The sequence below is a fragment of the Micromonospora sp. NPDC048835 genome (genome assembly GCF_040649995.1).
Classification (GTDB): domain Bacteria; phylum Actinomycetota; class Actinomycetes; order Mycobacteriales; family Micromonosporaceae; genus Micromonospora.
Map to the genome: position 1 here is coordinate 18,913 of NZ_JBEZGM010000007.1, position 56,775 is coordinate 75,687.

At 71.4% G+C, this 56,775-nt stretch carries 46 protein-coding genes and 2 pseudogenes; 19 read left to right on the top strand and 29 right to left on the bottom strand.

Going from position 1 to position 56,775, the window contains the following annotated elements; all coding sequences use genetic code 11:
* Positions 1 to 119: 119 nt before the first annotated feature.
* From AB0C15_RS10680 to AB0C15_RS10690, 3 genes are all read right to left on the bottom strand, one after another.
* Positions 120 to 1,031, bottom strand: a complete 912-nt coding sequence (locus AB0C15_RS10680) for an acetyltransferase (protein WP_357350890.1) — start codon at positions 1,029 to 1,031, stop codon at positions 120 to 122.
* Between the two features lie 158 nt (positions 1,032 to 1,189).
* Positions 1,190 to 2,389, bottom strand: a complete 1,200-nt coding sequence (locus AB0C15_RS10685) for a low temperature requirement protein A (protein ID WP_357350892.1) — start codon at positions 2,387 to 2,389, stop codon at positions 1,190 to 1,192.
* 106 nt (positions 2,390 to 2,495) lie between these two features.
* The gene (locus tag AB0C15_RS10690) at positions 2,496 to 4,037 is read right to left on the bottom strand and encodes an NAD(P)/FAD-dependent oxidoreductase (RefSeq protein WP_357350894.1); all 1,542 of its coding nucleotides are present in this window, start codon (positions 4,035 to 4,037) and stop codon (positions 2,496 to 2,498) included.
* A gap of 211 nt (positions 4,038 to 4,248) precedes the next feature.
* On the opposite strand from AB0C15_RS10690, the gene AB0C15_RS10695 reads away from it, so the two are divergent.
* Positions 4,249 to 5,211: an AraC family transcriptional regulator gene (locus tag AB0C15_RS10695; RefSeq protein ID WP_357350896.1), complete on the top strand. Its 963-nt coding sequence runs from the start codon at positions 4,249 to 4,251 to the stop codon at positions 5,209 to 5,211.
* Between the two features lie 116 nt (positions 5,212 to 5,327).
* Complete coding sequence (locus AB0C15_RS10700) at positions 5,328 to 6,431, top strand: glycosyl hydrolase (RefSeq protein ID WP_357350898.1); 1,104 nt, start codon at positions 5,328 to 5,330, stop codon at positions 6,429 to 6,431.
* A gap of 1 nt (position 6,432) precedes the next feature.
* On the opposite strand, the gene AB0C15_RS10705 is transcribed toward AB0C15_RS10700, so the two are convergent.
* A complete protein-coding gene (locus tag AB0C15_RS10705) occupies positions 6,433 to 7,326 on the bottom strand; it encodes an NAD(P)-dependent oxidoreductase (protein WP_357350900.1) in 894 nt (297 codons plus the stop codon).
* Between the two features lie 124 nt (positions 7,327 to 7,450).
* Here AB0C15_RS10705 and AB0C15_RS10710 point away from each other — a divergent pair, with 124 nt between their 5' ends.
* On the top strand, positions 7,451 to 7,870 hold the full coding sequence (locus AB0C15_RS10710; protein ID WP_357350902.1) for a PPOX class F420-dependent oxidoreductase: 420 nt from the start codon (positions 7,451 to 7,453) through the stop codon (positions 7,868 to 7,870).
* A gap of 61 nt (positions 7,871 to 7,931) precedes the next feature.
* Here the strand turns inward: AB0C15_RS10710 and AB0C15_RS10715 are convergent, their stop codons facing one another.
* Positions 7,932 to 8,816, bottom strand: a complete 885-nt coding sequence (locus AB0C15_RS10715) for a bile acid:sodium symporter family protein (protein WP_357350904.1) — start codon at positions 8,814 to 8,816, stop codon at positions 7,932 to 7,934.
* Positions 8,817 to 8,961: 145 nt separating this feature from the next.
* Here AB0C15_RS10715 and AB0C15_RS10720 point away from each other — a divergent pair, with 145 nt between their 5' ends.
* Positions 8,962 to 10,287: a glycoside hydrolase family 18 protein gene (locus tag AB0C15_RS10720; RefSeq protein WP_357350906.1), complete on the top strand. Its 1,326-nt coding sequence runs from the start codon at positions 8,962 to 8,964 to the stop codon at positions 10,285 to 10,287.
* Positions 10,288 to 10,343: 56 nt separating this feature from the next.
* Here the strand turns inward: AB0C15_RS10720 and AB0C15_RS10725 are convergent, their stop codons facing one another.
* Positions 10,344 to 10,700 (bottom strand): hypothetical protein, encoded by a 357-nt coding sequence (locus AB0C15_RS10725; RefSeq protein ID WP_357351148.1) that lies wholly within the window; start codon positions 10,698 to 10,700, stop codon positions 10,344 to 10,346.
* A gap of 201 nt (positions 10,701 to 10,901) precedes the next feature.
* Here AB0C15_RS10725 and AB0C15_RS10730 point away from each other — a divergent pair, with 201 nt between their 5' ends.
* Entirely contained in the window at positions 10,902 to 13,679 is a 2,778-nt protein-coding gene (locus AB0C15_RS10730) for a M14 family zinc carboxypeptidase (protein ID WP_357350908.1), read from the top strand.
* Positions 13,680 to 13,742: 63 nt separating this feature from the next.
* On the opposite strand, the pseudogene AB0C15_RS10735 reads toward AB0C15_RS10730, so the two are convergent.
* From AB0C15_RS10735 to AB0C15_RS10750, 4 genes and pseudogenes are all read right to left on the bottom strand, one after another.
* Positions 13,743 to 13,901, bottom strand: a pseudogene (locus tag AB0C15_RS10735) (DUF397 domain-containing protein); the annotation flags it as partial.
* Between the two features lie 25 nt (positions 13,902 to 13,926).
* Positions 13,927 to 14,727 carry an SAM-dependent methyltransferase gene (locus AB0C15_RS10740; RefSeq protein WP_357350910.1) on the bottom strand — a complete coding sequence of 267 codons (801 nt, stop codon included), beginning with the start codon at positions 14,725 to 14,727 and terminating at the stop codon, positions 13,927 to 13,929.
* A gap of 227 nt (positions 14,728 to 14,954) precedes the next feature.
* Positions 14,955 to 17,015: a cellulose binding domain-containing protein gene (locus AB0C15_RS10745; RefSeq protein WP_357350912.1), complete on the bottom strand. Its 2,061-nt coding sequence runs from the start codon at positions 17,013 to 17,015 to the stop codon at positions 14,955 to 14,957.
* A gap of 212 nt (positions 17,016 to 17,227) precedes the next feature.
* Entirely contained in the window at positions 17,228 to 17,383 is a 156-nt protein-coding gene (locus AB0C15_RS10750; RefSeq protein WP_357350913.1) for a hypothetical protein, read from the bottom strand.
* Positions 17,384 to 17,635: 252 nt separating this feature from the next.
* On the opposite strand from AB0C15_RS10750, the gene AB0C15_RS10755 reads away from it, so the two are divergent.
* The gene (locus AB0C15_RS10755) at positions 17,636 to 18,970 is read left to right on the top strand and encodes a PHB depolymerase family esterase (RefSeq protein ID WP_357350915.1); all 1,335 of its coding nucleotides are present in this window, start codon (positions 17,636 to 17,638) and stop codon (positions 18,968 to 18,970) included.
* Between the two features lie 488 nt (positions 18,971 to 19,458).
* Here AB0C15_RS10755 and AB0C15_RS10760 read toward each other — a convergent pair whose 3' ends face one another.
* The 4 genes from AB0C15_RS10760 to AB0C15_RS10775 are packed head-to-tail and all read right to left on the bottom strand — an operon-like array spanning position 19,459 to position 23,666.
* Positions 19,459 to 20,493, bottom strand: coding sequence for a LacI family DNA-binding transcriptional regulator (locus AB0C15_RS10760; protein WP_357350917.1), 1,035 nt, complete (start codon positions 20,491 to 20,493; stop codon positions 19,459 to 19,461).
* The gene (locus AB0C15_RS10765; RefSeq protein WP_357350919.1) at positions 20,490 to 21,329 is read right to left on the bottom strand and encodes a carbohydrate ABC transporter permease; all 840 of its coding nucleotides are present in this window, start codon (positions 21,327 to 21,329) and stop codon (positions 20,490 to 20,492) included. The genes AB0C15_RS10760 and AB0C15_RS10765 overlap by 4 nt, the downstream gene beginning before the upstream one ends.
* Positions 21,326 to 22,324 carry a sugar ABC transporter permease gene (locus tag AB0C15_RS10770; protein WP_357350920.1) on the bottom strand — a complete coding sequence of 333 codons (999 nt, stop codon included), beginning with the start codon at positions 22,322 to 22,324 and terminating at the stop codon, positions 21,326 to 21,328. Before AB0C15_RS10770 ends, AB0C15_RS10765 begins: the two co-directional genes overlap by 4 nt.
* A gap of 49 nt (positions 22,325 to 22,373) precedes the next feature.
* Positions 22,374 to 23,666: an extracellular solute-binding protein gene (locus AB0C15_RS10775; RefSeq protein WP_357350922.1), complete on the bottom strand. Its 1,293-nt coding sequence runs from the start codon at positions 23,664 to 23,666 to the stop codon at positions 22,374 to 22,376.
* A gap of 249 nt (positions 23,667 to 23,915) precedes the next feature.
* Between AB0C15_RS10775 and AB0C15_RS10780 the strand changes: the two genes are divergently transcribed.
* Positions 23,916 to 25,541: a glycoside hydrolase family 43 protein gene (locus tag AB0C15_RS10780; RefSeq protein WP_357350924.1), complete on the top strand. Its 1,626-nt coding sequence runs from the start codon at positions 23,916 to 23,918 to the stop codon at positions 25,539 to 25,541.
* 44 nt (positions 25,542 to 25,585) lie between these two features.
* Here AB0C15_RS10780 and AB0C15_RS10785 read toward each other — a convergent pair whose 3' ends face one another.
* The 3 genes from AB0C15_RS10785 to AB0C15_RS10795 form a co-directional block, all read right to left on the bottom strand.
* Positions 25,586 to 26,263, bottom strand: coding sequence for a hypothetical protein (locus AB0C15_RS10785; protein WP_357350926.1), 678 nt, complete (start codon positions 26,261 to 26,263; stop codon positions 25,586 to 25,588).
* A gap of 183 nt (positions 26,264 to 26,446) precedes the next feature.
* Positions 26,447 to 27,151, bottom strand: a complete 705-nt coding sequence (locus AB0C15_RS10790; RefSeq protein WP_357350928.1) for a hypothetical protein — start codon at positions 27,149 to 27,151, stop codon at positions 26,447 to 26,449.
* Positions 27,148 to 27,747, bottom strand: coding sequence for a sigma-70 family RNA polymerase sigma factor (locus tag AB0C15_RS10795; RefSeq protein WP_357350930.1), 600 nt, complete (start codon positions 27,745 to 27,747; stop codon positions 27,148 to 27,150). The genes AB0C15_RS10790 and AB0C15_RS10795 overlap by 4 nt, the downstream gene beginning before the upstream one ends.
* A gap of 183 nt (positions 27,748 to 27,930) precedes the next feature.
* On the opposite strand from AB0C15_RS10795, the gene AB0C15_RS10800 reads away from it, so the two are divergent.
* Positions 27,931 to 29,223, top strand: a complete 1,293-nt coding sequence (locus AB0C15_RS10800; protein WP_357350931.1) for a chitosanase — start codon at positions 27,931 to 27,933, stop codon at positions 29,221 to 29,223.
* A 204-nt stretch (positions 29,224 to 29,427) separates the two neighbouring features.
* Here AB0C15_RS10800 and AB0C15_RS10805 read toward each other — a convergent pair whose 3' ends face one another.
* A complete protein-coding gene (locus AB0C15_RS10805) occupies positions 29,428 to 30,099 on the bottom strand; it encodes a hypothetical protein (protein ID WP_357350933.1) in 672 nt (223 codons plus the stop codon).
* Between the two features lie 117 nt (positions 30,100 to 30,216).
* On the opposite strand from AB0C15_RS10805, the pseudogene AB0C15_RS10810 reads away from it, so the two are divergent.
* Both AB0C15_RS10810 and AB0C15_RS10815 read left to right on the top strand, forming a co-directional pair.
* Positions 30,217 to 31,466 (top strand): annotated as a pseudogene (locus tag AB0C15_RS10810) (DUF222 domain-containing protein).
* Between the two features lie 287 nt (positions 31,467 to 31,753).
* Positions 31,754 to 33,676 (top strand): ABC transporter ATP-binding protein, encoded by a 1,923-nt coding sequence (locus tag AB0C15_RS10815; RefSeq protein WP_357351149.1) that lies wholly within the window; start codon positions 31,754 to 31,756, stop codon positions 33,674 to 33,676.
* A gap of 138 nt (positions 33,677 to 33,814) precedes the next feature.
* Here AB0C15_RS10815 and AB0C15_RS10820 read toward each other — a convergent pair whose 3' ends face one another.
* Together AB0C15_RS10820 and AB0C15_RS10825 are read right to left on the bottom strand one after the other, a co-directional pair.
* Complete coding sequence (locus AB0C15_RS10820; RefSeq protein WP_357350935.1) at positions 33,815 to 34,351, bottom strand: PepSY domain-containing protein; 537 nt, start codon at positions 34,349 to 34,351, stop codon at positions 33,815 to 33,817.
* Positions 34,352 to 34,491: 140 nt separating this feature from the next.
* The gene (locus AB0C15_RS10825) at positions 34,492 to 34,941 is read right to left on the bottom strand and encodes a GNAT family N-acetyltransferase (RefSeq protein WP_357350937.1); all 450 of its coding nucleotides are present in this window, start codon (positions 34,939 to 34,941) and stop codon (positions 34,492 to 34,494) included.
* Between AB0C15_RS10825 and AB0C15_RS10830 the strand changes: the two genes are divergently transcribed.
* On the top strand, positions 34,940 to 35,074 hold the full coding sequence (locus AB0C15_RS10830; RefSeq protein ID WP_357350939.1) for a hypothetical protein: 135 nt from the start codon (positions 34,940 to 34,942) through the stop codon (positions 35,072 to 35,074). The two genes, AB0C15_RS10825 and AB0C15_RS10830, sit on opposite strands and share 2 nt — an antisense overlap.
* Here AB0C15_RS10830 and AB0C15_RS10835 read toward each other — a convergent pair.
* From AB0C15_RS10835 to AB0C15_RS10845, 3 genes are read right to left on the bottom strand one after another with little or no spacing between them, the layout of a single operon-like run.
* Entirely contained in the window at positions 35,071 to 35,625 is a 555-nt protein-coding gene (locus AB0C15_RS10835) for a DUF5872 domain-containing protein (RefSeq protein WP_357350941.1), read from the bottom strand. The two genes, AB0C15_RS10830 and AB0C15_RS10835, sit on opposite strands and share 4 nt — an antisense overlap.
* Positions 35,626 to 35,653: 28 nt before the next feature.
* A complete protein-coding gene (locus AB0C15_RS10840; protein ID WP_357350943.1) occupies positions 35,654 to 36,943 on the bottom strand; it encodes a HAMP domain-containing sensor histidine kinase in 1,290 nt (429 codons plus the stop codon).
* The gene (locus tag AB0C15_RS10845; RefSeq protein ID WP_357350945.1) at positions 36,940 to 37,635 is read right to left on the bottom strand and encodes a response regulator transcription factor; all 696 of its coding nucleotides are present in this window, start codon (positions 37,633 to 37,635) and stop codon (positions 36,940 to 36,942) included. Before AB0C15_RS10845 ends, AB0C15_RS10840 begins: the two co-directional genes overlap by 4 nt.
* A 102-nt stretch (positions 37,636 to 37,737) precedes the next feature.
* Between AB0C15_RS10845 and AB0C15_RS10850 the strand changes: the two genes are divergently transcribed.
* Entirely contained in the window at positions 37,738 to 38,229 is a 492-nt protein-coding gene (locus AB0C15_RS10850) for a septum formation initiator (RefSeq protein WP_357350947.1), read from the top strand.
* A 10-nt stretch (positions 38,230 to 38,239) separates the two neighbouring features.
* Positions 38,240 to 38,740, top strand: a complete 501-nt coding sequence (locus AB0C15_RS10855) for a hypothetical protein (RefSeq protein WP_357350949.1) — start codon at positions 38,240 to 38,242, stop codon at positions 38,738 to 38,740.
* A 626-nt stretch (positions 38,741 to 39,366) separates the two neighbouring features.
* Here AB0C15_RS10855 and AB0C15_RS10860 read toward each other — a convergent pair.
* The 3 genes from AB0C15_RS10860 to AB0C15_RS10870 form a co-directional block, all read right to left on the bottom strand.
* A complete protein-coding gene (locus AB0C15_RS10860; protein WP_357350951.1) occupies positions 39,367 to 40,446 on the bottom strand; it encodes a hypothetical protein in 1,080 nt (359 codons plus the stop codon).
* Positions 40,443 to 40,790 (bottom strand): PadR family transcriptional regulator, encoded by a 348-nt coding sequence (locus AB0C15_RS10865; protein WP_357350952.1) that lies wholly within the window; start codon positions 40,788 to 40,790, stop codon positions 40,443 to 40,445. The genes AB0C15_RS10860 and AB0C15_RS10865 overlap by 4 nt, the downstream gene beginning before the upstream one ends.
* Before the next feature lie 94 nt (positions 40,791 to 40,884).
* The gene (locus AB0C15_RS10870; RefSeq protein WP_357350954.1) at positions 40,885 to 44,820 is read right to left on the bottom strand and encodes a ThuA domain-containing protein; all 3,936 of its coding nucleotides are present in this window, start codon (positions 44,818 to 44,820) and stop codon (positions 40,885 to 40,887) included.
* 361 nt (positions 44,821 to 45,181) lie between these two features.
* Between AB0C15_RS10870 and AB0C15_RS10875 the strand changes: the two genes are divergently transcribed.
* Positions 45,182 to 45,472 (top strand): DUF1540 domain-containing protein, encoded by a 291-nt coding sequence (locus AB0C15_RS10875; protein WP_357350956.1) that lies wholly within the window; start codon positions 45,182 to 45,184, stop codon positions 45,470 to 45,472.
* Between the two features lie 54 nt (positions 45,473 to 45,526).
* Here the strand turns inward: AB0C15_RS10875 and AB0C15_RS10880 are convergent, their stop codons facing one another.
* The 3 genes from AB0C15_RS10880 to AB0C15_RS10890 all read right to left on the bottom strand — a co-directional run bounded on the left by AB0C15_RS10880 (position 45,527) and on the right by AB0C15_RS10890 (position 49,840).
* The gene (locus AB0C15_RS10880) at positions 45,527 to 46,987 is read right to left on the bottom strand and encodes a hypothetical protein (RefSeq protein WP_357350958.1); all 1,461 of its coding nucleotides are present in this window, start codon (positions 46,985 to 46,987) and stop codon (positions 45,527 to 45,529) included.
* Complete coding sequence (locus AB0C15_RS10885) at positions 46,984 to 48,840, bottom strand: dynamin family protein (protein WP_357351150.1); 1,857 nt, start codon at positions 48,838 to 48,840, stop codon at positions 46,984 to 46,986. The genes AB0C15_RS10880 and AB0C15_RS10885 overlap by 4 nt, the downstream gene beginning before the upstream one ends.
* 115 nt (positions 48,841 to 48,955) lie before the next feature.
* Positions 48,956 to 49,840, bottom strand: coding sequence for an IniB N-terminal domain-containing protein (locus tag AB0C15_RS10890; RefSeq protein WP_357350960.1), 885 nt, complete (start codon positions 49,838 to 49,840; stop codon positions 48,956 to 48,958).
* Positions 49,841 to 50,138: 298 nt separating this feature from the next.
* Here AB0C15_RS10890 and AB0C15_RS10895 point away from each other — a divergent pair, with 298 nt between their 5' ends.
* From AB0C15_RS10895 to AB0C15_RS10915, 5 genes are read left to right on the top strand one after another with little or no spacing between them, the layout of a single operon-like run.
* Positions 50,139 to 51,407, top strand: a complete 1,269-nt coding sequence (locus AB0C15_RS10895; RefSeq protein ID WP_357350962.1) for an Hsp70 family protein — start codon at positions 50,139 to 50,141, stop codon at positions 51,405 to 51,407.
* Entirely contained in the window at positions 51,404 to 53,968 is a 2,565-nt protein-coding gene (locus AB0C15_RS10900) for a helix-turn-helix transcriptional regulator (RefSeq protein WP_357350964.1), read from the top strand. Before AB0C15_RS10895 ends, AB0C15_RS10900 begins: the two co-directional genes overlap by 4 nt.
* Positions 53,965 to 55,917, top strand: coding sequence for a nitrate- and nitrite sensing domain-containing protein (locus AB0C15_RS10905; protein ID WP_357350965.1), 1,953 nt, complete (start codon positions 53,965 to 53,967; stop codon positions 55,915 to 55,917). Before AB0C15_RS10900 ends, AB0C15_RS10905 begins: the two co-directional genes overlap by 4 nt.
* Complete coding sequence (locus AB0C15_RS10910) at positions 55,914 to 56,363, top strand: roadblock/LC7 domain-containing protein (RefSeq protein WP_357350967.1); 450 nt, start codon at positions 55,914 to 55,916, stop codon at positions 56,361 to 56,363. The genes AB0C15_RS10905 and AB0C15_RS10910 overlap by 4 nt, the downstream gene beginning before the upstream one ends.
* Entirely contained in the window at positions 56,341 to 56,721 is a 381-nt protein-coding gene (locus tag AB0C15_RS10915; protein WP_357350969.1) for a DUF742 domain-containing protein, read from the top strand. The genes AB0C15_RS10910 and AB0C15_RS10915 overlap by 23 nt, the downstream gene beginning before the upstream one ends.
* Positions 56,722 to 56,775 lie beyond the last annotated feature (54 nt).

Genomic DNA, 56,775 nt, shown 5'->3' on the forward strand with positions numbered 1-56,775 from the left:
GGGGGTTGGCTTCGGGGGGCGGGGGCCCGTGGGTCTGTGGCTGGCCCCCCGGGGGGCGGCCCCCCCCGGGGGGGGGCGCCGGGGGGCCCGCCCCCCCCCGACTCGCCGCTAGGCCAGGGTCAGGAGCGGTCCGTCCGGCCCTGCTGGTTCGGTGGCGCGAAGACGACGCGGGACCGCAACTGCCGGAACCCGGTCCGTTCCAGCTCGGCCGCCACCGCCACCCGGTGCGCGTCCACGTCGGCGATCACCTCCCGGGCACCGCCGTCGGCGAGCATCCGGACGGCCTCCGCCAGGAGGTCGGGCCGGGCCGCCTCGTCGAGCAGACCGAAGTAGGCCAGCAGCGGGTAGCAGGCGTCGCCGAACGTCCCCGCCAGCCCGACCGGCTCACCGGCCGCCACCGCGACGCGCCACCTCTCGATCGTGTCGCCGAGCCAGGCCAGCGGGTCGGTGGCGAGGTCGACGCCGCCGACCACCCGGGCGATCTCGACGCCGGTCAGCACGTCCGGCTCGGTGATTCTGGAAACCAGGGCGTTGATCTCCGCCAGGTCGGCGGGCGGGCGGAGTTCGAACCGCCCGGAGGACGCCGGCAGCGGTGTGCCCGTCCAGGAGCACCGGAGCCGCTCCCCCTGTTCGACGAGCCCGGCGAGCCGGGCCGCCTCCATGGGGGCCCGTACCACGGCAAGCACCTCGGGCCGACGTCGCCAGTGCGCCGGCAGCGCGGCGTAGTACAGACCGGGACCGCCGAGCGCCTCGTGGGCGCAGCGCAGCAGCTCGGCGCCCACCTCCGGCTCGGCGTCCAGATCGAACCGGTCCAGCCAGGGCGCACCGACGGCACCGGGTGGAAGGAGCCAGGCAGCCCGGCCCACCAACCGGCCGGCGCGCAGCGCGACCCAGGTGTTCTCGGGACGGTAGCCGCCGCCGGCTACCCCGTCCGCGTACGCGACCTGACGCAGTTGGGGCAGCGGGTCGGGCATGGAGTCGAACAGGTTTTCCTCGCCCGCGACGAGCGGACGAATGACCAGATCAGTCATGGGTTGGTCCTCCGGGAAGCGAGCGCCCCGGGTCAGATCCGCGCGGACGCCGGAGCGCGGAGGGGGCGCAGAACATCGGACATTGTTCTGACCTCCTTCCCACTCGACGGCGTGCCCGACGACCCTACGCGGGACGGCTGGCAGCCCGCAAGGGACGGTCACAGCGTCGGGTTGGTTTCCGATCCACGCTTGTGGGCACGCTGGTCGTACACCGTGATGCCGGCCAGGATCACGGCCGCGACGGCCGCCACGGCGATCGGCGGGAGCAGCACCATCGGCGGGGCAGCCACGACCAGTGCCACCGCGCCGAAGTACAGCGCCCGACAGCGCGGCGCGACCCGGCTCTCCCGCTCCAGGGTGCTCCGCCCGAGCAGGAACAGCACCGGGCCGCCGAAGACGATGACCACCAGCGCCCAGTCGATCGGCGGATGCGGATCCTCGATGATCTGTCCGAAGCCCACGGCGGTGCAGATGATGCCACCGACGATCAACAGCAGGCTGTAACTGGCCCAGCGCGACAGTTGGATCCCCTCCCCGCTCGGGGTCGCGGCGTGACCCGACCTGACGTGGTAGAAGTAGATCCGCCAGAACGAGACGACCGCCACGAACGCGGCGACGAGGACGATGGTTCCCCCCGTGGTGAAGCCCGGGAAGCTGACCGCGGCGCCGGCTTCGAGCACCACCTCGGCGAGAGCGATCATGAAGAACTGGTTGTACCGCTCGGCGAGGTGCGCCTGCGAGACCCTGACTCCCAGGGAGGTGAGCTGCGGCCCACCCATCCGGGGCAGTGGGTAGGTGGTGGCGGCGCCGATCATCTCGATGGCGAGCGCGATGGTCCAGAAGACGCCCCGACCGAGACCGCCACTGATGCCGCCGCTGATCCAGAGCACACCGGACGCCACGTGCCAGGTCAGCACCCGCAACGAGAACGTGTGCACCACGTGGCCCCGCAGGGCGAACGCCAGGAAGAGCGGTCGGCCGACCTGGATGACCACGTAGGTGCAGGCGAAGATCACGCCACGCTGCCCGAACGCCTGCGGCAGGGTGACCGCCAGCACCAGGGTGCCGAACATCGTCACCAGCAGGAATGCCTGGATTTCGGGACGGCGGGGGTCGTAGGTGCTGGACAGCAGGGCGTTGAGTGACCAGATCATCCACAACGCCGTGAAGAACAGGACGGTCTGGCCCGCCTCGGACAGCAGGGTGTGCCGGACGATGGTCAGGTCGTCCGCGACCCGCCCGGCGAGGCGGGCCAGCGCGAAGACGTAGACGATGTCGAACAGCAGTTCCAGGACGGTCGCCGAGTTCGGGCTCCTGCTGTCTCCGAGACCACGGAAGAACTCGGCGCGCCTCAGCACGGACGTCGGGACAGCTCAGCCGGCCAGGGCCGCCGGCACGGGCACCCCGTGCGGGTGACCCTGATGGCCTGCCATCGTCCCCGAGCCTCCCTCGCCTGCCCGTCCACTATCTGCGTACTTTATCCATCTTTAGCGGACCTTCGTCGCCGATGGCGGATACCGGGTCGGCGGTGCGTCGGATCATCTGTGCCGTCACCCTGCGGTACGCGCCCGGCTCGACCGGGAACAGCCACTGCCAGGCCCGGGTCAGCGGGCCGACGTTGAGCCCCAACTCGTCGAGCACCTCGTCGATGTTGTGCATCGAGAACGGGATGATGTTCGTGCCACGAGCGTGCCGTCCGTTGGTGCGCGTCGCCATCCAGAACAGCCGGGCGCGCACCTCGTCGCGCATCCGGACCTCGGTCGGCAGGGTGATCCCACCGCGCAGGTACGCGGCCGTCCAGACCGCCGCCATCTCCGCGCTCAGCGGGCTGAAGAACGACGAGTTGTAGCCGGCGAAGGTCAGGTGCGGCACGCCGATCGGCAGGATCTGCCGGTAGAGCATGAAGTTGCCGGCCTCGTCCTGGAGCCGGGCCTGCACCGCCTCGTCGAGGAACGGCACCTGCTGGCGGAAGCCGGTGCCACAGATCACCAGGTCGGCGGGGACCACCGTGCCGTCGGCCAGGCGAGCGGCCGGCCGGCCGTCGTCGACGAGCAGCTCGGTGATCACCTGATCCCGGTGCACGGTGATGCGGCCGTCGGCGACGCGCTCGAAGAACCCCTCGGTGGCGAGGCTGACGGTGCTGCGGGCGATGTCCTCGAAGCTGCCGTTGGGCACGAGACCCAGCTCGCGCAACTTGAACTGGCGGGTAGCGACCGCGCCGACGCTGTCGACCATGCGCTGGCGCAGACCGTTGCCCGGGCCGTGCAGGAACCGCTCGAAACCCTTCAGGTGCAGGTAACGGAAGAGTGCCTCACCCATCCGGGTGAGCAGCAGGTACTTGTAGTTGAGGACGCCGCCGAGCTTGCGGGGCATCTTCCAGAGCAGGTCGCGCGCCACCACGTGGGTGTGGGCGGCGACCTCGCTCACCGGGACCGCCACGTCGCAGGACGACTTGCCGTACCCCACCACGAGGACGTTCCTGCCCCGGGCCGCCTCGATGTCGTGGAACTCCCCCGTCGCCAGGACGCGCCCTCCGGCAGCGGCGAAGCTCGCGTGCCCGGCGAAGGACGGGACGAGCGGGTCGGAGAAGATGCCGTTGGCGACGATCAGGTGGTCGTACCGCTGCACCGTCAGCGGGTCCTGGGCGCCCGCCGGCCGCGAGGTGACCAGCCACCCGGTCTCGTCGTTGACGAGTTCGGCCGAGGCGACCTCGGTGGACAGGCGCAGCGAGCCGGCCAGCCCGAACTTCTCCACGTAGCTCTCCAGGTACCGCTGGACCTGCTCACCCGACGGCCACTGCGGGTAGTCGGCAGGCATCGGCAGGTCGGAGAGGTGGTAGGTGCCCTTGTTGTTCTGAGTGTGCAGGCCGGGGTAGCGCCGGGTACGACTCCACACCCCGCCGACGTCTGGCGCCTTCTCGAAGACGGTGACGTCGAACCCACTCTGCCGCAGCACCTTCGCTGCGCTCAAGCCGGCGAATCCGGCGCCGACTACGGCAATCCTCATGGTCTCCTCCACCGGGTGAACCGCCGCCGAACACCACGCCAGCGGTGGTCGCACGCTAACGAGCGATCCAGGAAGGTCGCTATCCGCGCCGCGCAGCCCCTATCCGCCGTACGCTGTCGCGCCCGTTCTGCTGTCGGGTCGACGGCACTCCGGCCCGTGTCGACCCGGTCACGCCTTAGGGTCGGCGCATCGGGACGCCCGGAGGTGTCGGATGGACGCGGTGACCGTCCGCACGGACGACGTCGACCGGGCTCGCGCCGAGGTGGGCCGGGTCTTCTGTCCGCACCGGCTCACCCCGGAGGCGGGCGTACGCAACGTCCACCTGCGGATGGCGGCCCGCCGGGCGGGCGCAGTCGGCGTCATCGACCTCGACTACGGGCAGGCGGTGCGCATCCAACCGCCCGCGCTGGAGACCTTCTACCTCGTCCAGATTCCGGCCGCCGGGAGCACGCTGGTCCGGCACGCCGGTCAGACCGTGACCTCGACCCCCGACGTCGCCTCGGTGCTGTCCCCGTACGACTCCTCGGACATGCGCTGGTCCGAGGGATCACCACACCGGATCTTCTACGCCGACCGGCGCGCCGTCGACCGGGAACTCGCCCGCCTCCTGGGCCGCCCGGTGGACGAACCGATCCGCCTCGACGCCGGCATGCTGATGACCACTCCGACCGCGCAGGCATGGGCACGCGGAGTGACGTTCCTCGCCGACGAGCTGTCGCGGCCGGCGGACGCGTCCCTGTTCGACAATCCGCAGGTCGCCGCCCGTTTCGCGGAAGGGCTGATCGGCCAACTGTTGCTCGCCCACCGGCACAGCCACTCCGACCTGCTGACGGAGCCGGCCCACCACCCCAACCCGGGGCGGCTCGTCCGGCGGGCCTGTGCCCTCATCGCCGATCACCACAGCGAGGCGCTGACCGTCGGTGACATCGCGGAGGCGCTGCGGGTGAGCGTCCGCAGCCTGCAGGACTGCTTCCGCCGCGAGCTGCGGACCACCCCGACCGCGTACCTACGGGCCTGCCGACTCGACGCGGCCCACCGCACACTCCGCTCGGCCGAGCCGGGCACATCCGTGACCACTGTCGCGCTCCAGCACGGATTCCTCCACCTCGGTCGGTTCGCGACCGAGTATCGGAGCCGGTTCGGTGAGCCGCCGTCCGCGACCCTCCGGCGCTGACGACGAAACTGTTATCCGGGTACGGCTGGCGAGTCTCCTGAGGTGAGGAGTTGGCGGGTTCCCCCGCCACCGCGGCATGGAAGAGTGCTGCGACCACACACGAGGGAGTCGAGACGATGCGCGCAACCGACCAGGGTGCAGCGGACGCCGCAAGGGGAAACCGGGGCGTCCACGCGGAGCCCCCACGCGGGGTGCTCGGCCGCCTCCCGACTGGCGCGCGGCGGCTGCTGTGGCCGCTCCTGGTGGCCGCCGTGGTCGCCGTACTGGTCAGTGGTGTCATCGTCGTGATGCAGCCGACCGGGCCGACGCCCGCCCCGGCGGCGACTCAGGCGCTCGACGCGCCGCCGTCCACCGACACGGAGCCTGGCACACCCGCCGCGACCACGCCCGGTGCCACGGCGAGCCCGACGGCGGTGCCCCCCTCGGCGACGCCGGCGGCGAAGCCGACGACCCGGCGTCCGGTCGCTCCGGCGGCGCCGGCGGTGACCTCGAAGCGCAAGGGCGTCGGGGTGTGGACCTTCGACGGTGTCAGTCAGGCGCTGAACAACTCCGGGGCGAGCTGGTACTACACCTGGGACGTGAAGCACCAGGGCGTCACCAGCCCGCAGGGCACCGAGTTCGTCCCGATGATCTGGGGGGCGAAGAGCGTCACCGCGAGCAATCTGCAACAGGCCAAGCAGAACGGCCGTTACCTGCTCGGCTTCAACGAGCCGGACCTGAAGGGTCAGGCCGAGATGACCGTCGAGCAGGCGTTGGAGCTGTGGCCGCAGTTGCAGGCCACCGGTTTGCCGCTGGGCAGCCCGGCGGTGGCCTGGGGCGGCGACCGGCCGGGCGAGTGGCTGGACCGTTTCATGGCCGGGGCGAAGCAGCGGGGCTACCGCGTCGACTTCATCGCCCTGCACTGGTATGGCGGCGACTTCACCACCGCAAACGCGGTGAACCAGCTCAGGTCGTACCTGCAGGCCGTGCACGACCGGTACGACCTGCCGGTCTGGCTCACCGAGTTCGCCCTGATCGACTTCTCCAACGGCGTCCGCTTCCCCACCCAGGCACAGCAGGCCGCGTTCCTCACCGCGGCGACGAAGATGCTGGGTGGGCTGTCCTGGCTACAGCGGTACGCGTGGTTCGGCCTGCCCGCCACCGAGAAGGACCAGACCGGGCTGTTCCAGACCGGCAGCGAGGCGACCGCCGTCGGCCGCGCCTACCAGGCAGCTCGTTGACCTACAGCACGTCGACGTGGTCCCGCCATGAGTGCTGCGGCTCGTAGCCGAGCACCCGGCGGGCCTTGTCGATGCTGAGCAGCGTCTCGTGCTCGCCCAGCTCCTTTCGGATCTCCACACCCGGGTAGACCTCGGCCATCAGGCTGGCACTGGACCGGCTCATCACGGTGTCGGCGTTGGCGATGACGAACACGTCGGCGCCGGGCTGGTCGTGGGCGAGTGCCCGCTCGACCGCCTGCGCGCCGTCGCGGGCGTCGATGTAGCCCCAGAGGTTCCACCGGCGCAAGCTCGGGTCGGCGTCGAAGGAGGGGAACGGGGCGTAGTCCTCGACGTCCATCACGTTGGAGAAGCGCAGGCCCACCATGACCAGCTCCGGGTCCCAGCGGCAGAAGTGCCGGGCCATCTCCTCCTCAAGGGCCTTGTTCAGGGAGTACGTCGACTCGGGGCGCGGGGGGTACTCCTCGTCGACCGGCGCGTACGGCGGCGGGGTGTCGAACGGCAGCCCGAGCACCGTCTCGCTGGACGCCCAGACGACCCGTTTGATGCCGGCCGCCCGGGCGGCCGCGAACACGTTGTACGTGGCGGCGGAGTTGTTGGCGAACGTGGTCGCGTTCGGCATCAGCCCGGGGGCCGGGACCGCCGCCAGGTGCACGACCGCGTCGACGCCGCCCGCGTGCTCGTCGGCACCCCCGGTGAACGCTTCCACGACCTGCCCGTAGTCGGTCAGGTCGACGAGCAGGAACTCGCCGTCCACGTCGCGGGGGTCGCGGCCACCGGCGCGGTCCACCGCCAGCACGTCGACGCCCACGGCGCGCAGGTGGGTGACGACGGCGCGGCCGAGCTTGCCGGTGGCGCCGGTGACGACGACACGCCTGGGCAGTGCAGAGTTGCTCATGACGCCATCCTCTCCGGCCGTCGTTCGGTGCCTGCGGTCGGGTGTGTCCCGGCTCATCCCCGGGCGGCGGTGCTGCCAGGTGCGTAACGTGCAGGGGTAAACGTTGTCGCGACGAGGAGACCTCATGTCCAAGCCACCGCTCCCCGAGGCCGCGGTCGAGATGCTGCGCAAGCCGAACCCGGCAGTGATGACCACGCTTCGCAATGGTGGTCAACCGGTGTCCGCCGCCACCTGGTACCTGTGGGAGGACGGCCGGATCCTGGTGAACATGGACGAGAGCCGCCGCCGGTTGGAGCACGTCCGCAACGACCCCCGGGTGTCGCTCACCGTGCTCGACGAGGCCGGCTGGTACACCCACGTCAGCATCATCGGGCACGTCGTCGAGCTGCGCGCCGACGAGGGCCTGGCGGACATCGACAGGTTGTCGAAGCACTACACGGGCAACGCGTACCCACGCCGGGAACGCGCCCGGGTCAGCGCACTGATCGAGGTCGACCGCTGGCACGGGTGGGGCGAGCAGAAGGACAACAACCAGGTCGGCTGACGTCCGCCACCCGCCCTGTCGCCGTTGACCGCAGCCGTCAGCGGCGACAGGGCACCGGCGGTCAGGGGGTCGACGTCACGGCGGAGCGGGTGCGGGTGCGGGTCACCAGATAGCCGAAGGCCGCCGCGGTGAAGAACATGACGATGCCGTAGACGGCCCCCGGGATCGCCATCTGGGTGCTGTCGAGCAACGCCGGGCTGAGCGCGATGGTGATGGCCAGGGTGCTGTTGTGGATGCCGATCTCGAACCCGGCGGCAGTCGCGGCGCTCCGGTCGACACCGGCGAGGCGTGGCACCCCGTACCCGATGGCGAGGCTGAGCAGGTTGAAGGCGAGCACGGCGAGGCCGACCGAGACGAAGTAGTCGGCGATGTTCTCCCGCTCGCCGAGCACCGCGCCGGCGATGACGGCGACGAGCACGACGACGGAGAGGATCCGCACCGGGCGGTTGAGTCGTTCGGCCACGTGCGGCGCCCGCGCCCGGATGAGCATGCCGATCGCGACCGGGACCAGCACGATGGCGAAGACCTGGAGCACCTTGTCGAACTGCAGGCCGATGCTCCTCCCTTCCGGCAGGAAGTACGCCGCGGAGAGGTTGACCAGGATCGGCAGGGTGAAGACGGCGAGCACCGAGTTGATGGCGGTCAGGGTGATGTTCAGGGCGACGTGCCCGCCGAACAGGTGGCTGTAGAGGTTGGCGGTGGTACCGCCGGGTGAGGCGGCCAGCAGCATCATGCCGACGGCCAGCTCGGGTGCGAGGTCGAACGCGAGGACGAGGCAGAAGCAGAGCGCCGGCAGCACCAGCACCTGACACACGAGTGCGATGACGGCGGCTCGTGGATGGTTCGCCACCCGGCGAAAGTCCGCCATGGTCAGTCCGAGACCGAGACCGAGCATGATGATGCCGAGGGCGACGGGTAGTCCGATCAGAGTCACGGCTGAGTCCATGGCACAACATCGTTACCACCCGGTAACGCCGTCACAATCCCCCATGTGGCTGGCGGCTCTTGACCCCGGACGGTGATCGGCTTAACTTCATCAATCAGATAAGTCTCTTTACTAATTCTGCTTGATGTCTCGTGGGAGTGTGCCGATGCGACCATTCCGCCACCGCCGTCTCACCGCCGTCGCCGCCCTGGCGACCCTGCTCGTCACCGCCGCCCCACCGACCGCCGCGAACGCGGGCGGCAAAGCCGACCGCGCCGGCTACCACCGGGTCGGCTACTTCACCCAGTGGGGCATCTACGGCCGGGCCTTCCCGGTCAAGAAGCTCGACACGTCCGGGGCGGCGAGCCGCCTCACCCACCTCAACTACGCCTTCGGCAACGTCAGCGAGGACGGCCGTTGCTACCTGGACGGCGGGCCGGGTGAGGGCGACGCCTGGGCCGACTACCAACGCCCCGTCCCGGCCGAGGAGAGCGTCGACGGTGTCGCCGACGCCCCGGGCCAGGCGCTCAACGGCAACTTCAACCAGCTCGCCAAGCTCAAGGCCAGGCACCCCAAACTGGAGGTGCTGATCTCGCTCGGTGGCTGGAGCTGGTCGACGTACTTCTCGAACGCGGCCCGCACCGACGCCTCCCGCAAGGCGTTCGTCACGTCCTGCATCGACCTCTACCTCAAGGGCAACCTGCCCGGCAGCACCCCGGGTGCCGGCGCTGGCGTCTTCGACGGCATCGACCTCGACTGGGAGTGGCCCGGCTCGGAGGGTGAGCCCGGCAACGTGATCCGCCCGGAGGACCGGGAGAACTTCACCAAGCTGCTCGCCGAGTTCCGCCGGCAGCTCGACGCGTACGGGCGCACGACCCGCGCGCACCACCCGCTGACCGCGTTCCTGCCGGCCAGCCCGGCCACCATGGACGCCGGCTACGAGGGTCGCAAGATCTTCAAGTACCTGGACTTCGCCACCGTGCAGGGGTACGACTTCCACGGCGGCTGGGACGCCCGGGCCAACCAGCAGTCGGCGCTCCGCGTCCCAGCGGGTGCCCCGGACAACCCGGACTTCTCCGTCGAGGTGGCCGTCGACGGGTGGATCGCCCGGGGCGCGCCACGGAACAAGCTCGTGCTCGGCATCCCCTACTACGGTCGCGGCTGGACCGGCATCACCGGCGGCGGCAACGGCCTGTTCCAACCGGCCACCGCGCCCGCGCCGGCCACCTTCGAGGCCGGGTACGAGGACTACAAGAACCTCAAGACCCTAACCGGCAACGGTTACACCGTGCACCGCGACCTGCGCGCCGGGCACGCCTGGCTCTTCGACGGTACGACGTTGTGGACGTACGACGACCCGGCTGTCGTGCTGCAGAAGACGCTCTACATCCGACGCGCCGGCCTGGGCGGCGCCATGATCTGGTCGCTCGACGGCGACGACGACAACGCCACCCTGACCAAGACGATCGGCCTCGGCCTGACGACCTTCTAGCCGTACGTCTGCACCTGGCTCGTCGCCGGCCGACCACTCGGCCGGCGGCGGGCCAACTACCTCTGCGGCGGTGTCACCGCGTGCACCGCGGCCTCGATGAGCGCGGTCACCTGGGCCATGTCCCGGGCCTGGTGGACGTCCACCTCGGCCGACCAGCCGTCGGGCCGGGTGAGCCGCACCGTCACGTCGTCGCGGCGGTGGGTCAGCCAGCCGGCGACCGCCTGCACCAGCACCATTGTGGTGCCCGCGTCGCCGGCCGCCACCCGCAGGACGCTCGGGTGGTCCGCCGACGGCCCGCCCGGGGGCGTCGAGGTCACCCCCTCGCGCAGCCGCTCCTCAGCGCGCAGCCAGGACGCCAGCGAACGCTGAGCATCGGCGGACGGACGATCCGGATGGACCGAGAGCGTGATCATCTCCGGCACGTCTCCCCCTCCCAGACGACGACGAACCCAGATGACCATCCTGCCAGTCCGCGTCGGAACCGGCACGCCGTGTAGTCAAGAATGTCGATCACCCCTTGACCGTCGTATCGCCGGTTCATAGGCTCCGGCCACTGCGAGGTTGTTCCCGAGAAGGGCAAACGACTGATGGCCCCATCGATACGTCGGATCCGAATGGTCCCCGCCAGGCGGCTGGCGAGCGCCGCCACGATCGCGCTCCTGCTCGGCACGGCCCCCCTGCTCGGCGGCACACCGGCCGCGACCGCCGCGCCACCCCTCCGGTGCAGCGACGACCCGACCGCCCGGTTGGGCAGCGTTCCCACCCCGGAGAACGTGCTCGGTTTCCCGCTCGGCACGGGGCAGGAGCGGGTCGTCACCAACGACGAGATCCGGACCTACCTCGGGGCCGTCGATCGCGCCTCCAACCGGGTCGTCACCGGTGCGCTGACCACGAGTGTGCTCGGCCAGCCGCTGCCGTACGCGGTGGTGTCCAACGAGCGCCACGTGCGGCCCGCCGCGCTACGCCAGATCGCCGACGACGTCCGGGACCTGCGCGACCCGCGCCGGACCAGTGCGCGAACGGCCGCCCGGACGGCCAAGGACAGCCCGGCCATCGTCTGGGTCACCGCCAACGTGCACGGCGGCGAGAAGAGCGGCGCCGACGCGGCGCTCAAGACGTTGTACGAGTTGGCGGCGGGCCTGTCCTGCGCGGTCGCCGAGCGCAACGACAACCTGGTCACCATCATCGTCCCCACCCAGAACCCGGACGGCCGCGACGCGACCCGGCGACAGAACGAGTTCGGCTTCGACCTGAACCGGGACTGGTTCGCCCGCACCCAGCAGGAGACCGACGGCAAGCTCGAACTGCTGCGGCGCTACCCGCCGCAGGTCTTCGTCGACGCGCACGAGATGGGTGGCCGGCAGTACTTCTTCCCACCGAACGCCGACCCGATCCACCACGAGATCGCCGGCGAGGCGGTGGACTGGATCAACCGGATCGGCGAGGCCAACAAGGCCGGCTTCGGCTTCAACGGGGCCTGCGACGACACCGTCACCACCGAGTGCTACTTCAACTACGACACGTACGACATGTTCTTCATGGGCTACGGCGACACGGTGCCGACCACCGGCTTCGGCGCGGCCGGCATGACGTACGAGAAGGGCAGCGCGTCGGCCGTGGCCGACCGGGTCCAGCAGCAGTTCCACACCCAGTGGTCGACGCTCGGGTGGGCCGCCGCGAACAAGCGCGAGGTGTTGGACGGCTACTACGACATCTGGACCGACGCGCTCGCCCAGGGCCGGGCGGGCACCCTGGAGCCGAACGAGGTGGTGCAGCCCACGAACGAGGTGCAGTTCCCGGTGCCGGACCTCACCATCCGCTCGTACTTCCTGCTGCCCGACCGGCAACTCGCCGACGTCCGCCAACTCGTCGAGCGGCTACGCCGGATGGACGTCGAGGTGTACGAGGTGCAGAAGGCCACCCGGGTGCCCACCGCGCGGGTCTTCGGCGGGCGCAGCGCCACGAACGTGACAGTGCCCAAGGGCGCGTACTGGATCCCGATGGACCAGCCGCAGAAGCACTGGATCCAGGCCATCATGGGCGAGGATCCGTACGTCCCGTTCCCGTACTTCTACGACGTGTCGTCCTGGAGCAATCCGCTGCTCATGGGCATCAACACCATCTACACCGGAGACACCGTCCGGCCGAGGGCCGAGCTGGTCCGCACAGTCTCCGGTGGTCGCACCGGCGCGGCCTGGCCGTGGGGGTCGTACACCTACCCGCTCGACTCGGCCGCCGCCGCGGAGCTGACCTTCACCCTGCTCGGCCGGGGCGTTCCCCTGGTCCGCGACCGCACGACCAGCAGGGTGGCCATCCCGACCGCCGCGGTGAACCGGACCGTGGACGAGCTGGCCAAGCGGCTCGGCGTCACCCTCACCCCGGGCGGTCGACCCGCCGGCACCCGACTCGACCTGCCCGACGTGGGGCTGTTCCAGGGCGCCGGCATCTCCACCACGTCCGGCTCGCACGGCGAGGCCCGCTACGTGCTCGGCAAGCGGTGGGGCCTCGACCTCACGCCGGTCACCACGGCCGACATCAACGACAACACCGAGGCGTTCACCGGGCGTACGGTGCTGCTGGTGCCGGACGGTAGCAGCGCCACCGGCGGTCTGACCGCCGCCGGGCAGGCCAACCTGCGCGACTGGGTCGGCCGGGGCCACACCTACCTCGGGCTGCGCAACGAGGGCACCCGGCTGGCCCGGGCCGCCGGGCTCACCTCGACCACGGAGAAGACCAAGCCGGCGGACTACCTCGTCATCGGCTCGCACCTGCGCGTCGACGTCGACCAGGACAGCCCGGTGGCGCTTGGTCGCCCGGCGGAGGATTTCGAGTTCAACAACAGCGACCCGATTCTCACCCCGAGCAGCACCGGGACGAACGTGCTCAGCTACCCGACGGGTGACACCTTCTGGGCCAACGGGTACACCGTCGGGGCGGACACGCTCAAGGGCACGGCAGCCGTCGTCGACGAGCCGACCGGTGCCGGCCGGGCGGTGCTGTTCGCGTTCAATCCGCTCTTCCGCGCGTACAACGAAAATGGTCTGCACCTGGTCGCCAACACGCTGCTCTACCCGGCGGCCGCCGCGTCGGACGCCCGGCGGCCGGCCGGCGTCGACGCGGCGCGCGCCAGCGCCGCCGCCGCGCCGGTGACACCGGACCTGGGCGGCGGGTGGCGGCCGATCACCATCCGGGTGGCGGCGGCGGACCTGCCGCGCACCCAGGCCGTCGTCGAACGCTTCACCACCGACGCGCAGACGTCCGAGAAGAACGGTTCGGCGTACGTCGTGATCCCGAACCCGCAAGGGCTCCAGGCGGACGAGCACCCGTTCGCGAGGGAGCTGGTACGCGCCCTGCGCGACGCGAAGGTGCCGCTGCAATCGGTGGTGAGCTGACCAACCCCGCACAGCGAAGCGCCCGTCCCCGTGTGGGGCGGGCGCTTCCGTGCGTGCTGGGGGCTATGACCGCCGGGCTACCTCGGTGACGAACGCCCGCCAGGCCACCGGCCCGAAGACCAGCGCCGGCCCTTCGGGGTCCTTCGAGTCCCGCACGCCCACGATGCCGGGGGGATTGTCCGCGACCTCGACGCAGTTGCCGCCAGCGGATCTTGCCGCACGGGGGCGACCCGCCTGCCGAACCGGCTCAGGCTTTGTGGGCGACGCCGCTGTAGCCGGTGCGGGCGACCTGCGGGTCGTCGGTGGCCGGCGGCTCCGCGTGCGGCCACATGTTGACCAGCCCGGGCGGCTCCAGGACGAAGTCGCCGAAGAACCGGGAGATGTCGGCGTGACTGCGCGGCACGAAGGGGCTGTTCGCCCGGGCGTAGATCGCGGAGATCCGGGCCATCAGGTCGGGGTGCACGTCGGTGCTGGCGTGCGACAGCGCCAGGTAGCTGCCGGGGGCGAGCGCGTCGCGGTAGGTGGCGACGATCCGCTGCGGGTCCTGCTCGTCGGGCACCAGGTGCAGCACGAACATCATCAGGACCGCTACCGGGCTCCCGAGGTCGATGGCGGCGCTGATGTCCGGGTGGCCGAGCACCTGCTCGGGGTCGCGCAGGTCGGCCTGGACCACCGACACCGACGTCGAGTCGGCGAGCAGGGCACGGCCGTGGGCGCAGACCACCGGATCGTTGTCGACGTAGACGACCCGCACGTCCGGGTCGATGCGGTGCGCGATCTCGTGGACGTTGTCGCGGGTCGGCAGCCCGGAACCGAGGTCGATGATCTGCCGGATGCCCCGCTCCTGCACGAGGTGCCGGACCGTCCGGGCGATCAGGTCACGGCCCTGCCGGGCGGCCTCGGGCATCCACGGCGCCACCTGCAACACCATCTGGGCGGCGGCCCGGTCGGCGGCGAAGTTGTCCTTGCCGCCGAGGTAGTAGTCGAACATCCGCGCCGCGTTCGGCGTGTCAGGTTGCAGGGCAACCTCGGGCTGCGACTGCGTCATGATCGGCCACCTCTCACCCGTCTACCCGGTCCCGCAGCATAGCGCCCACGATGATCGGCTGATGGCCACCACCATCGGGTGTAGACGGTCGACTCCGTGGTCGACCCCGACCGCCGGCCCGGCGACGGTTGGCCTGACCGTCAGCGCCGGGCAGCCATCGTACCGTTCGTCAGGTGGGTTGACCAGGCGGCCGGCTGGCCCGACGAACGAGCCAGCCGGCCGTGGCGTCACCCGGTGGCGCAGACGGTGCCGTTGAGGGTGAACGCCGTGGGCAGCACATTGGGTCCGCCGTACGCGCCGACGAATCCCGCGCTCACGGTGCCGCCGGCGGCGATCTGCCGGTTGTCGGTGGTGGGCGTGACCCGCACCGCGGTGCCGACCTGCTCCCAGGTGGCGCTCCAACCGCTGCTCACCTGCTGCCAGCCGGTGGGCCAGGTCCAGCCGAGCGTCCAACCGTTGATCGGGCTGGACCCGTTGTTGATGATCTCGACGCCACCGATGTAACCGTTGCCCCAGTCGTTGCTCGTGGTGAAGCGGACGGTGCACGTACTGACGGCGGGGCTGCCGGTGGCGAAGGTGAGCGGCGGTGAGGCCCAGGAGACCCGCCCGGCGGTGTCGCGGGCCAGCACGTTGACGGTGTACCTGCTGCCCGGCAGGAGGTTGTCGACGGTGAACGAGGTGGTCGTCGTCTCGCCGACCTGCTCGCTGACCGCGCCGTTCTGCCGGTGCACCTCGTACTTGGCGATCGGGCTGGCGCCCGGGGTGGCCGCCGGCCAGGTGATCGTCGCGGCGCGGTCGGTGACGCCACTCGCGGTCGGCTGGCCGGGTGCCGTCGGCCGTCCGGCGGTGGTGCCGGCCGCACGCAGCACGAGCGTGGTCAACGAGTACGCCGGCAGCGTCCGGCTGGTCGCCGAGCCGGACTGGCTGGTGGCGATGCCGGTGGCGCCGTTGGTGAGGGTGGAGACCGTCGGCGCGCCGGCCGACGGGGTGAACCCGGCGTAGTCGATGGTGACCTGGTGGTCGTTGTCCGGGTCCTTGTTCACCAGCAGCACGGCGAGGTCCCCGTTGCTGCGGCGGACGGCGTGGGCGGTGACCAGTGGCTCGTCGGTGCCGGCGCGGACGAACTGGTCGCCGGTCTTCGCGAAGAGCTTCATCATGCTCAGCCCGTGGTACGGCGCGAACGGTGTGTTGAGCGGCGGCTGGCAGACGGCGCCGTCCTCGGTGCAGGCGCCGCTGGAGAGCATCCCGAAGTCGCCGTAGTCGGTCTGGCCGGCCACCTGCGTCACGGTGCCCATCCCGTTGTGCACGTTCCACCACTGGACGGTGAAGACCCCGCTCTCCAGCAACCCGCTGTAGACGTCGGCCAGGAAGAGCGCGGCCGGCTGGGTGGTGCGGCCGGCGTCCACGTTCAGCTCGGTGAAGCTGATTCCGATGCGGTCGGCGTTCGCACCGGCGTACCGGGTGAGCTGCTGCCGCAGCAGGTAGGTGGCGTCGGGGAGGTGGTTGACGCGGGCCAGCGACTCGGCGGCGGTGCCGCCCGGGTACCAGTGCACGTCCACGAAGTCGATCTTCGGGCCGGCGATGGAGAGCACTGTCTGGTTCCACGGGCCCGGGTCACTGCCGGCGGTGATGCCGTCCGGCCAGTTGCCCGGCATGGTCAGCACCGCCCCGACCTTGATGGTCGGGTCGACCGCCTTCATCGCTTCGGCGTACTCGACGACGAGCCTCGCGTACTGTGTCGCGCTCTTGTCCGGGTGGTCGTCCGCCTCCCAGGCGGACCCGTAGTGACCGTTGCCGTAGTTCTCGTTGCCCACGGTCCAGTAACGCGCGCCGTAGCCCTTTGTGACGTTGGCGTACCGCACCCAGTCGGCGGCTTCCGCAGGGGTGCCGGTGCCGTAGTTGGCGATGATCATCGGTTGCGCGCCGACGCGCCGGACCGACGCCATGAAGGTGTCGAAGTCGGTCCCCGGCGCGACGTAACCGCCGGGCGCGGTGTGGTCCTTCCAGTGGTAGATGTCGGCGTACGAGCCGCCGGGGTAGCGCATCATCTGCACACCGGCATCTCTGAGCAGGTCCGACGTCTCAGCGGTGCCGAGGTTCGAGTCCCAGATGGCGTGGTTGACGCCGAGCGCGGTGTCCGGCACGGTCGCCAGACCCGCTCGGGTGTTGACGGTCACGGTGACCGGGTCGGCCGCCGCGCTCGCGGTTGGTGGGTTGACGCTCGCGAACGCGCCTGCGGCGAGCAGCAGGCCCGTCAGGAGCGCCGCGCGGGTCTTCGGTGTACGCATGGGCGGGGTTCCTTCACGCAGATGAGCCGCCCGTTCGGCCAGGGTGCGACGCGGTGACGGGCGATCTCGTGGACAGGTCCGTCGCTCGTGTCACCCGTCCCCCGGAGATCGCATCTGGATCCCGGCTGCCCAGTGGACGGACGTCAGCCCCGCGCGCGGCTGTTCATCGACGTACCACAATGGCACTGTCGGTTCGACATTCTCAAGGTGCGTCAGACGTCGTCTTCGCCGCGCTCGTCGCGCCCGGGACGACTCCCTCGCACCCGGTCGGCGGCCAGCAGGGTGATGACGGCGGCGGCCAGTTGCAGCACGCCGACGAGCAGATCGACCACGCCGGAAAGGGCAGTGGCGTCTGGCAGATGGGTCATGAGACGGCCTCCGGGTTCGTGCCCACCGTCCGCTTTCTGCGGAAGGCCCTCCCCCGGGCCCAGCGGTGACCGCTCGAGCGCCGCCCTCATAGTGGCACACGGGATCGACAGACGTCATCCCGCGACAACTTGACGAACGGCATGTTATCGCTCACAGTCGATGCGAGGCGATCAGCGTCAGTGGCTCACCGCGCGCCTTCGGGGCCGCCGGGTTGCCGCCGGGTCCCCGGCTCACGACAAGAGGAACCGCCAATGAGATCACGGATCGCACTGCTGGCCGCCGCGTTGGCGACGGCCCTGGCGACGACGACGGCCGTGGTCACGGCCGCCACCCCGGCGTCGGCCGCGACGCTCACCCAGGTGACCACCTTCGGCACCAACCCCACGAACCTCCAGATGCACCTGTACGTCCCGGACCGGGTCGCGGCCCAGCCGGCCCTGCTCCTGGCCCTGCACTACTGCACCGGCAGCGGTCCGGCGGTGCACAGCGGTTTCGGGCTCAGCACCCTCGCCGACCGCTACGGCTTCATCGTGATCTACCCGTCGGTGACCCGGAGCAGCAAGTGCTGGGACGTCTCGTCACCGCAGGCCCTGCGGCGTGACGGTGGCAGCGACCCGATCGGCCTGAAGTCCATGGTCGACTACGTCCGCAGCCGCTACCCGGTCGACGCCAACCGGATCGGCGTCGGCGGGTTCTCCTCCGGCGCCATGATGACGAACGTCATGGTGGGCCTGTACCCGGACCTCTTCAACGCCGGGTTCAGCTCCTCCGGGGTGCCGTTCGGGTGCTTCGCCACCACCAACGGCGCGGAGTGGAACAGCGAGTGTTCCGGCGGACGCATCGTCAGGACCGCGCAGCAGTGGGGTGACCTGGTCCGCAACGCCTACCCGGGCTACACCGGAAAGCGTCCCCGGTTCCAGATCTGGCACGGCACCACGGACACCACCCTGAGCTACGTCAACTTCGGCGAGCAGATCAAGCAGTGGACGAACGTGCAGGGCGTGTCGCAGACCCCCAGCTTCACCGACTCCCCGCAGACCAGCGCCACCCGTACCCGCTACGGGGGCACCGGCGGCACGGCGCCCGTCGAAGCGATCAGCTTCCAGGGGTACGGCCACTCGATCCCGTTCGACGCCGCCCAGGCCGTCCGGTTCCTCGGCTTCGACAGCACGGGCCCCACCACGCCGCCACCCGGCAGCGCCGCAGGACCGCTGCGCAACACCGCCGCCAACCGCTGCCTGGACGTGCCGTCGCGGTCACAGACCAACGGCACCCAGGTGACACTGTGGGACTGCAACGGCGGCACCAACCAGCAGTGGACGGCGACGACCGCGAAACAACTCCAGGTGTACGGGACGAAGTGCCTGGACGCCGAGGGCGCCGGAACCGCACCGGGCACCCGGGTGATCATCTGGGACTGCAACGGAGGCATCAACCAGCAGTGGAACGTCAACGCCGATGGGACGGTCACCGGCGTGCAGTCCGGGCTGTGCCTCACGCCCACCGCGGCCGGAACCGCGAACGGCACCCCTGCGGTCCTGTCGAGCTGCAACGGCACGAACAGCCAGCGGTGGACCCGAAGCTGACGGGGTGACCGACGGCGGGCGCCGGCTCAGCCGGCTGGCGTCCCGCTGCTCGGGCCCGGACTCCGAACAGCGGGACGCGACCCGGCGGCCGGGGCCGACGGTTGTCGTCAGGGCGGCCCGGGTGTGAGCCCTCGCTCAGCGGCGTGTGCTGGGCAGACGAGTGGACCGGTGTCGTCGCACGACTGTGCCGTCGCTGCGACGCCCTGGGGCTCCGATGGCCGTTCATGCCTCGGCCGCGCGGCGTGCGGGTCGCCCGGTGGTGGTCTCGGGCCGTCTCGCGCCGGCCACGTGCCACCCGCCCCACGCCACGATCGTCGTTCGCCGCGACCCGGCTCGGTGTGACAGCTCCGTCACCACGGCCCGAGGTCGTAGGAGTAACGACGACTGTCCGTCACGTTAGCGTTAACAGTAAGCGATTGTCCATAGACAACAGTCGTCGTTCACAGCTCAGGACGGTTCGTGTGGACGCTCGCCGGGCGCGGGAGGGGTCACGGCCGTGGTGGTGCGGCGCTGTCGCGGACGATGAGCTCGGTGGCCAGCTCGACCCGTGGGCTCTCGGTCCGCTCGCCGCCGGCGAGGCGCAGCACGGTACGCGCGGCAAGCATGCCCATCTCGGCCAGGGGTTGACGGACCGTGGTCAGCGGTGGGGAGCACCACCGCACCTCCGGCAGGTCGTCGAAGCCGACAACGCTGACGTCGTCGGGCACGCGTAGGCCCCGTTTGCGGACCGCCTCGTAGACGCCGAGGGCCATCTGGTCGCTCGAGGCGCAGATGGCGGTGGGTGGGTCGGGCAGGGCCAGCAGCTGCGTACCCGCGGTGAATCCGGATTCGTGGTAGAAGTTTCCGGGGCGGATCAGGGCGTCGTCGACGGGGATTCCGGCGGCGCCGAGGGCGGCGCGGTAGCCGTCCATCCGGGCCCGGCTGCACATCAGGTGCGACGGGCCGGCGATGAAGCCGATGCGGCGGTGGCCGAGGCTGAGCAGGTACTGGTTGGCGCTGAGGCTGCCCGCCCAGTTGGTGGCGCCGATGGTGGGTGACTCCTGCGGGTCGACCCCGGCCGGGTCGATGATGACGACAGGTAGGTGCAGCCGGCGCAGCTCGGCCTGCAACGGTGGGTTCACCATCGAGGTGACGAAGATGATCCCCTCGGTGGAGCGCGTACGCATGTTGTCGAGCCACTGCTTGGCCGAGGAGATGCGCCAGTGGATGGCCGACACGACGGTGCCGACGCCGCTGGTCCGGCCGACGTCCTCCACCCCGCGGATGATCTCGACGGCCCACGGGCTGTCCAGGTCGTTGAAGACCAGGTCGATGAGGGCGGCGTCGGTGCGCCGGGTCGCTGACCGGCGGCGGTAGCCGTGCCGGTTGAGCAGCGCCTCGACACGTTCCCGGGTGTCCGGTGCGACGTCGGAACGGCCGTTGATGACCCGGGAGACGGTGGGCACGGAGACTCCGGCCAACCGCGCGATCATGGCGATGGTGACGTTGCGGCCGTTCTCCGTGCCCACGGTCTCCCCTGTCATCCCTTGACGCTGCCGGTGAGACCGCCGATGAGTTGCCGTTCGGCCACCGCGTAGAAGCCCAGGGCCGGCAGCATGGACAGCACCACGTAGGCGAGCACCCGTGCGCTGTCGGCGGTGTACTGGCCCTGGAACGCCTGGACCCCGACGGGCAGCGTCCACCAGCTCTGGTCGGTGAAGACCACCAACGGCAGCATGAAGTTGTTCCAACTGGTAACGACCGCCAGCACCGAGACGGTGGCCAGGGCCGGGCGGGCCATCGGCAGCAGCACCCGCCAGAAGAAGCCGAAGGGGCCGCAGCCGTCGAGGACGGCGGCCTCCTCGACCTCGGCCGGGATGGTGCGGAAGAACTGGCGCAGGATGATGATGGTGATCGGCAGCCCAAAGGCCGCCTGCGGCAGGATGACGCCGAGCGGGTTGTCCAGCAGGCCCAGCCCACGCAGCAGGACGAACAGCGGCAGGATCGCCACCGCGAACGGGAACATCAGGCCGATCGCGAACAGGGTCACCAGGAACTCGCGGCCCCGGAAGGCGTATCGGGCGAAGACGAACGCCGCCAGCGCCGCCGCGCCGACCACGATGAGGGTGCTTGTCGCGGCGATGAGGAGGCTGTTGCCGAGCTGCCGCCAGAACACCCCGGAGGCCAGGATGTCGGTGTAGTTCGACGGCACCCAGGGGTCGGGCATGCCCAGCGGGTTGGTGGAGAGCTGGCCGTTGTCCTTGAACCCGCCGAGCACGCCGAACCAGACGGGTACGACGATGAGCGCTCCGACCACGACGCAGACGAGGTGCAGCACGAGGCCGCGGGTCGGCCGGGCGCGGTTCACCGTGCCGGTCATAGCTGGCCTCCCTGGTTGGTGATCGCGCCGGCGGTGTCCCGACGAAGGACGATGCGCTGGTAGAGGAGGGCGAAGACGAGACTCAGCAGGAACATCACGATGCTGATCGCGCTGGCGTAACCGACCTCGAACCGGCGGAAGCCGTACTCGTACATCGTCACGGCCATGGTCTCCGAGGAGTGGATCGGCCCGCCGCCGGTGAGCACCCAGACCATGTCGAACAGTTGGATGGTGCCGATCACCGACAGGAACACGCTGATCCGGATCGTCGGCCCCAGCAGCGGCAGGGTGACGTGCCGGAACGCCTGCCAGGCGCTGGCGCCGTCGGTGACCGCCGCCTCCGACAGCTCCCTGGGAATGCCCTGCCTGGCGGCGAGGAAGAGCATCATGTAGAGGCCGAAGTACTTCCAGGACACCACGAGGAAGACGGCGTACAGCACGGTGTCCGGGTCGGCGAAGACCGCGCCGGCGTCGGCGCTCAACCACGTCGCGATCGCGTCGCCGAAACCCCGGTTCGGCGAGAGGACCAGGGTGAACAGGACCGCCGTGGTGACCTCGGAGAGCACGTACGGCGCGAAGAAGATCAGCCGGTAGGCGGCCCGCCCCCGCACCGGCTGGTTGAGCAGCATGGCCAGGGCCAACGCCGCGGGTAGCTGCACGAACAGGGACAGCAGCACCAGCACCAGACCGCGCCACAGGTCGCCCCGGAAGGTCGGGTCCTGGAAGGCGCGGGTGTAGTTGTCCAGCCCGATGAAGTTCTCCGGCAGGCCGAAGCCGTTCCACTTGTAGAGGCTGGCGTAGCTGGCCACCAGGATGGGGGCGATGACCAGCAGCAGGAACAGCACCAGGGCTGGGGTGAGGAAGATGGCGAGGACACCGCGGCGGCCCGGCCGGGACCGGCGGCCACGCTGTCGCGCGACGTCCGGCCCCGGTACCGGCGGGTCGATCGCCGGGTCGCCGTGCCTGGTGTCCGACACGGTCGATGGCCTGCTCATGCGTACTCCACAGGGGATTCGCCGGCTACGGATGGGTGGGTGCGCGCGGTCAGACGGTCTTCGCGACCTGGGTGATGTCCTTGACGATCTGCGCGGGCGACTTGTTGCCGGCGACCAGCTCGGCGACGCTGTCGTTGATCTGCGAACCGAGCGCCGGCGCGTACGCCTGGTCGAGGTAGAGCTGGAAACCGGTGTAGCCGGCCAGGGTCTCCGCGAGGAGTTTCCCGTTGGCGTCGGGGATGGCGGACGCGGCCTCCTTCACCGTCGGTAGCACCGCCCCGGTCTGCGCGGACTTGCGCTGGTTGTCCGCGCTGAGCAGGAACTTCAGGAAGTCGGCGGTGGCCGCCGGGGCGTCCTTGCCGATGGCGAAGCCGTTGCCACCGCCGAACACCTCCGTCATGGCGCCCTTTCCGCCGTCCACGGCGGGGAAGGGGAAGAAGCCGACCTTGTCGCCGAGGCCCTTCTTGCTCGTGGAACTGGACGCCTGCACCGCCGGCGCCCACTGCCCCATCAGCTCCATGGCCGCCCCGCCGTTGCCCATGGCGGCGGCCTGCCCGTCGGGGGTGCCGTACGCCGCGCCGAGGAACCCCTTCTGGAACGGCTGGAGGTCGACGAGTTCCTTCAGCCGGTCGCCGGCGGCGACGAAGTCGGAGGAGTCGAAGTTCTTGTCGTCGACGGCCTTCTGCAACGCACCCACCCCACCGATGCGCATCACGAGGTAGGACCAGTAGTAGTGGGCCGGCCACTTGTCCTTGCCGGCCAGGGCGATCGGGGTGATGCCGGCGGCCTTGAGCTTGCCGACCGCGTCGAGCAGGCCCGCCCAGGTGGTCGGCGCGGCGGTGACGCCGGCCCGGGTGAAGAGGTCCTTGTTGTACCAGAAACCGACCATGCCGATGTCGAACGGAACGCCGTAGATCTTGCCGTCGATCGTGTAGGGCTCCATGGCGGCGGGCAGCAGGCCCCCGATCCACGGCTTCACGTCGTCGGTGATGTCCTTGACCAGCCCCGCGTCCACCTGCTGCTTGAGCACGCCACCACCCCAGGACTGGAAGAGGTCGGGTGGGTCACCGGCCTGGGTGGCGGTGGTGAGTTTGGCTTTGAACGCCTCGTTCTCCAGGGGCTGGATGTCGAGGGTGACGTTCGAGTGTGCGGCCTTGTACTCGGTGGCCAGCGCCGCCCAGACCGGGAGCATCGGCTCGGTGTTCTGGATGTGCCACCAGTCGATGGTCTGCGGGGCGTTCGGGTCGCTGGAGTCGTCGTCGCCGCAGGCGCTCAGCAGGTAGGCGCCGGCACCGGCACCGGCGAGGCCGAGCAGCGTTCGGCGGGAAAGGTGCGTAGTCATGATCATCCCTTCAAGGGCTCACGGGCTCGCTCGGATACCGCCCAAGCCGGCGATGAAGATCTATGGATCTCCGAAACTTTCGATGCTTAGCCGGTAATGTCCATCGATGGCCGGCACGCTACGAGCTGTCGTCCCAGCGGTCAAGACCTCTGTCCTATTGCGATAAGACCGGCTAGCGTAGGCAGAGCTTGCAGTGATCCGGGACCACAATTTCCGGAAGTTCCAGACAGCCCGTCCAGAGGAGCTCTCGTGTCGACCGACATCGCTAACGTGGCGACCGCTACCCGGTCGATCCGCAATCCCGTCCTCGCCGGGTTCCACCCGGACCCGTCGATCCTGCGCGTCGGCGACGACTACTATCTGGCCACCTCGACCTTCGAGTGGTATCCGGGCGTCCTCGTGCACCACTCGCGCGACCTGGTGAACTGGCGCAGCCTCGGTGGGATCATCACCGACCGACGCCTGCTCGACCTGCGGGGATGCGGCGACTCCAACGGGGTGTGGGCGCCCGACCTGACGTACCACGACGGTCAGTTCCACCTCGTCTACAGCGACGTGGCGAGCTTCGCCAGCGGTTACTGGGATCCGCAGAACTTCGTGGTCACCGCCGAGGACATCACCGGTCCCTGGTCCGACCCGGTGAAACTGCACGGGCGCGGGTTCGACGCGTCGCTGTTCCACGACGACGACGGCACCACGTGGCTGCTGGGCATGAGCGCGGACTGGCGACCCGGCCGCGACCGTTTCGGCGGCATCGAGATCCAGCAGTACGACCGCGCCGCCCGTCGTCTGGTCGGCAGCCCCCGCATCCTGTTCACCGGCTCACCGGCCGGGGTCACCGAGGGCCCGCACCTGTACCGCCACGACGGCTGGTACTGGCTGATCACCGCCGAGGGCGGCACCAGTTGGGAGCACCAGGTCACCGTGGCGCGCTCCCGGGAGCTGTTCGGGCCGTACGAGGTGGCCCCGAACGGGCCGTTGCTCACCTCCTTCGGGCGGCCCGACCTGCGGTTGCAGAAGGCGGGGCACGGCAGCCTGGTCCGTACGCAGAACGGCGAGTGGTACCTGGCCCACCTGGTCGCCCGCCCGTACTCGCCGCTGGGCAACTGCGTGCTGGGGCGGGAGACCGCGATCCAGCGGGTCGAGTGGCCCTCGGGCGGTTGGCCCCGGGTCGGCGCGGGGGTGCCCGCGGACGAGGTCGTCGCACCCGACCTGCCCGCCCACCCGTGGCCGGCGGAACCCGAGACGGACCACTTCGACGCCCCCGAGCTGGGCCGGTGCTGGTCGACGCTGCGTCGCCCGGCCACCCCGGACTGGGTCGACCTGCGCACCCGCCCGTCGTACCTGCGCGTGCACGGTGGGCAGTCGCCGGTCGGTCGACAGACACCCAGCCTGGTGGGGCGACGGGTCGGCGCGATGGAGTGCTCCCTGGAGACGGTGGTGGAGTTCGCACCTGCCGACCACCGTCAGCTCGCCGGGATCACCGCCTACTACAACACCCTGAACTGGCACCATCTCTACCTGACCCGCACGGACGACGGGCGGACGGTGCTGGAGCTGCTCAGCTCGGACAACGGGCGGCGCACCGCGTACCCCGACCTGACCGTCGACGCCTGCGGCGTCACCCGGGTCGGCCTGCGGGCCGTCTTCGACGGGCCGGCGGTGCGCTTCGACTACGACCTCGGGGCTGGTTGGCAGCGGCTGCCCGCCGAGCTGGACGCGACGATCCTGTCCGACGAGCACGCCGCGATGATCATCGACGGCGAGCCGGCGGCGTGGGGCTTCACCGGGGCCTTCCTCGGCCTGTGGGTGCAGGACCTGGGCAGCGACGGCGTGTACGCGGACTTCGACCTGGCCACCTACCGGGAGCAGTGACCACGCGGGCGGCTCCGGAGAGCGCCGCCCGCGTTCCACCCGTCCTACTCGACCTGGGCGGCGACCACGCGCAGCTGGCCCAGGGTGGTGCGGAGACCGTGCCCGGACGCGGCCGGGTCCTCGGCGACCAGGCCGCTGACGGCCATGGTCTGCGAGCGGGTGGTGGCGACGGCCTCCGCACCGGACCCGTTCAGGTCGAACACACCGAAGTCGCCGCTGAGGGTCCGGAACGTCGGGCCCGCCGGGTCCTGGGCGAGGTAGAGCACCACGACCTGGCCCGCCTCGAGCGTCGACATGTGCGCCATGTCCGGCACCCCGGCGGGCAGCGCGGCGAGCGTGATCCTCGACCCGGCCCGCACCGTCGATCCGGACGCCGCGCGCAGCACCTCGTCGACCCGGAACCCGGCGGCCTCGACCTCGCCGCGTACCACCAGATCCGCGGTCTCGCTGAGCTGCCGAACGGTGCCGTACCCGCGCAGCTTGCCCTTGATCGGCGGGGCCGCGACGACGGTCGGCGCGGCGGCGCTGCTCGGCGCGGCAGCGCTGCTCGGCGCGGCAGCGCTGCTCGGCGCGGCGGCGCTGCTCGGTACGGCGCTGCTCGGTGCGGGTGCGGCGGCCGGCCCGGCACCGCCGCCACTGCCGCAGGCGGACAACGCGGCCACGGCGAGCACGGCGGCGGCCGTGACCCCCAGAGGCCGGGTACGGCGAAGGTCGACTGCCATGGAACGCTCCTCGCGTCTCGGTGCCGTCCCGGGTCGTCTTGCCCGGGACGCGGCACTGCTTACGCTCTTTATCTGTGCGTCTCCGGCACCGAGTTCCATCCTTTTTCCAAGCGGAGCCGCTTCGCGCTCAGCGGCTCAGCGGCCCAGCGGCCCAGCGGCCCAGCGGCCCAGCGGCCCAGCGGCTCAGCGGCGCTCGTCGGCGAGCTGACGAAGCTCGGTAAGCGTGGTGACGAAGGCGCGACCCGCACCGGTGGCGTCCTCGGTGCGCAGGCCGGTGACCGACGTCGCCGGTGACCGACTGGTGGCCGTCTCCCCGGCGAGGTCGAAGATGCCGACGTCGCCGCCGAGCGGGCGGTAGACGCCCGCACCCGGGTCGGCGAGGCCCAGGTAGAGGACGGTCGGCTGGCCGGCGCTCCCGGCTGCCTCCGCCACCGTGATCTCGGTGGCGATGGGGGCCTCCGGGGCGCGGTAGAGCACCTCGGCGACCCGGTAGACCATCCGTCCGTCCGCCACCGACGCCACCTCACCCCGGACCACCAGGTCGGCCGAGTCGGTGAGGTGACGCACCGTGCCGTACCCACGATTCTTGGCTGCCGGGCCCGGCGGCGCCGGCCGGGCGGCCCGGCCGCTCGCGTCGGGTGACGGGAGCGCCGCCGGGGGGTCGTCGCCGGGCCGGACCGCGATCCCGCCCGCCGCCACGACCAGGACCATCGCGGCCGCCGCGAGCGCGGGCCGCAGCGGCAGGAGAGCCCTTCCCCGGGTACGCGGCTGCTGAGCGATCGCCGCCAGTAGGCGGCTCCGGTGCAGCTCGTGCCGGCCCGCCGGCAGGTCGTGATCACCTGGGTGGGGGGCGATCTCCGCCCACTCGGCCGGGTCCGGCGCGCTCACTTGCTGCCCTCCCGTACCAGCGAGGCGTCCACGACCGGCGGGCGTGCGGCGCGCGGCGGGGCGTCGACGAGGGTACGGAGCCGGGCGCGGGCGCGCGAGAGCCGGGACCGCACCGTGCCGACCGGAACACCGAGCGCCTCCGCCGCGGACTCGTAGTCGAGACCCTCCCACAGGCACAGGGTCAGCACCTCGCGCTCGGGCCGGCGCAGGCGGGCCAGGGCGTCGATCGCGGCGGCGATGCGGCGGCTGTCGTCGAGCCGGCCGGCGACCTCGTCGGCGTGGTCGGGCAGGGTGAGATCGGAGGCGAGCAGCGCTGCGGCCACCCTGCGGTAGCGGCGGTTGCTGCGGGTGTGGTTGCGGGCCTCGTTTGTGGCGATACCGAGCAGCCAGGGTCGCAGCGACCCGCCCTCCTCGGTGACCCGTTCCCGGGAACGCCAGGCTTGCAGGTAGGTGGCGGCCATGACGTCCTCCGCCGTGGCCCAGTCGGCGGTGAGCCGGAACGCGTGGTTGTACACCGAGCGGGCGTACGTGTCGAACAGCTCGGCGAACGCGCCGGGATCACCGGCTCGCACCCGGGCACGCAGACTCGACTCCATGACCATCTTCTGTCCGTCGGACGGCGCTGGTTCCGACGGACCGGCCCGTTGATCAGTTACGGCCCGACGATAGCCACCGGTGGGTACGCGGCGCCAACGACGGGGTGAACAGGTGCCGTCACGCCGCGCTGACGTCGATTGACGGCGAATCGACGTACTGGTATCTGTTAATACAGTTTCCTGATGCTCGCGGTGCCCGCCGGGGCCGAACGCCGCGCCGGGCCACCGACCGGTTGGCGGCACGCCGCCCCGTCCCCGAGGAACACCATGGTTCACAAGAGAACAGCCGCCTACGTCGTGGGCACCCTGCTGGTCGGCGTCGCCGCCGTCGGCTACGGCCTGCCGTCGGCGAGCGCCGCGACCGCCGGCCCGATCACCGGCCTCGGCGGCAAGTGCATCGACGTGGCCGGCGCCAACTCGGCCAACGGCACCGCCGTGCAGCTCTACGACTGCAACGGCAGCGCGGCCCAGACGTGGACCGTCGGCAACACCGACAACTCGATCCGCGCCCTCGGCAAGTGCCTCGACGTCACCGCCGCGTCGACAGCCAACGGCGCCAAGATCCAGCTGTACGACTGCAACGGCACCGGTGCCCAGAAGTGGACCGCCAGCAACGGCGCGCTCGTCAACTCCGGCTCCGGCAAGTGCCTCGACGTCACCGACCGGAGCACCGCGAACGGCGCCCGGTTGCAGATCTGGACCTGCGGCGGCACCAGCAACCAGCAGTGGACCCTGCCCGGCGGCGGCACCACCACCCCTCCGACCACCACCCCGGCCGGCACCAACCTCGACGACCCGACGAAGAAGAACGTCGCCATGCAACTCGTCTCGGCCGCGGAGAACTCCTCGCTCGACTGGCGCGCGCAGTTCTCCTACATCGAGGACATCGGCGACGGGCGCGGCTACACCGCCGGCATCATCGGCTTCTGCTCCGGCACCGGCGACATGCTCGAACTGGTCCAGGCGTACACGAACACCAAGCCCAACAACGCCCTGGCCGGCTACCTGCCGGCGCTGCGCGCCGTCAACGGCACCCCGTCGCACTCGGGTCTCGACCCGAACTTCCCCCGCGACTGGCGGACCGCCGCCACCGACTCCGTCTTCCAGGCCGCCCAGGAGGCCGAACGGGACCGGGTCTACTTCAACCCGTCGGTCCGCGACGGCAAGAACGACCAGGTCCGGGCACTCGGTCAGTTCGCCTACTACGACGCGGCCGTCATGCACGGGTACGAGGGCATGCGCCAGATCCGCAACCGCGCCCTGGCCCGCGCCAAGCCCCCGGCCCAGGGCGGCGACGAGCGGACCTGGCTCAACGCCTTCCTCGACGAACGGGTCATCGAGATGAAGAAGGAGGCGGCCCACTCGGACACCTCCCGCGTCGACACCGCCCAGCGGGTGTTCCTCAACAACGGCAACTTCAACCTGAACACCCCGTTGGTGTTCGCCGTCTACGGCGACCAGTTCCGCATCGGCTAGGTCGGTGGTGGTGGCGGGGTCACCGGCACGGGTTCGCCCTTCGCCGATGACCCCGCCACCCAGTGCGTTTCCCGGCCGCCAGTGCGTTTCCCGCCCGCCAGGCGTTTCCCGGCCGCCAGGCGTGGCCCTGCCCGCTCCTGGCGGGCATGCTCCGGCAGTTGGCCCGTCGCGCTTCCTGCCCCCGGCTGTCGCCCGGCCGGAGCGCTAGACCCAGTCTTTCGGTGCCTCGACGAGTTTGCAGCGGAGTGCGTCCCGGATCAGCGATGCGTCCTCGCCGAACGGGCTGCTGAGATCCCAGTACTCGTGGCTGAGCGCGTCATCCGGTTCGAGGCGGCCGATCAGGTCGGCCACCTCGTCGATCTCGAAGTAGGTGGCGGCCGCGGCGAACGCGGCGATCTGCTCGGCGGTGCAGACGTCGAGCGGCCAGGCGGCACCGTTGGCCATCGCGCCGTTGTGGAACCACATCAGGTAGGACAGATGCACCACACCGACCGGCCCCTCCGGCGCCGCCCACGGTTCCACGTCGAGGGCCCGATCGACGATCGCCTCGACCCGATCGCGATCAAGGTATTCGCCGGCGGACCAGCGCCGGTCCAGGGAGTGCACCCAGCGGTGATCGACGCCGGGGGTGCTCAGGATCTCCAGACCGCGGGTGCGGGGCAGGACATTCGTTCCGGACTCGACGAGGTGAAGGTTTCGGCCGCGAACACGCCGCTCGACCTGACAGTGGCCGGACCCACTGACCCACACCAGCACGCCGTCGTGCTCGAAGACCGGCCTGGTCGCCGGATCGACAGCCCAGTAGGCCGCTTCGAGATCGGCGGGATCGATGATGCGCTGCCGTTCGCGCGCCAGGTACAGCCGCAGTCTGATCACGACACAGTGTGCAGGTCTGGTCCGACGCGACGTTCCCGAACCCCTCCGCGAGCCCCGGTCTCCAAGCAATCGATCATGGTGACTGAAGCTGTCGTACACCTGTTCTAGTCTCGGGTCGTGGTCGAGGAGTTGGCGCAGGCAGACGAGGCGGTCGCCGCCTGCGTCGACGCCGCCGCCTGGGCCCTTGCGGAGCGCGACCTGATCACCGCGCTCGACGCAGCGCACCGCCTTCAGCAACGCCTCGCCGCCGTCACCCTCGCCCTGGTCCGCGAGCTGGACAGCCGCGGCACGGCGCGCGACCAGGGCGCCACCTGCACTGCGGTCTGGCTGCGCGAACGTCTGCGGCTGACCGTCCCCGCCGCACGCCGCCTGGTCGACCTCGCCACCGCCGTGGAGACCGGCCACCCCGGCATCCGACAAGCCCTTGCCGATGGCACCATCACCCTGGAGCAGGCCCGGGTCATCGCCGACACCATGGACGCCGTCGACAGGTCGGCCGACGCCGAGACCGCCGACAGGGCGGTCGGTGTCCTGGTCGGCTGGGCTGGGCAGTTCGACCCCACCCACCTGCGCAAGCTCGGCACCCGCATCCTCGACCACGTCGCCCCCGACCTGGCCGACGCCGCCGCCCGCGCCGCCCTGGAGGCCGAAGCCGCCCGCGCCGCCCGCGACCGGCACCTCACCCTCTCCGAGCAGACCGACGGACGCCTCCGACTCAGCGGCACCCTCGACGCCGAAGCCGCCGGCCTGCTGCGGGCCGCCATCGACCCGCTGACCGCCCCGTCCGGGCCGGACGACTCCCGGTCCCCCGGTCAACGACGCCACGACGCCCTCGCCGACGTGTGCCGACTCGCCCTGCGGGCCGGTGAGCTGCCCGACAGCGGTGGCGACGCCGCCCAGATCGTCGTCACCACCAGCTTCGACGGGCTGACCCAGCAGTTGTCCACCGGTGTGCTCGACGTCGGCCTCGCCCTCACCCCGGGCACGGTGCGCCGCCTCGCCTGCGACGCCACCATCCTGCCCGCCGTCCTCGGCGGCACCGGCCAGGTCCTCGACGCGGGCCGACAACGCCGGCTCATCACCGGCCCGCTCCGCCGCGCCCTGGTGCTGCGCGACCGGGGCTGCGCCTTCCCTGGCTGCGATCGTCCACCCCGCTGGTGCGCGGCCCACCACATCCACCACTGGGCCGACGGCGGCCCGACAAACCTCGACAACGCAGTCCTGCTCTGCGGCCACCACCACCGACACGTCCACAGAGCGACTGGGTCGTCCGGCTCGGCAACGACGGGCACGCCGAGTTCATCCCACCCGCCTGGCTCGACCCCGAGCAACTCCCCCGCCGCAACCACTACCACCGACGAACATAGGAAAGACCCACCGACGACGATCGGCCCAGGTCCGCCAGCACGCCAGGCGTAGGCCGAGGCAGCCGTACGGCGCACAGCCGATGCGTCCGCGCCCCAAGGTGCACGCGAGCGGCCAGGCCCGGGCAAACGCGGGCCGGGGTCAACAGGGGCCGCTCACAGCCGCCGAAGATCAACCACCATGGACAAGCCGTGGCCGCAGCCCCGCGCGGCGGCTTGACCTCAAGCTCGGGTGAGGTCCTAACCTGCCGTATCGGAGGTAACGAATGAGCATGGAAGTTACCGCGTGGATGTCTCTGCACCACGCGATGAACGCGCAGGACGAGCGACCGCTGTCCCGCGCGACCCTGAAGCGGATCGCGCGGTTCGCCCGGCCACACCGCGCGCTGATCATCAGATTCCTGTTGTTGAGTGTGGTGACGGCGGTTCTCACGGTCGCGGCGCCCGTTCTCGCCGGTCGGGTGGTCGATGCGATCGTCGACGGCGCCGACAGCGGTGTGGTGATCCGGTTGGCGGTGTTGATCGCCGTGATCGCGCTCGCCGAGGCGGGGCTGGGTCTGGTGACGCGGTTCCTCTCCGCGAGCATCGGGGAGGGGTTGATCGTCCAACTGCGGACGGCCGTCTTCGACCACGTTCAGCGCATGCCTGTGGCGTTCTTCACCCGTACCCGCACCGGTGCGCTGGTCAGCCGGCTGAACAACGACGTCATCGGCGCGCAGCGGGCCTTCAGCGACACCCTGTCGAGTGTGGTCGGCAACGCCGTCACGCTGGCGCTGACGTTGGCCGTGATGCTCACCTTCTCCTGGCAGATCACGCTGCTGGCGCTCGTCCTGCTGCCCATCTTCGTCCTGCCGGCCCGGCGGATGGGCTCGCGGCTCGCCCAGTTGCAGCGGGAGGCGGCCGAGCACAACGCGGCCATGAGCACCCGGATGACCGAACGGTTCTCCGCGCCCGGCGCGACGCTTGTCAAGCTGTACGGGCGGCCGGCCGAGGAGTCCGCCGAGTTCGCGGCGCGGGCACGTCGGGTGCGGGACATCGGCATCCGCGCCGCGATGCTCCAGTGGGTCTTCATCACGGCGCTCACCGTGGTCGGCTCGCTGGCGTTGGCCCTGGTCTACGGGCTGGGTGGCCTCTACGCCCTGCGGGGCAGCCTGGACGCCGGGACGGTGGTGGCCCTCGCGCTGCTCCTCTCGCGGCTCTACGCACCGTTGACCTCGCTGGCCAGTGCTCGGGTCGAGGTGATGAGCGCGCTGGTGAGCTTCGAGCGGGTTTTCGAGGTTCTCGACCTCAAGCCGCTGATCCTCGACAGGGCCGACGCCCGGCCCCTGCCGGAAGGGCCGGTAGCTGTCGAGTTCGACGGGGTCCGGTTCGGCTACCCGTCAGCGGACAAGGTCTCACTCGCGTCCCTCGAGGACGTGGCGAAGCTCGACACCCGCGGCGGCGAGGAGGTGCTGCACGGGGTGTCGTTCCGCGCCGAAGCGGGGCAGATGGTCGCGCTCGTCGGGTCCTCCGGGGCGGGCAAGTCGACGATCGCGCAGCTCGTGCCGAGGCTGTACGACGTCGAGGACGGCGCGGTGAGGCTCGCCGACGTCGACGTCCGCGAGCTGTCCGCCGAGTCGATCCGGACGGCGTTGGGCGTGGTGACCCAGGACGGGCACCTCTTCCACGAGAGCATCCGGGCCAATCTGGCGTTCGCCCGGCCGGATGCGACCGAGGACGAGATGTGGGAGGTGCTCCGGCGGGCGCGACTCGACGACCTGATCCGTTCACTCCCCGACGGGTTGGACACCGTCGTGGGTGAGCGCGGATACCGCCTGTCCGGCGGCGAACGGCAACGGCTCACCATCGCGCGACTGCTGCTGGCCCGTCCGCGCGTGGTCATCCTCGACGAAGCCACCGCGCATCTCGACTCCACCTCGGAGGCGGCGGTGCAGGACGCCCTCGCCGAGGCCCTGACCGGCCGGACGAGCGTGGTCATCGCGCACCGGCTCTCCACCATCCGGGCAGCCGACCAGATCCTCGTCGTGGAAGACGGTCGGATCATCGAGCGCGGGCGTCACGGTGACCTGCTCGCGGCCGGCGGTCGCTATAACGAGCTGTACCGCACCCAGTTCGCCCAGGAGCAGCCGACGGACCACGACCAGCCAACGGACCAGGTCCAACCGACGGACCCGGAGAAGCCGACGATCCAGGAGCAACGCGTCGCCATCTGACGGTCCTCGCCCACCTCGGACGAACGCGGTGGTCGGCCCGTCCGGAGGGACGGTACGACCACCGCGTCACCGGGGTACGTGCGGACGCGGCACCGCCGCCCGTCCCGGGAAGCACCCCGGGTGGGCGGCGATGGCCGGTCAGTCGTCGTCGTCGTTGTCGTCCTTGTCGTCGGCGTCGTCGTCCTTGTCGTCGGCGTCGTCGTCGTGGTCGACCGGCTCCTGCTCGGCCTTGACCACCGAACCGTTGTCCCGGTCGACGTCCACCTCGTGCTCGGTCTCGCCGGCGACGATCTCAATGCTCCAGACCGGCCGGCCGTTCTCCTGCTCGGCTTCGACCTCGACGATCTGACCGCCACCAGCCTTGGCGAGCGCGATCTCACCGGCGCGCTTCTCGTCGACCGCGCTGCCCGCCGGCGCGCTGCCGGTAGACGGCGTACCGGACGACGGCGTACCGGACGGCGTGCCGGCCGACGGCGTACCCGATGGGGTGCCGGCCGACGGCGGACCGGTGGTCTCCGGTGCGACGGTGGCGGTCGGCGGCGCGAGGGTTGCCGCGGCGAGTGCGGTGCCGCCGGTGCGCGAGTCGTTCGCGGCGTTGACGCCGATCGCGACCCCGGCAACCGCCAGCACCGCCGACCCGCCGACCGATGCCAGAAGCAGATTGGTGCGCTTCATCGTGGTGTCCACCTTTCCTCGGTTGTCGACTCCGAGGATCGGTCAGATCGGGATAGCACCGCGCTGTCCGAACGCTAAGGCCGGGTTAAGCCGGCGATCCTGCACCGCCCTCTGCGGGGCTGCGTGTCGGCGCGAAGCCCTCAGAGCGCCATCCGCATGAAGACGTCGGCACGGGCGTACGGCGGCAGCGGGATCTGGTCCGGACCGACGTGCGTGAAGCCGGCAGTTTCGTAGAGGTGCACGGCGTTCGGAAGCTTGGTGCTGCTGCCCAGGAACAGGGTGGCCGCGCCGAGCTGGCGGGCCCGCGCGATCGCCGCCTCTATGAGCTGGCGGCCGAGGCCATTGCCGCGCGCGGCCGGAGTCACCGCCATCTTCGACAGTTCGTAGATGTCCTCCGAGCTGCGGACCAGGGCGACACAACCGACGATCTCCCGGCCGTCGCGGACGATCAGCACGTCACCGCCCGGGTCGACGATGGCCGCGAACGGGTCGTCGAGCGTCTTGCGGTCGGACTCCTCGATGGTGAAGAAGTGTGAGATCCATTCTTCGTTAAGCGTCCGGAAGGCGTCGGCCTCCGCAGCGGTCGTCATGGACGTGACGGTCAGCGTGCTCGGGTTCATGGTGGGATTGTCCACCGGCTTCGGGCAGCAGGTCACGCGACTTCGGGCAGCAGGTCGCGCCCTGACCCGCTCGGCCCGCGACCAGCCGCACCGGCACGCCTAGCCGCGCCGGTTGAGTTCCGCTTCCAACCGTTGGACGAGCGTCTTGCGGTCCTTGCTGGCGCGCTCGTTGCGCAGCGCGGTCTTGAGCTGTCGGTTGTCGAGGCCACGGACCAGTTTGGCCGCCTCCGCGACCGACATCTCCGACATCCGTCCGGCGGTGGTGGCATCCCGACGTGCTCGTTTGGCCGGGCCGGTGTTTGCCACGTACTGCTTGCCCGTTCGAGAGGCTTCGCGCTTCTTCGTGTCGGTCGCCTGCTTCTGGCTCTCCGACATCTCGTCCCAGGCCTTCTTGGGCAGGTAGCGACTCGTCGTGCCGTCCTTGCGGGCACGGGTGTCGCCCTCCTTGGTCTGCCACTTCTCGTTGCCCCAGCGCTGGAGCGACTTCTGCCGTTCGTCCTTTTGGCCCAGGAATCCGCCGCCGCGCCGCTTGTACTCCTGAGTGACAAGCTGTGACTTTCGCGCCGACCACTGCCCCGGCTTGCCGCCCTTGTCGGAGGCCTGGATCTCTTCCTTGATCTGCTCTCTGAGCTCGGGTTTCGTATACCGTGCCATGACTGGCAGCTACCCGGCACCGCAGCGGCTATGCCTCCCCCGGCGGCGTCGGCGGCCCGAGCCGGAGCAGCACCCGGGCGCCGCCGTGCGGGCCGGCCCGCACCTCCAGTCGGCCGCCGGCGGCCTGGGCGGCACGCCTGGCGATGTCCAGGCCGAGGCCGGTGGACCCGGCCGCGCTGGCGCCCCGCCGGATCGCCCCGGCGGGCATGCCCGGGCCCTCGTCGGCGACGGTGAGCACCACCTCGCCCGCCTCGCGGGCGAGCCGCACGGCGAACGGCGTGCCGTCCGGGGTGTGCGCGAAGACGTTGCCGAGCAGGGCGTCCACCGCCGCGGTCAGGTGGTCGGCGGCCACCCCGACCGGGAGGGGGCCAGGTGTCAGGTCGAGGGTGACGGCCCGGCCGGTGTCCTCGGCCAGCACCGACCAGAACGCGACCCGGTCGGCGACGACCGTCGCCGCGTCCGAGGAGGCCGGCTGCGCCGCCGGTGCGTGCCGCCACCGGGCCTGCCGGATCAGGCCGGTGACCGCGCGTTCGAGACCGTCGGTCGCGGCGGTGATCCGGGCGGCGTCGTCCGGGTCACGCAACGACTCCGCCTCCAGCCGCAACGCCGTCAGCGGCGTACGCAGCTGGTGCGACAGGTCGGCGACCTGTTCGCGCTCCTGCACCAGGAGCACCTGGATCCGGCTGGCGAGGTGGTTGAGCGCGCCGGCCACCTCGCGCAGTTCGGGTGGGCCGGCCGGCGTGACCCGGGCGTCCAGTTCCGCGTTGGCCAGCCGGTGGGAGACGGCCGACAGGTCGCTGATCGGCCGGACCAGGGTGCGCGCCAGCCGGTCGGCGACCAGCAACCCGATCAGCACCAGGATCACGCCGAGCAGGGCCAGCACCAGCCAGGCCCGGGTGACCCCGGCGGTCAGCTCGTGCTGGGGCACCGCGATCCGGATGACCCCGGTGCCGTCCGCCCGCCCCTGCACGGCGATGACGACCTCCCGGCCGGCCGCCGACTCGCCGGTGAGGCTCTGTCCGCGCGCGGCGAGGGCCACCGCGGGCGTACGCGGTGTCTGGGCGCCCAGCACCGTGCCGTCGGGCAGGAAGACACTCACCTGTCGACCGGACTCGGCGGCGAGTTGCTCGACGGTGAGCCGGATGGTCGCCGCGTCGGCGGTGCCGACCACCGGCACCAGGCTCTGCGCGTCGGCGGTGGCGCGAACGGTGGCCCGGTCCTCGGCGACGGTGCGCACCAGCAACGCCAACGGCACCAGGAACGCGATGAGGGTCAGGACGCTCACCGCGGCGACGAGCAGCGCGAGACGGGCCCTCACAGCTGCGCCGCCGGGGCTTCGAGACGCACCCCGACGCCCCGCACGGTGTGCAGGTAGCGAGGCTGCTGGGCGTTCTCCCCCAGCTTGCGGCGCAACCAGGACAGGTGCACGTCGACGGTCTTGTCGGCGCCGCCGTACGGGATCTGCCACACCTCCGTGAGCAGCTCGCGTTTGGTGACCACCTGGCCGGGTCGGCCGGCGAGGTGGTGCAGCAGGTCGAACTCGCGGGGTGTCAGCTCCACCATGGTCCCGTCGAGGGTGACCTGCCGGGCCCGGGGGTCGACGCGGAGCCCACCGACGACGAGCGTCGGGTCCTGCCCTTCGGCACCGGAGGGGCCACGTCGCAACACCGCCCGGGCGCGGGCGTCGAGCTGCGCCGCGGTGAACGGCTTGACCACGTAGTCGTCAGCGCCCGCGTCGAGCACCCGCACGATCTCGGCCTCGTCGTCGCGCGCGGTGGCCACGATGACCGGCACCGTGCTGACGGCGCGCAGCATCCGCAGCAACTCGCGACCGTCCAGGTCGGGCAGGCCCAGGTCGAGCACGACGAGGTCGGGTCGGTCCTCGAGCGCGTCACGGAGCCCGGCCATCGCGGTCGAGGCCGCGGCCACCGCGTGGCCGCGTTCCCGCAGAGCCCGGATCAGCGGGGTACGGATGGTCAGGTCGTCCTCGATCAGCAACAGGCGGGCCACAGCTGGCAGGCTAACCGCTGCCACCGGCGGCGAGGCGCACGTTAACCATGCCTTAGCGTCGGGTTGTGCCAACGACAAGGGCGGACCGTGGATAGTCGGGGAATGGCCCGTCGTTCGATCCTCGTCGCCACCGGGTGGGTGGCCACCGCCGCCATCGCCACCCTGATCGGCGTGGGCGCGATCCGGTTGGTGGGCGAGAGCCTCACCGGCACCCCGGGCGGGGTGCGCAGCGAGGCCGAGATCGAGCGGGCGCTGGCCGCACCCGAGCCGACGCCCACGGCAAGCACCGCGCCGGGTACCGCCCCGGCCACACCGGGAACGACGAGCGCCGCGCCGGAAACGACGAGCGCCGGGCCGAGCGGCAGCGCCGGGCCTCGCCGGGGGTTCGCCACCGACGGCGGTACGGCCGTCGCCGAGTGCGGCCCCGGCGGCGTACGCCTCGTCTCCTGGGCGCCCGCGCAGGGTTACCGGGTCCGCGACGTGGACCGGGGCCCGGACGACGACGTCGAGGTCACCTTCCAGGGGCCGACCCGGGAGTACGAGTTGAAGGTGCGCTGCATCGGCTCGGAGCCGGTGTCAGTCGCCGACGACTGACAGGGCTCCGATGACGGTCACGCTCGCGCACGCCGGTCATGTCTTTCTCAACTTCGCCAACCAGACGTACCAGTGGGTGCACGTCAACCGTTTCGAGTTGCCGGAGAAGAACGTGCCCGACGACGTCCTCGTCGCCGCGCTGATCGGCCACGAGTGGTTCGGCGACAACTACGCCACCGGGCCCGAGCCCGGCGGTGATCCGGAACGACATGGCCCGTACTGGCGTGACCGGATCACGCCGGACTGCTACGACCGGATCGACGCCGAGACCGCTGAGCAGTGCCTGCGGTCCTGGGCCGGGCAGTTCGCTGCCGTACCCGCGCACCTGCGACCCGAACTGCAGCGCGAGGTGTATCAGCCCTTACCTGTCGCCGACCGCGTGTACCGGCTGCGCGACCTCGGTTCGGCGGCCTTTCATGACTGGGGCGGCGTACACAACGAGTTCCACGAGTTCCTGCTCATCGACCGGGTGAACCGCACCCTGACCCAGATCGTGGCCGCCGACGACTGACCTCGTCGTCCGACCAAGTGCCAGCGGGGCACGATCTCCCGCTGCGCGCCCGACGGCTCGGCCTTTTGACGTGGGCCCGCAGCTCCGAGAGCGAGTGGGTGCCCGCGCGCTGCTCTCCGTGGGGGACAAGATCCGGGACTTGCGCGAGGCGGTCAACGGCGTCGGCGGAGCCCTAGCGGATCAGGAACGGGTGATCACTCAGCATTACGAGCCACCGAGCAAGCACCGGGCCACCGGCGGCTGCAGGCAGTGCCAGGACGGCCGGTGCGAGATGTTGACGTGGGCACGGGACACGCTCCGGGAGCACCGCAGGTGATCGAGCGTGAGTTGCCCCGGTCGGTGTGGGTGCCGATGTTGGCCCGGCAGACCATCGCGGAGCACCAGGCAGGCGGCGTGTGTCGGCGCTGCCGACCAGAGGGATGCACGGAACTCCAGTGGGCGCACGACAGGTTGAAGGCGTACCGGGTGGCCGGAAACAAGCCGCAGGTTTACTAGAAATCCCTCATTTGCAGATCCGCCAAGCCCGCGCGTCGACGCCTAGGCGCGCTCCCGGCACTATCTCAGCCGCGCGGTGTACCGCGCCGGTGATGGCCAGCCGCCGGGCGCCGGCTGAGCAGCCCGCCGCTTCACCGACCCAGTGGCTGCTCGCGGTCGGCGTTGCGGCCGAGAGCGACCATGCGCAGGGTCTCCTCACGACGCCGGACGAGCAGCACCCCGGCCAGGAAGGTCACCGGCGCGACAAGCAGCAGCATCGCCCACTGTGCCGGCACCAGGGGGATGGCGTGCCCCATGTTCATCGTCGAGGTGACCCAACCGGCGAGGGCGCTGTCGATCACCAAGGCGAGGGCCGCCACGGGCAGAAGCATGACGACGATCCGTCGACGTACCTCCGCAGGGAGCGTGGCCACCGCGATCACCAAGGCCGACGTGGCAGCCGCCAGGCCCGCGACGTAGAGCCAGAGGACCAGCTCACTGCCCGCCTCGATGCCGTAGAAGATCTGGTAGGACACACCCCCAACGGCGGAGAAGTCGAACGTGGGGCTGGTGACCCGATTCGTCACCAGGAGCGCGACCACCGCGGTTGGCGCGAGCACCAGGACCAACAGTCGGCGTACGCCCAGCAGCGCGATCGCCCGGCGACGCGGCGCCGGCACGGTGAGCGCGGCGGCAGTCACCACGGCGAGGGCGAGCTGCGGCAGCATGTCCACCACGTACGTCGGGTTGTCAGCGGCCTGGGGGGCGACGAACACGCTCCAGCCGAGCACGCCGGCCCAGGCCAGACCGGCGGCGACCCAACGCCACCCGATCAGTGCCGCAGCGCAGACGCCCGCCCAGCCCGCGACGCGCAGCCAGTCGACGAGATCGGGGCCGCTCGGCGCGAACCCGGGTGGCAGGCTCGGGTGGATGAGCTGGTTGAGCAGTCCTTTCGCGGCGAACGCCAGCAGCACGACTGCGACCAGCAGGCCGGCCACCGTCGCGGCGTCGGCCCAGCTCGGCTGGGTGAACCCCCGTGCGCCCACCCGCAGCCGCGCCCGCAACCCGCCGCCGACCAGATCCCGTACGTCGGCCGCGGCAGGCCGTCGCTGGCCCGGCCGCGCGTCGGCGATGAGCACGGCAAGCATCTCGTCCTCGTACACCCGACGGTGTTCCCACGGGTAGACGGCCAGCAGCCGTCGGTAGCCACGCTCCAGATCGTCGTCGCTCACGCCACGCCTCCGTCGGTCAGCAGGCCGCTGCGGCGCAGTCGCACGCGGGCGGCGTCGGCGTTGTGCCGCAGGCGGGCCGCCTCTTCGGTGAGCCGCTGCGCACCCATGGCGGTGAGGCGGTAGTAGCGGCGCAGTCGCGACTGCACCACCTCCTCGCGCTCGACCTCGATGAGACCGTCGGCACGGAGCCGGTCGAGGACCGCGTAGAGGGTGCCGGCACGCAGACGCACCCGACCGTCGGAGATGCGCAGCACGTCCTCGATGACGGCGTACCCATGCATGGGCGCCTCCGCCAACGCGGTGAGCACCAGGAACGTCGGTTCCCGCAGTGGAGCCTCAGCCATACCGAGGAGCATATACCGTTAGGCGGTATATGCAAGACCGCGAACGGACGTGGCCGGCACGGACATCCGCGCCGGCCACGTCATCGGTGGTGGTTCAGCTCGCGTAGGCCTCCAACTCCCAGAGCGAGTGGCCGTAGCCGGTGCCCCGTGCGGTGCCGTAGATCCGCAGGTAGCGGCCACTGGCACCGAGCCCGGCATGTTCGTCGACGCCACCGTCGGCCCCGGTCACCGTCTTCACGGTGGTCCAGGTGGTGCCGTCGTTCGAGGTCTGGATCTGGTACGCGCTGCTGTACGCGGCCTCCCAGCTCAGCTTGACCCGGCCGATCGCGGTGGCGCTGCCGAGATCCACCCGGATCCACTGAGGGTCGGAGAACGTGCTCGACCAGCGGGTGCTGAGGCTGCCGTCGACGGCCTGGGCGCCGGAGACGTCGGCCCCCTCGTTGCTCGACGTCGACGTGGGCTTGTTCAGCAGCAGGTTGCCTCCGGTCGGGCCGCCGGTGCCGCCGTACACCTCGAATTCGAACAGCGAGTAGCCCCAGGCGGTCCCCCGGGTGGTGCCGAGGAGCCGGATGTACCGGCCGGACCCGCTGAGCCCGGTCAGGTCGTCCACCCCGCCGTCGCCGCCGGTCACCGTACGGATGGTGGTGAAGTTGATCCCGTCCGGTGAGGTCTGGATCTGGTAGCCGCTGCCGTACGCCGCCTCCCAGGTCAGCTTGACCCGGTTGATGGCGTACGAGGCGCCGAGGTCCACGTCGATCCACTGTGGGTCCCCGAAGGCGCTGCCCCACCGGGTGCCTGCCAGACCGTCGAACGCGTTGGCCGCGGTGAACGCGCCCTCGAAGCTGGATGCCCGCGCCGGCTTGCCCTTGGCCAGGTTGGTGCCCGTCCCGGGATCCGGGTCCGGGTCGGGGCCGGGACCGCCGGGGCTGGTGGAGAGGGTGAACTCGTCGATGTCGAAGTACGGGCCGGTGCCCTTGAAGACCAGGAACAGCGTTCGGGTGCCGGTCGGGGCGGTGACCCCGCCGGTGACCGTGGCGAAGGTGGCGTACCCGCCGGTGGAGGTGACGGTGGCCGACCCGACCAGTGGGCCGGTGGGCGAGTCGACCCGCAACTCGAGCGTGCCGCCGCCACCGGCCGGTGCGCCGACCCGGGCGCTGAACGACTGGACGCCGGTCAGGTTGTACGGGCGGAACGAGATCCAGTCGTTGTTGTCGATGTAGCCGACGGCCGCGCCGCCGTTGCCCGCCGCCCCGGCGACGATCTGGACGCCGGACGAGTCACCGAAGTGCTCGGCCTGGCGTACCCGTGGTTGCAGGACGGCCTGGGTGTGCGTGGTCAGCGCCGGCTGGCCACCCCCGCCCAGGTCGGTGTACTCGGCGTCGATGATGCCGAAGATGTTCGCCGCCGAGTCGTGCTCGCCGTCCTTCGAGGTCTGGATGACCCCGGTGCAGCCCTGCACGCTACCGAGCTGGTGGCCGTGCGAGTCGTGGCCGAGGACGTAGTTGACCTTCACCCGGGCGCAGTTGATCGCACCGTCCTGGGCGTCGGTGACGGTGACGGAGAACGGCACCGCGTCCCCGAAGGTGAAGGTCTGCCCGTTCATCGGGGTGTTGACGGTGACCACCGGGGCGCTGTTGCCGACTGTGACGACCACGCTCGCGGTGGCTGTCTTGCCGGTGGTGTCCCGGACCGTCAGCGTCGGGCTGCGGGTCCCGTTCGTGGTGTAGGTGAAGCTGGGGTTCGCGGCGGTCGAGTCGGTGGTGCCGTTGTTGTCGAAGTCCCAGGCGTAGGTGAACGGGTCGCCGTCCGGGTCGAGGGTGCCGGCCGAGGAGAACGCCACGGTCAGCGGCGCGGTGCCGCTGGTCGGGGTGGCCGACACCTTCGCGATGGGCGCTCTGCCCTCACGGGCGTACTCGATGCGGTAGAGCGCCGAGTTGGCGTCGCCGTTGAACCAGCCGGTGCCGTAGTCGAGCACGTAGAGGGCGCCGTCCGGGCCGAACTCCATGTCCATGACCTGCGTGCCGGTCCACGGGAACGGGTTGATCTTCAGCGGTTGGCCGGACGAGTCGAGCTTGATGTTCTTGATCCAGCGGCGACCGAACTCACCGGCGAAGTAGGTCCCGTCGTAGTACTCGGGGAACGCCACGGGCGAGGTGTTGTTGCGGTCGTACCGGTAGACCGGCCCGCCCATCGGCGACAGGCCACCGCCGGTGAACTCCGGCGGCGAGCCGGAGCCGCCGTACGGCAACCAGGCCGGGACGGCCGGCGGTAGCTGGGTGATGCCGGTGTTGTTCGGCGAGTTGTTCACCGGCCCGCCGGCACAGTTGAACTTCGCCCCGGACGGCCCGGACGGGAACGTGTAGTCGTTGTAGGCGTCGTTGCGGGCGGTGCAGTACGGCCAGCCGTAGAAGCCGGGCCTGTCGATCCGGGCGAACTCGACGTTGCCCGCCGGACCCCGGTTGGGGTCGGCGGTGCCCGCGTCGGGGCCGTAGTCACCGAGGTAGACGATGCCGGTGGCCTTGTCCACGCTCATCCGGAACGGGTTGCGGAAGCCCATCGCGTAGACCTCCGGGCGGGTCCGCGCGGTGCCCGGGGCGAACATGTTGCCGGCCGGGATGGTGTAGCCGCCGGCCGCGCTCGGCTTGATCCGCAGCACCTTGCCGCGCAGGTCGTTGCTGTTCGCCGAGGTGCGTTGCGCGTCGAACGCCGGGTTACGGCCCGCCCGCTCGTCGATCGGGGTGAAGCCGGCCGAGTCGAACGGGTTCGTGTCGTCACCCGTGGACAGGTAGAGGTTGCCGGCCGCGTCGAAGTCCATGTCACCGCCGACGTGACAGCACATGCCCCGGCTGGTCGGCACGTTCAGGATCAGCGTCTCGCTGGCCAGGTTGATGGTGTTGTCCGCGTTCACGGTGAACCGGGCCAGCCGGTTGACGCCCTCCCAGACGGCGAATTGGGCCGGAGTGCCCTCGGCGGGCGCCCCACCGCCGGGGGTGCTCAGCGGTGGGGCGAAGTAGGCGTACACCCAGCGGTTGGTGGCGAAGTTCGGGTCGGCCTTGATGCCCTGCAGGCCCTCCTCGTCACCGGTGTAGACCGGCAGGGTGGCGGCGATCTTGGTGTTGCCGGCGGCGTCGGTGTGCCGGATCACGCCGTTGCGGGAGGTGTGCAGCACGCCCCGGTCGGGCAGGACGGTGAGGCTCATCGGCTCGCCGGTCTCGGCCGCGCCCTTGGCCAGCTCCACCTGCTGGAAGCTGCTGGTGACGGTCGGGCCACAGTCGGCGGTCGCCTCGCCGGCGGCGGTCCGGATGCCACCGAGAAGGTGCTGCCGGAAGTTCGCCTCGGAGTACGACGCGTCGGTGTGCCCCAGGCCGGTGTACCAGGCTCGACCGCCGGAGTAGTTCTGACACCAGGAGATCGGGTGGTCGGCACCCATGCTCCCGCCGGTGTAGGTGGTCTCGTCCAGGGTGGCCAGCACGTGCACGTTGCCCCGGGGGTTGGTGCGGTAGTTGTACAGCTCGTCGAACCGGCTCCAGCGCTGCGGCAGCGTCGCGGTGGACGGGTGCACCTGGTCGGCGACCTTCACGGTGACGGTCTGCTCGGCCGGGTGCGAGGCGAAGTACGCCCCGACCAGCCCCCCGTACCAGGGCCAGTCGTACTCGGTGTCGGAGGCGGAGTGCACGCCCACGTACCCGCCGCCGGCGGTGATGTAGCGCTCGAACGCGGCCTGCTGGGCGGCGTTGAGCACGTCACCGGTGGTGGAGAGCCAGATCACCGCGGCGAACCGGTCCAGGTTGGCGTCGGTGAACTGGGCGGCGTCCTCGGTGGCCTCGACGGTGAACCCGTTGGCCGCGCCGAGCTGCTGGATCGCTGCGATGCCGGGGGTGATGGAGCCGTGCCGGAAGCCGGCGGTCTTGCTGAAGACCAGCACGCTGAACGGTGCGGCGCTGGCCGTGGGTGGCGCGGCGACGATGCCGCCCGCCACGAGGATCGTGCTCAGTGCGACGCCGAGCCACGATCTCAGGGATCTGCGCACGGTGGGGGTCCTTTCGCGGTGCGGGGGGCGGCGTGCGCCGATCACGCCTGGCGGTGGAACGGGAAATGTAAATGCATCGTTGCGCTTGGGCAACCGGCGCGTCAAGCACTCTCCCACCATCCGTGAGAGCGTTATCTCCGCTGGTCAGCGCCGACCGTGCGGAGTGAGATCGAATAACGGTTTTCCGGCCGCGAACCGTGCGGGCGAGGCAGCATCCCGGCCGCCCGGCGGCGGACGGATGGCCGAATTAGGCGAGGCTTCCCTATCCATTGGATCCTGGAAAGAGGGAGCTGATCACGGTTTGCTCTGGTGGAGTCGGGTATGGGGATGACCCGCACCCACCGACGGAAGCGAGATCGCCATGACCGACATGCTGGAGATGCCGCGGGTCCACGAGTGCACCGTCACCGACTGCGGCTACAACCACGACGGCTGCCACGCGTTCGCCATCACCATCGGGCAGCAGAACGCCAGCTGCGCCACGTTCATCGACACCTCGGCGAAGGGCGGCCTGGACCGCGTCATCGCCCAGGTCGGCGCCTGCAAACGCGCCGAATGCACGCACAACGCCGAGTTGGAGTGCCACGCGCCGTCCATCCGGGTGGGCCCCGGTCAGGACATCGCGGACTGCCAGACGTACGAGCCGCGCTGAGCGCGCCGCGACACGGGTGCGGGACGGCCAACACGGGCCGTCCCGTACCCACACTCAGCGGCCGCCCGCGACCAGCTCGGCGATCATTCCCTCGCAACTGCGGACGACGACCTGAGCGCCGCGCCGCTGCGCCAGCGGGAGTAGCGGGTCCTCCGCCCGGTCCCGCCACCGCCACTGCGCGTCGGTGGCGACCTCCCAGAGCCGCTGCACGTCGGTCTCCTGCTCGACACCGAGCCGGGCCGCGAGGCCCACTCCGTCGCCACCGACCAGCCGCTGCGCCTCGGCGGCCACCTCCGCGTCGAACCCCAGCCGGGTGTTGCGCAGGGCCACCAACAGGCGCAACTCTCGAAACTCGTGCGCACCGGCGAGGATCTGCTCCACCGCGCCGACCAACTCGGCGGACCCCCGGGTCGGCTCGGCCCGCAGCAGCGCCTCCACCGCGGCCAACGCGGAGCGGGCCTTCAGCGCCTCGCGGCGGTCGATGAAGCACCGCGTCACCGACTCGCGCAGCTCGGTGAGACCGCTACGCCGGATCAGTTCGGCGGAGAGCTTCACCCGGCTGTCGAACCCGCTGCGCACGAGCGTGGTCGCCAGCCGGACGCCGAAGATCCCGAACCGGCTCAGCAGCGCGGCGCGCACCTCGGTGTCCAGCCGTACCGGCAGTTCACCGCCGAGGAAGCGGTCGGCGGAGATGAGGTGGGCGTCCAGCTCCGCCCGGGACACCTGGGCCAGGGCCGCGAGCGCGGCGAAGTCCGACTCGCCGAGCATCCGGCCGGCCAGACCGATCATTCCGCTGCACGCCACGACGTTGACGCTCAGCGCGTTCACCCTCGGGTCGCGGTGGTGCCGGCGAGCGAGCTGGCGTGCCGTGAGCAGGCCGTCGATCCGGCCTCCCCCGGTCTCGTCGGCGCGGGACAACACCATGATCACGTTGACCGGAGCGGACTGTCCGACGGCAGTGTCCCGTGCGGACTCCAGCACCCGCAGATCGCTGTCGCGCCCGTCGCGGGTCAGGTACAGCACCGCGTCGGAGTCGCGTAGGACCCGCTCCAACACCGGCACCCGACCGTGCTCGACGCCGCCGGTGACCGCAGGGGTGTCGATGAGCGTGATCTGCCGCAACGCCCGGGTGGGCCACCGCACCACGATGTCCCGCACGTCCCCCACGCCCCAGCCCAGGTCCACCCGCAGCCCGGTCGCCGACTTCACCACGGCCAACTCCTGCGGCGGCTGCCCGACCGGGTAGGCGGTGGCGTGCGGCGCGGCCCCGTCCTCGTACCAGGTGAAGGCCCCGTCCGCCCGGTCGACCGGCGCGACCTCCTCGCCCATCAACGCGTTGAGCACCGTCGACTTGCCCGAGCGCCACGGGCCGACGACGGCGATCCGCAGCGGCTGCTCCAATCGGGCCACCTGGTGCCGAAGCTCAGCGACAGCCCGGGGATCGTCCTGGTACAGCTCGATGGCCTGGTGCAGCAACCCCCACGCCGCCTCGTCCAGGCGCACCCCCACCGTCATGCCTGCGGCTCCAGCAGCAGCGGGGTGGACCGGGTGCCGGTCAACTGCTGGGCCTGCTCGTACACCGCCGCCAACCGGGTCATCCTCGACCGGATCTCGCGCTGCCGCTGCTCCCGCAGGGAGGCATCGGTGTCGGCCTCCTGTTTGGCACTGCGGAACGACTGCACGATGGCCTCCTGGAGCTCTTCGGTCAGCCCCGTGAAGTGGTCCCGCAGCATCCGCTGCACCTGGCGGGCGGCGTCACGGCAGTCCCGGATGATCCGGACGAAGAAGTCGTCGACGTGCCGCTGGATCGCCGTCTTGACTGTCGCCTGCCGGCGACGGAGCAACTGCTTGCTCTCGTCGCGGATGCTCTTGCCGCCGAAGAGCGCGCCGATGCCGACCGAGACCGGATTGATCATCGGCATTCCGGCCAGGGTGGTCGCCAGACCGAACATCAGCATGCCGCCGTACGAGCCCTTCATGCCGGTGAACAGCTTCTGGCCGGTGGTGAATTTGTCGATCGTCGGCCGTTGCAGCTCGGGTAGTCGCTCGCCGATGTCGTCCGGCACCGTCATCGACCAGGGCGGCAGCACGTCGTAGCCGTACCTGTCGAAGTTGGCGGCCACCCTCCGGGCGATCCAGTCGCAGCGCTGGACCAGCCACTCGTGGTTCGCCTCCGCCGCCTCCACCAGGCTGCGCTCCAACCAGTCCTGGAAGGTGTCCCAGGCGACAAGCGGATCGGCGGTGTCGAACGCCTCGTCCACCGCGCGCAGGATCTGACGGGTCCGGTCCCGCAGGTCGTACTCCAGGTCGGCGATCAGGTCGGTGATCTCGTCGGTGAGGGTGTTCTGCCACCGGGTGGAGCACCGGCGCAACTCGTCGACCTCGCGCTGCGCCGCGTGCAGCCGGGAAATCGGCCCGGACTGCTCCTCGGCCTCCTGGGTCGCCAACTCGGCTCGCAGCGGCGCGGCCAACTGCTCCACCACCGTCCGGGCCACCGTCTGCACGGCCGCCCGGGCCAGGTGGTCGGCCTTCCCGGCCAGGTCGCGTTGCAGCCGGGCGATCAGCGCGGGGAAGCCGGATTCGGCGTTGAGAGCACGATCGTCCGCTGCGGCGGCACGCAGTCGCAGCGCCGCCGAGACCGGAATCACCGTCGCCGGGACGCCCGCCTCGGCCAGGTGCTGCCGGTTGCGCTCGGCGACCGTGCGCCAGTCCGCCGCCAGGTCGGTCTTGCTCTGCACCACGACCACGTTCGGGTGCGACCGCACGATGTGCAGCAGCATGTTCAGCTCGGCGACCGACAACTCCCGGGTCGAGTCGGAGACCAGCAGCACGGTGTCCGCACGCGCGGGCGCCGCGACCGAGGCTGCGGCGCCGACTCTGGCCACGTCGTCGGTGCCAGGAGTGTCCACAAGCACCAGACCAGCGCCGAGCAGGGCGCGGGGCAGGCCGATCTCGACGTACGCCGGGCCGCCCCCCGGCCGACGCCCGACCAGGCCGGCCACACCCGCCGCGACCTGGTTGAGCGCCACCGGAGTGCGCTCGACGGTGACCGCGGTGGCGGTGCCGGTGGCGTGCCCCGGAGCAGGTGGCGGCGCCTGCGCCACCGCCGCGGTGGGGGCTTCGGCATGCTGCACCACGGTCGGCAGGACGGTCGTACGGCCGTCGCCGACCGGGCAGGCCGGAGCGTTGATGATCGCGTTGATGAGCTGACTCTTGCCCTGGTTCGGCTCACCGATGACCAGGACGCGAAGCGTCGGATCCAGCAGCTGCGCACGCTTCTGCCGCACCGTCTGGAGGAGGTCACCGCGACCGTGGGCAGTGCACGTACGGGCGATCTCGTCCAGCACGTCCAACCAGATCCCGGCCATCACCGCACCAAGTGTGCGGATTTCGGCTCAATTATCAAGAGGGACCGGGTGTGGAACCGGGAAGGGCCGGATCGCCCGAGACGATCCGGCCCTCCGCTCCGACCGGAGATCCGGGTCAGAGCAGGCCGCCGGTGATTCCCAGCAGCCCGTGATCGGACGAGGCGTGCGAGTCGCCGCCGAGCACACCATCGGTGACCCCACCGGTGACGTCACCGACCGTGTCGGTGACACCGGGGAGGAGGCTGTCCACCTGGTGCGTCACGCCGCCCACCGTCGACGGCACGTCGAGCGGCGGGACCCCGCCGACGATGCCGTCGCCGTGCCCGAGGCCCAGCCCGCCGAGGGTGTCGTCGACACCGAGGGAGCTGACGACCCCGCCGAGCTGACCCTGGGTGCCGGAGAGGACACCACCGGTCAGGTCGCCGCCGATCAGGTTCGAGTCGGTGACGTCGAGCAGACCGCCCGGGTCGCCGACGGTGCCGGTGACGTCCCCGAGCACCGGGTCCGCGATCGCGTCCACCGGCTGCACCACGTCGGCGTCGAGGGTGTGCGCCACGTCCGAGACGCCGGCCAGGTCGGTGTCGAGGCCGGACGGACCGACACCCAGACCGATGCCCGGCAGCACGGTGACCCCGGCGGCGGCGGTCGACGGGTCGACCGCGATGGCGCCGAGCACGCCGGCCTTGACGTCCACGCCAGTGGGCGAGCTGGTGACGCTGATCTGCTGCGCCACGCTCTGCAACTGGCCCACCACGTCGGTGGTGTCGGTGAGCAGCGGGTCCAGCCCGAGCTGCCCGACCGGCGAGGCCAGCGGCGCGAGACCCGCCCCCGGCGCGTAGTCGACGACAAGCGGTACGACGTCCTGCACGTCCGCAGCGGTGATGTCGGTGAGGCCTGCGCCCCGCAACGCGCCCTCCGGGTCGAGGTCGAAGGCCGACCGCGCGTCCGGGTTCGTCAGTAGGTCGAGCACGAAGTCGTGGAGCGTCTGCTGCGAGTCCATGTACCGGTTCTCCTCGGATGTGGCATTGCCGGGGTGTCGTTCGTCGACAGTGACGCTATTGCCGGGGCTCACCCCCGGGCATCGGGGCTGAGCCCGCATCCGGGGCGGTTGAACTAGGGGCTGCGCCACCTCGTACGTTAGGGGGAATGGGGGAAACCGTCCCGACGAGATTAGGGTCCCGACCAGGGACTGATCTCTGGTACGAACGTAGGAGCCCGCGGGGTTCGCCGGGGGTGGGTCGTCGGAGCGCCGACGCCATCGCCACCGACCGGCCGACTCACGGGGAGAGACAGAGACGATGCCGTACGTCCTGGGGATAGACATCGGAAGCAGCAACACGGCTGCCGCCGTCGCGCGGCGGCGCGGCGCGACCTGGGCACGTCCCGAGGCCGTCGCGCTGCGCGCGGCCTCACCCCTCATGCCGTCCGTGCTCTGCCTGGCCGAGGACGGTTCACTGCGGGTCGGCGAGCCCGCCACCGACGACGGCAGCCGCACCACCCGTGACTTCGTCCACCGGATCGGCGACGACGTGCCGGTGCTCCTCGGTGGTGAGCCGTGCGCACCGCAGACGCTTACCGCCGAGCTGGCGGCGTGGGTGGTGGAGCGGGTCCACGCCCTGGAGGGCGAGGCGGCCGAGGCGATCGTGCTCAGCCACCCGGCGGGGTGGCGCCCGTACCGGCGGGAGGTGCTGCACCGGGCCCTGTCGAGTCTCGGCCTGCGGCACGTGACGTTGCTGCCGCGCACGGTCACGGTCGCCGAGAGCCACGCCGCTCGCGGGTTCGCGGGCAGCACCGCAGTGGTCTACACCCTGGGGGGCAACAGCTTCGAGGCCGCGTTGGTGCGGCGCACCCCGCGCGGCACGTACGAGACGTTCGGCACCCCGCAGAGCCTCGACTCGATCGGCGGCGCCGACTTCGACGAGGCGTTGGCCGACCATTCCCGTACCGTGCTGGCCCGGGAGTTGGCCGCGACCGGACGTCGCGGGGCGCAGGCCGCGCTGCGCGGGCTGCGCGCGGAGTGCGACCGGGTCAAGCGGGTGTTGACAGTCGACCTCGCGGCCGACGTGGTGCTGACGCTGCCGAGCGGCCCGGCCCGGGTGCCGGTGACCCGGGCCCAGTTCGAGGCCATGATCCGCCCGACGGTGCAGGCCACCGTCGACCTCCTGCTGCGGGCCGTGCGCAGCGCCGACCTGACGCCGGCGCAGCTCGACGGCGTCCTGCTGGCCGGTGGCTCGACCCGGGTGCCGCTCGTGACCGAGCTGATCGGCGCGGCCCTCCCGGTGCCCGTCGAGGTGGAGCCGGACGCCCAGTTGACTGCCGCCACCGGGGCGGCGATGGCCGCCTGTCAGGTGGTGTCACCGCGCCCTCGCCAGCCGGCACCGGCCCGCGTTCCGGCTCCGGTCAGCGGCGCCGGGCGGGCCACCCTCCCGGCACCGCGCCGCCCTCAGCACACCGTTCCGGGCGATCCGCCACCGCGGCCCCCGGTCCGGGTCCTCCCACTGGAACTGCCGAAGCCGTCCCGCCTGGCGCTGGCCCGCGGCCGCGGACGCGAAGGACAAGACAGATGATCATGAACGATCTCGCCGTACCGGCGCTGACCCTGGACAAGGGGTTGCAGGCGTTACTGGACTCGGTCGCGCAGGACCCGACCGGCCCGCTGACCGTCGGCATCGCCGGCCCGGCCGGGCACGGAAAGACCGCACTCCTCGCCGAGGTGGAACGCATCCACCAGCGCGCCGGGGTCCCCGTCCGCACGGTCGCCCCGGAGCCGGACGAGCCGGTCGATCCCGACACGGTGCTGCTCGTCGACGACGCGCACCTGCTTGACGACGCGCGGATCGGGGCGCTGCTGGCTCTGGTCGGCGGCCGTCGACACCGGCTGGTGATCACCCACCGCCCGTGGCCGCGATCGGCGGCGTTCGGTGAGCTGGTCGACGCCCTGCGACGCGACGGACAGGCCGTGCTGCTCACCCCGTTCACCAGGGAGCAGACCGTCGCGTACCTCGCCGGCACGGACGGGCTGAGCCGCCCCGCCGATCTGGTCGACTTCGTCCACACGCAGACCGCAGGTGTGCCCCGCGACGTCGAGCGGCTGGCCCGTGGCCTGGTCGGCGCGGAGACCCGGGCCGGCGCGAGCGTCGAACCACCCCGGTCCGTCGTTCTCGAGCTCGGGCCGGACCTGGACGTTCAGCCCACCGAGGTACGACGACTGCTGCTCGCCGTCGCGGCCGGCGGGGCGCTGCCGGCAAGCATGCTCGGCGCGCTGCTGGGTCGGGACCCGGCCGAGGTGGACGACCTGGTCGCCACGACCAGGGCGGCCGGGCTGCTCGGGGCGGACGGCCGACTCGCGCCGATCGTCCGGCGGGCCGTCGCGACGCTCAGCCCCAGCACCGAGCGGACGGCGGTCTGGCGTCGGCTCACCGAGTTGCAGCTCGCCCGGGGCGGCACGGTGCTGCCGCTGGTGCGCTCCCTGCTCGCGGTCGGCGCGCTCGGCGACTGCCCGGCCGCGACCCTGGCGGCCGCGGCGGACGAGGCGCTCGCCGACGAGCCGGCCTTCGCCGCCGAACTGTTCGCGGCGGCGACAGCGGCCGGGGGGCCGCCAAACGCGCGGCAGGCGCTCGCCGCCGCGCTCGCCGGTGACCTCGACGACGCGCTGCGGCTGGCGGACCGGCTGCTGGCCACGGCCGCTCCCCCGGACCGCGCCGAGGCCGCGGTGGTCGCCGCCACCGCCCTGGCCCACCGTGGTCACGTCGGTCGCAGCGTCGAGCTGTTCCGGTGGTCGGGGACGGCCTCGGCGGCGGCGTTCGCCATCGTCGGCGGGCTGGCCACCGGCGACCTGGCCGCCAGCACCGAATCGCCGGCGGGTGATCCGGCCGGCGAACCGCCCACGCTGCACGCCAGCGCCGCCCGACTGATGGCCAACGCTGTACGGGAGAGCGTGACCGGCCCGCCGACCGCCGCGCTCTCCGCGCTCGTGCAGGCCGCTGCCCTGCTGGAGCCGGACGGTCGGGCCGCGCTGCTGCCGGACAGCCCGGCGGCTCTCGCCGCGTTGACGGCAATGCACTGCGGTGAGCTGGAGATCGCCGAGCGGGTGCTGCACCGGGCCCTGGGCGCCGGTGTCGGCGGACCGCTGATGGCACGCCGCCACCGCCTGTTGCAGGCCTGGATCCTGATGGTTCGCGGGGATGTCCACGCCGCCGGCGAGCGCCTCGCCACGGTGACGCTCGACGGGCGGCCACTGGAGTCACGTGACCAGCTCTTCGCCGCCGCGATCCGGATGGGCATCGGCCGGCGCACCAGTGACCTCGGGGCGCTCAAGCGGGGCTGGGGGCAGGCGCTGGAGGCCGTGGTGCGGCACCCCGTCGACCTGTTCACCCTGCTGCCGCTGGGTGAGCTGGCCATCGCCGGCGCGCGGCTGGGTGACCTGGCCCGACTGGAGCCGTACCTCCAGCAGGGGCGCGCCCTGCTCGACCGCCTCGGCAACCCGCCACTGTGGAGTGTGCCGTTGCGCTGGAGCGGGCTGCACGCCGCCATCCTGAGCGGCGAACCGACGGTCGCCGACGACCACGTCACGGCACTGCTCGCCGCCGCGGACCACAGCCGGTACGCGGCAGTGGTCGCCGCCGCCGCGGAGAGCTGGGTGGAGGTGCTGCGGGGGGCCGTCGACCCGACCCGGGTGGAAGCCGCCGCTCGCGGGCTGCACGACACCGGGCTGTGCTGGGACGGCGCCCGCCTCGCCGGGCAGGCCGCCATCCGCACCGCCGACCGGCGAGCGATGACCACCCTGTTGGAGTGCGCCCGAGCCCTGCAGGGGCGGCCCTCTGCCGGGCCGGGCGGGCAGCCACCGACAGCCGGTGCGGGCACGACGCGGGCCGTCGGCCCCACCCAGCAGGGGCTCAGCGACCGCGAGTACGAGGTTGCCGAGCTGGTGCTGGCCGGGCTGACCTACCGGGAGATCGGCGACCGGCTCTTCATCTCGGCCAAGACCGTCGAGCACCACGTGGCGCGCATGCGCAACCGGCTGAACTGCGCCAACCGCACCGAACTGCTGGCGCTGCTACGTACCCTCGTCGCCGACCGGGCCAGCGACTCCGCCGGGCAACCGTGGCCGCAGCGGGCGAGCCGATGACCCGTGCCGACGTCCGGCTGCTCCGGACCAGACTTGCCGTACTCGCCGCCGTGCTGATCACCCTCTGGTCGTACGCGGCCTACGTGTCCAGCCAGGACGCCGTCGACCTGCTGCGCGTCCGGGCCCTCGCAGACACGCTGGGCCAGCCGATCGACCGGCTGATCCTGAGTCTGCAGACGGAACGCCGGGTCACCGCCGAGACGGTCGCCGGCGCGCAGCAGACGACGCCCGCACTTGTCGCGGCCCGCCAGAGCACCGACCGGGCCACCACCGAGGTCCGCGAGTTCACGAAGGGACGCGACCTCCGGCTGCTCAGCGCTGGCGCCGTGCGGGACCGGGCCGCCGAGCTGGTCCGCCGGCTCGACGGCCTGGGCACGACCCGATCCCAGGTGGACAGCGGGCGGCTCAAGGGTGCCGCGACGGTCGACGGGTACGACGAGGTCGTCGACGTCGCCTTCCGGGTGTACGGGCCGGAGTGGGGCGCGTACGAGAGCGACCTGGCCGCCGACACCCGCGCGGTGATCACGCTGGCCCGGGCCCGGGAGCTGCTCGCCCGGGAGGACACCATGGTCAGCGCCGCCCTGGCCGGCGCGCGGCTCGGCGTCGACGAGCGGCGGCGGCTGGCCGAGCTGATAGGCGTTCAGCGGTACGCGCGAACCGAGGCGGTGGCCGAGCTTCCGCCAGGTGGCCGGGGCGAGCCCGAGCGCCTCGCCACCGGCCCCGAGTTCGCGGCTCTGCTGGCACTCGAGGACCGGCTGCTGCTCCAGGCGGGCACCGCCGACGCCCTGGCCGGTCTCACCGTCCAGACGTGGCGGGCCGCGGCGGACGCCGCCCTCGGCGCGCTGCAGACACGTGTGACGACCGCCGCCCGCAGCAGCGTGGAGCGGGCCGCACCCGGTGCGGCGGGGCTGATCGCGCGGACCGGGGCCGTGGTGGGGCTCGGCCTCATCGTCGTACTCGTGCTCCTGCTGAGCTGGGCGGGCACCGTCCGCCGCCTCACCGAGGAGCTGACCGGGCCGAAGACCGACGCCCCGGCTCCGGCGCCGGAGACGCCGGCCGCGACACCTGACGCTCCGGCACCTGGCGGTGCCGCCGAGCGGGACCTGTTGCTGGGGCTGACCCGACGCAACCAGGTTCTGCTCCGCGAGCAACTCGGTCTGCTGGACGGGATGCAACGTCGGGAACGGTCCACCGAGGAGACCGGCGAGCTGTTCCAACTCGACCACCTCACCACCCGGATCCGGCGCAACGTGGAGAAACTGATCTCCCTGGCCGGCGCGACACCCGCCCGCCGCTGGCGACGCCCGGTGCCACTGCTCGACGTGGCACGTGGCGCGGTCGCCGAGGTGCCGGACTACCACCGGGTCCTCATCGCGCCGCACTGGCCGTGGTCGCTCGCGGGGCCGGCCGTCACCGACGTCATCCACCTGCTGGCGGAGCTGATCGAGAACGCCCTGGCCTTCTCCGGGGCCGACACCACCGTCCGGGTCAGCGGCGAACGGCGACCGCAGGGGTGCGCCGTCCTCGTCGTCGACGACGGGCCCGGCCTGGACCCGGTCGCGCTTGCCGAGGCGAACCACCTGCTCGACAACCCGCCCCCGGACGGCCCGCCCGCGGGCCGCACCGGTTGGTACGCCGCCGCCGTCCTCGCCGGCCGCTGCGGCGCCCACGTCTCCCTGCGCCCCAGCCAACGCGGTGGGACGGCCGCCATCGTGCACCTCCCCGCCCGGCTGGTCACCGGCACCGACACCGGCCGCACACCGGCCAGCGCACCACCCGACACCCCGTACCCACCGGCCCGCACCGGCGCCGACCGACCCGATCCGAACGGCGACGGCGCGCTGCCGACGCGGGTCCGCCACCCCGGGCCACCCGGCCCGCAGAACGGCAGGACCAGCCTCGACACGGTCGAGTTGCCAGTCGCGAGAACAGCGAGGAGACATCAATGACGTCTGCAGTGGTTACCGAGAACGGCCTGACCGACGCCCTGAACGACCTGGTCGACCGGGTGCACGGTGCGGAGTTCGCAGTGGTGCTCTCACCGGACGGGCTGCCGCTCGGTGGCTCGCGGCGGGTGGGGGCGAAGCTGGCCGAGCAGATCTCCGGCGTGGTCGCCGGACTGATCTCGTTGGGGCTGGCCGCCACCCGGACCTGCGACGCGGGTGAGCTGCGTCAGGTCGTGGTGCAGATGTCGCGAGCGTTCCTGTTCATCGCCACCATTCCGAACGGCACCATCCTCACCGTGCGGATCGCCGGCGACGACGTCGAGGTCGGTGACATGGCGTACGAGGTGGCGCTCTTCGTGGGGCAGGCCGAGCGGCACCTGCCGATCACGCTGGGCCCGGCCTCCTCGGTGACGATCGGGGACACAGGTGCACTCCAGCGGCGCCACTGACGAGGCGTGGTACGACGACGACGCGGGGCCGGTCGCCAGGCCGTACACGATGACCGGGGGGCGCACCGCGCCCGCACGCGGCCAGTTCGACCTGATCTCGCTCGTCGTCGCCCGGCGGGGAGTCACGCCCCCCACACCGCTCTTCCCCGAACAGGCGCGGATCGTCGGGTTGTGTCACCATCCAGTGTCGGTGGCCGAGGTCGGTGCGGAGTTGGACCTTCCGCTGGGCACCGTCCGGGTGCTGCTCGGTGACCTGCTCGCGGCCGGGCTGGTCGAGACGCACGACCCGCCGGTGCTGTCGGAACTGCCGACCGAGGACCTGCTCGAGGCGATACTCGTCGGGCTTCGCGGTCTGTGACCTCGCTGGTGCCATCCGCGACCCGGACGGGTCGTGGGCGCACGCCCGGCGACG

What these genes read in the sequence shown, in the direction of transcription:
- AB0C15_RS10760 (WP_357350917.1), bottom strand. Translation starts at nt 20,493, where the DNA reads ATGACAGGGGAGACCGTGGGCACGGAGAACGGCCGCAACGTCACCATC.
- AB0C15_RS10680 (WP_357350890.1), bottom strand. Translation starts at nt 1,031, where the DNA reads ATGACTGATCTGGTCATTCGTCCGCTCGTCGCGGGCGAGGAAAACCTG.
- AB0C15_RS10700 (WP_357350898.1), top strand. Translation starts at nt 5,328, where the DNA reads ATGCGCGCAACCGACCAGGGTGCAGCGGACGCCGCAAGGGGAAACCGG.
- AB0C15_RS10775 (WP_357350922.1), bottom strand. Translation starts at nt 23,666, where the DNA reads ATGACTACGCACCTTTCCCGCCGAACGCTGCTCGGCCTCGCCGGTGCC.
- AB0C15_RS10695 (WP_357350896.1), top strand. Translation starts at nt 4,249, where the DNA reads ATGGACGCGGTGACCGTCCGCACGGACGACGTCGACCGGGCTCGCGCC.
- AB0C15_RS10825 (WP_357350937.1), bottom strand. Translation starts at nt 34,941, where the DNA reads ATGACGACCGCTGCGGAGGCCGACGCCTTCCGGACGCTTAACGAAGAA.
- AB0C15_RS10785 (WP_357350926.1), bottom strand. Translation starts at nt 26,263, where the DNA reads ATGGCAGTCGACCTTCGCCGTACCCGGCCTCTGGGGGTCACGGCCGCC.
- AB0C15_RS10885 (WP_357351150.1), bottom strand. Translation starts at nt 48,840, where the DNA reads ATGGCCGGGATCTGGTTGGACGTGCTGGACGAGATCGCCCGTACGTGC.
- AB0C15_RS10740 (WP_357350910.1), bottom strand. Translation starts at nt 14,727, where the DNA reads ATGACGCAGTCGCAGCCCGAGGTTGCCCTGCAACCTGACACGCCGAAC.
- AB0C15_RS10875 (WP_357350956.1), top strand. Translation starts at nt 45,182, where the DNA reads ATGACCGACATGCTGGAGATGCCGCGGGTCCACGAGTGCACCGTCACC.
- AB0C15_RS10745 (WP_357350912.1), bottom strand. Translation starts at nt 17,015, where the DNA reads ATGCGTACACCGAAGACCCGCGCGGCGCTCCTGACGGGCCTGCTGCTC.
- AB0C15_RS10720 (WP_357350906.1), top strand. Translation starts at nt 8,962, where the DNA reads ATGCGACCATTCCGCCACCGCCGTCTCACCGCCGTCGCCGCCCTGGCG.
- AB0C15_RS10910 (WP_357350967.1), top strand. Translation starts at nt 55,914, where the DNA reads ATGACGTCTGCAGTGGTTACCGAGAACGGCCTGACCGACGCCCTGAAC.
- AB0C15_RS10895 (WP_357350962.1), top strand. Translation starts at nt 50,139, where the DNA reads ATGCCGTACGTCCTGGGGATAGACATCGGAAGCAGCAACACGGCTGCC.
- AB0C15_RS10905 (WP_357350965.1), top strand. Translation starts at nt 53,965, where the DNA reads ATGACCCGTGCCGACGTCCGGCTGCTCCGGACCAGACTTGCCGTACTC.
- AB0C15_RS10830 (WP_357350939.1), top strand. Translation starts at nt 34,940, where the DNA reads ATGGACGTGACGGTCAGCGTGCTCGGGTTCATGGTGGGATTGTCCACC.
- AB0C15_RS10820 (WP_357350935.1), bottom strand. Translation starts at nt 34,351, where the DNA reads ATGAAGCGCACCAATCTGCTTCTGGCATCGGTCGGCGGGTCGGCGGTG.
- AB0C15_RS10715 (WP_357350904.1), bottom strand. Translation starts at nt 8,816, where the DNA reads ATGGACTCAGCCGTGACTCTGATCGGACTACCCGTCGCCCTCGGCATC.
- AB0C15_RS10765 (WP_357350919.1), bottom strand. Translation starts at nt 21,329, where the DNA reads ATGACCGGCACGGTGAACCGCGCCCGGCCGACCCGCGGCCTCGTGCTG.
- AB0C15_RS10710 (WP_357350902.1), top strand. Translation starts at nt 7,451, where the DNA reads ATGTCCAAGCCACCGCTCCCCGAGGCCGCGGTCGAGATGCTGCGCAAG.
- AB0C15_RS10755 (WP_357350915.1), top strand. Translation starts at nt 17,636, where the DNA reads ATGAGATCACGGATCGCACTGCTGGCCGCCGCGTTGGCGACGGCCCTG.
- AB0C15_RS10750 (WP_357350913.1), bottom strand. Translation starts at nt 17,383, where the DNA reads ATGACCCATCTGCCAGACGCCACTGCCCTTTCCGGCGTGGTCGATCTG.
- AB0C15_RS10800 (WP_357350931.1), top strand. Translation starts at nt 27,931, where the DNA reads ATGCTCGCGGTGCCCGCCGGGGCCGAACGCCGCGCCGGGCCACCGACC.
- AB0C15_RS10770 (WP_357350920.1), bottom strand. Translation starts at nt 22,324, where the DNA reads ATGAGCAGGCCATCGACCGTGTCGGACACCAGGCACGGCGACCCGGCG.
- AB0C15_RS10835 (WP_357350941.1), bottom strand. Translation starts at nt 35,625, where the DNA reads ATGGCACGGTATACGAAACCCGAGCTCAGAGAGCAGATCAAGGAAGAG.
- AB0C15_RS10900 (WP_357350964.1), top strand. Translation starts at nt 51,404, where the DNA reads ATGATCATGAACGATCTCGCCGTACCGGCGCTGACCCTGGACAAGGGG.
- AB0C15_RS10890 (WP_357350960.1), bottom strand. Translation starts at nt 49,840, where the DNA reads ATGGACTCGCAGCAGACGCTCCACGACTTCGTGCTCGACCTACTGACG.
- AB0C15_RS10705 (WP_357350900.1), bottom strand. Translation starts at nt 7,326, where the DNA reads ATGAGCAACTCTGCACTGCCCAGGCGTGTCGTCGTCACCGGCGCCACC.
- AB0C15_RS10865 (WP_357350952.1), bottom strand. Translation starts at nt 40,790, where the DNA reads ATGGCTGAGGCTCCACTGCGGGAACCGACGTTCCTGGTGCTCACCGCG.
- AB0C15_RS10855 (WP_357350949.1), top strand. Translation starts at nt 38,240, where the DNA reads ATGACGGTCACGCTCGCGCACGCCGGTCATGTCTTTCTCAACTTCGCC.
- AB0C15_RS10850 (WP_357350947.1), top strand. Translation starts at nt 37,738, where the DNA reads ATGGCCCGTCGTTCGATCCTCGTCGCCACCGGGTGGGTGGCCACCGCC.
- AB0C15_RS10730 (WP_357350908.1), top strand. Translation starts at nt 10,902, where the DNA reads ATGGTCCCCGCCAGGCGGCTGGCGAGCGCCGCCACGATCGCGCTCCTG.
- AB0C15_RS10725 (WP_357351148.1), bottom strand. Translation starts at nt 10,700, where the DNA reads ATGATCACGCTCTCGGTCCATCCGGATCGTCCGTCCGCCGATGCTCAG.
- AB0C15_RS10795 (WP_357350930.1), bottom strand. Translation starts at nt 27,747, where the DNA reads ATGGAGTCGAGTCTGCGTGCCCGGGTGCGAGCCGGTGATCCCGGCGCG.
- AB0C15_RS10880 (WP_357350958.1), bottom strand. Translation starts at nt 46,987, where the DNA reads ATGACGGTGGGGGTGCGCCTGGACGAGGCGGCGTGGGGGTTGCTGCAC.
- AB0C15_RS10815 (WP_357351149.1), top strand. Translation starts at nt 31,754, where the DNA reads ATGTCTCTGCACCACGCGATGAACGCGCAGGACGAGCGACCGCTGTCC.
- AB0C15_RS10690 (WP_357350894.1), bottom strand. Translation starts at nt 4,037, where the DNA reads ATGAGGATTGCCGTAGTCGGCGCCGGATTCGCCGGCTTGAGCGCAGCG.